The organism is Streptomyces sp. NPDC127119 (assembly GCF_042677425.1).
Taxonomy (GTDB): domain Bacteria; phylum Actinomycetota; class Actinomycetes; order Streptomycetales; family Streptomycetaceae; genus Streptomyces.
The window spans coordinates 1-44,464 of sequence record NZ_JBHXTO010000079.1 but is presented as its reverse complement, the minus strand read 5'-3'; the positions used below and the strand labels follow the sequence as shown (position 1 = coordinate 44,464).

The 44,464-nt window shown below is 70.5% G+C and carries 42 protein-coding genes and 1 pseudogene; 12 read left to right on the top strand and 31 right to left on the bottom strand.

Going from position 1 to position 44,464, the window contains the following annotated elements; genetic code table 11:
- On the top strand, positions 1–2,622 hold a 2,622-nt coding region (locus tag ACFVH5_RS28155), incomplete at its 5' end, for a LuxR C-terminal-related transcriptional regulator (RefSeq protein WP_385836534.1).
- Between the two features lie 101 nt (positions 2,623–2,723).
- On the opposite strand, the gene ACFVH5_RS28150 is transcribed toward ACFVH5_RS28155, so the two are convergent.
- The gene (locus ACFVH5_RS28150) at positions 2,724–3,518 is read right to left on the bottom strand and encodes an SDR family NAD(P)-dependent oxidoreductase (RefSeq protein ID WP_385836532.1); all 795 of its coding nucleotides are present in this window, start codon (positions 3,516–3,518) and stop codon (positions 2,724–2,726) included.
- A gap of 364 nt (positions 3,519–3,882) precedes the next feature.
- On the opposite strand from ACFVH5_RS28150, the gene ACFVH5_RS28145 reads away from it, so the two are divergent.
- A complete protein-coding gene (locus ACFVH5_RS28145) occupies positions 3,883–4,221 on the top strand; it encodes a hypothetical protein (RefSeq protein WP_385836531.1) in 339 nt (112 codons plus the stop codon).
- A 253-nt stretch (positions 4,222–4,474) separates the two neighbouring features.
- On the opposite strand, the gene ACFVH5_RS28140 is transcribed toward ACFVH5_RS28145, so the two are convergent.
- A complete protein-coding gene (locus ACFVH5_RS28140; RefSeq protein WP_385836530.1) occupies positions 4,475–5,404 on the bottom strand; it encodes a LysR family transcriptional regulator in 930 nt (309 codons plus the stop codon).
- A gap of 125 nt (positions 5,405–5,529) precedes the next feature.
- Here ACFVH5_RS28140 and ACFVH5_RS28135 point away from each other — a divergent pair, with 125 nt between their 5' ends.
- Entirely contained in the window at positions 5,530–6,666 is a 1,137-nt protein-coding gene (locus ACFVH5_RS28135; protein ID WP_385836529.1) for a tartrate dehydrogenase, read from the top strand.
- A complete protein-coding gene (locus ACFVH5_RS28130; RefSeq protein ID WP_385836527.1) occupies positions 6,641–7,585 on the top strand; it encodes an NAD(P)-dependent oxidoreductase in 945 nt (314 codons plus the stop codon). The genes ACFVH5_RS28135 and ACFVH5_RS28130 overlap by 26 nt, the downstream gene beginning before the upstream one ends.
- Positions 7,586–7,672: 87 nt before the next feature.
- Here ACFVH5_RS28130 and ACFVH5_RS28125 read toward each other — a convergent pair whose 3' ends face one another.
- The 10 genes and pseudogenes from ACFVH5_RS28125 to ACFVH5_RS28080 form a co-directional block, all read right to left on the bottom strand.
- Positions 7,673–8,716 (bottom strand): SGNH/GDSL hydrolase family protein, encoded by a 1,044-nt coding sequence (locus ACFVH5_RS28125; protein ID WP_385836526.1) that lies wholly within the window; start codon positions 8,714–8,716, stop codon positions 7,673–7,675.
- 294 nt (positions 8,717–9,010) lie between these two features.
- The gene (locus tag ACFVH5_RS28120) at positions 9,011–9,802 is read right to left on the bottom strand and encodes a class II aldolase/adducin family protein (protein ID WP_385836538.1); all 792 of its coding nucleotides are present in this window, start codon (positions 9,800–9,802) and stop codon (positions 9,011–9,013) included.
- Between the two features lie 27 nt (positions 9,803–9,829).
- Positions 9,830–10,135, bottom strand: a pseudogene (locus ACFVH5_RS28115) (DUF4387 domain-containing protein); the annotation flags it as partial.
- The gene (locus tag ACFVH5_RS28110) at positions 10,128–11,519 is read right to left on the bottom strand and encodes an acyclic terpene utilization AtuA family protein (protein ID WP_385836525.1); all 1,392 of its coding nucleotides are present in this window, start codon (positions 11,517–11,519) and stop codon (positions 10,128–10,130) included. The gene ACFVH5_RS28110 and the pseudogene ACFVH5_RS28115, both read right to left, overlap by 8 nt.
- Positions 11,503–12,618, bottom strand: a complete 1,116-nt coding sequence (locus ACFVH5_RS28105; RefSeq protein WP_385836524.1) for an ABC transporter ATP-binding protein — start codon at positions 12,616–12,618, stop codon at positions 11,503–11,505. The genes ACFVH5_RS28110 and ACFVH5_RS28105 overlap by 17 nt, the downstream gene beginning before the upstream one ends.
- Positions 12,611–14,356, bottom strand: coding sequence for an ABC transporter permease (locus ACFVH5_RS28100; protein ID WP_385836523.1), 1,746 nt, complete (start codon positions 14,354–14,356; stop codon positions 12,611–12,613). The genes ACFVH5_RS28105 and ACFVH5_RS28100 overlap by 8 nt, the downstream gene beginning before the upstream one ends.
- Complete coding sequence (locus tag ACFVH5_RS28095; RefSeq protein WP_385836522.1) at positions 14,353–15,480, bottom strand: ABC transporter substrate-binding protein; 1,128 nt, start codon at positions 15,478–15,480, stop codon at positions 14,353–14,355. The genes ACFVH5_RS28100 and ACFVH5_RS28095 overlap by 4 nt, the downstream gene beginning before the upstream one ends.
- A gap of 249 nt (positions 15,481–15,729) precedes the next feature.
- On the bottom strand, positions 15,730–17,166 hold the full coding sequence (locus ACFVH5_RS28090; protein WP_385836521.1) for an ATP-binding protein: 1,437 nt from the start codon (positions 17,164–17,166) through the stop codon (positions 15,730–15,732).
- Complete coding sequence (locus ACFVH5_RS28085; RefSeq protein ID WP_384796666.1) at positions 17,163–17,885, bottom strand: response regulator transcription factor; 723 nt, start codon at positions 17,883–17,885, stop codon at positions 17,163–17,165. Before ACFVH5_RS28085 ends, ACFVH5_RS28090 begins: the two co-directional genes overlap by 4 nt.
- A 76-nt stretch (positions 17,886–17,961) precedes the next feature.
- A complete protein-coding gene (locus tag ACFVH5_RS28080) occupies positions 17,962–20,169 on the bottom strand; it encodes an MMPL family transporter (protein WP_385836520.1) in 2,208 nt (735 codons plus the stop codon).
- Positions 20,170–20,394: 225 nt separating this feature from the next.
- Between ACFVH5_RS28080 and ACFVH5_RS28075 the strand changes: the two genes are divergently transcribed.
- Positions 20,395–21,114: a GntR family transcriptional regulator gene (locus ACFVH5_RS28075; RefSeq protein ID WP_385836519.1), complete on the top strand. Its 720-nt coding sequence runs from the start codon at positions 20,395–20,397 to the stop codon at positions 21,112–21,114.
- A gap of 72 nt (positions 21,115–21,186) precedes the next feature.
- On the opposite strand, the gene ACFVH5_RS28070 is transcribed toward ACFVH5_RS28075, so the two are convergent.
- Positions 21,187–22,149 carry a zinc-binding dehydrogenase gene (locus tag ACFVH5_RS28070; RefSeq protein WP_385836537.1) on the bottom strand — a complete coding sequence of 321 codons (963 nt, stop codon included), beginning with the start codon at positions 22,147–22,149 and terminating at the stop codon, positions 21,187–21,189.
- Between the two features lie 122 nt (positions 22,150–22,271).
- Here ACFVH5_RS28070 and ACFVH5_RS28065 point away from each other — a divergent pair, with 122 nt between their 5' ends.
- Entirely contained in the window at positions 22,272–22,904 is a 633-nt protein-coding gene (locus ACFVH5_RS28065) for a TetR/AcrR family transcriptional regulator (RefSeq protein ID WP_385836518.1), read from the top strand.
- Between the two features lie 31 nt (positions 22,905–22,935).
- Here the strand turns inward: ACFVH5_RS28065 and ACFVH5_RS28060 are convergent, their stop codons facing one another.
- The 3 genes from ACFVH5_RS28060 to ACFVH5_RS28050 form a co-directional block, all read right to left on the bottom strand.
- The gene (locus ACFVH5_RS28060) at positions 22,936–24,051 is read right to left on the bottom strand and encodes a DNA alkylation repair protein (RefSeq protein ID WP_385836517.1); all 1,116 of its coding nucleotides are present in this window, start codon (positions 24,049–24,051) and stop codon (positions 22,936–22,938) included.
- 142 nt (positions 24,052–24,193) lie between these two features.
- Positions 24,194–25,198, bottom strand: coding sequence for a helix-turn-helix transcriptional regulator (locus tag ACFVH5_RS28055; RefSeq protein WP_385836516.1), 1,005 nt, complete (start codon positions 25,196–25,198; stop codon positions 24,194–24,196).
- A 122-nt stretch (positions 25,199–25,320) separates the two neighbouring features.
- Positions 25,321–25,776, bottom strand: coding sequence for an ATP-binding protein (locus ACFVH5_RS28050; protein ID WP_385836515.1), 456 nt, complete (start codon positions 25,774–25,776; stop codon positions 25,321–25,323).
- 173 nt (positions 25,777–25,949) lie between these two features.
- Between ACFVH5_RS28050 and ACFVH5_RS28045 the strand changes: the two genes are divergently transcribed.
- Together ACFVH5_RS28045 and ACFVH5_RS28040 are read left to right on the top strand one after the other, a co-directional pair.
- Positions 25,950–26,315 (top strand): STAS domain-containing protein, encoded by a 366-nt coding sequence (locus ACFVH5_RS28045; RefSeq protein WP_384796645.1) that lies wholly within the window; start codon positions 25,950–25,952, stop codon positions 26,313–26,315.
- Positions 26,316–26,381: 66 nt separating this feature from the next.
- Positions 26,382–27,572: an epoxide hydrolase family protein gene (locus tag ACFVH5_RS28040; protein WP_385836514.1), complete on the top strand. Its 1,191-nt coding sequence runs from the start codon at positions 26,382–26,384 to the stop codon at positions 27,570–27,572.
- Positions 27,573–27,647: 75 nt separating this feature from the next.
- Here ACFVH5_RS28040 and ACFVH5_RS28035 read toward each other — a convergent pair whose 3' ends face one another.
- Positions 27,648–29,117 (bottom strand): NB-ARC domain-containing protein, encoded by a 1,470-nt coding sequence (locus ACFVH5_RS28035; RefSeq protein ID WP_385836513.1) that lies wholly within the window; start codon positions 29,115–29,117, stop codon positions 27,648–27,650.
- Positions 29,118–29,510: 393 nt separating this feature from the next.
- Here ACFVH5_RS28035 and ACFVH5_RS28030 point away from each other — a divergent pair, with 393 nt between their 5' ends.
- Positions 29,511–29,846, top strand: a complete 336-nt coding sequence (locus tag ACFVH5_RS28030) for a YnfA family protein (RefSeq protein WP_107014783.1) — start codon at positions 29,511–29,513, stop codon at positions 29,844–29,846.
- Between the two features lie 14 nt (positions 29,847–29,860).
- On the opposite strand, the gene ACFVH5_RS28025 is transcribed toward ACFVH5_RS28030, so the two are convergent.
- Both ACFVH5_RS28025 and ACFVH5_RS28020 read right to left on the bottom strand, forming a co-directional pair.
- A complete protein-coding gene (locus ACFVH5_RS28025) occupies positions 29,861–30,382 on the bottom strand; it encodes a nuclear transport factor 2 family protein (RefSeq protein WP_385836512.1) in 522 nt (173 codons plus the stop codon).
- Between the two features lie 11 nt (positions 30,383–30,393).
- Complete coding sequence (locus ACFVH5_RS28020) at positions 30,394–30,870, bottom strand: nuclear transport factor 2 family protein (protein ID WP_385836510.1); 477 nt, start codon at positions 30,868–30,870, stop codon at positions 30,394–30,396.
- A gap of 233 nt (positions 30,871–31,103) precedes the next feature.
- On the opposite strand from ACFVH5_RS28020, the gene ACFVH5_RS28015 reads away from it, so the two are divergent.
- The 3 genes from ACFVH5_RS28015 (at position 31,104) to ACFVH5_RS28005 (ending at position 32,773) form a co-directional block, all read left to right on the top strand.
- Positions 31,104–31,718 carry a TetR/AcrR family transcriptional regulator gene (locus ACFVH5_RS28015; RefSeq protein ID WP_385836509.1) on the top strand — a complete coding sequence of 205 codons (615 nt, stop codon included), beginning with the start codon at positions 31,104–31,106 and terminating at the stop codon, positions 31,716–31,718.
- Between the two features lie 194 nt (positions 31,719–31,912).
- Positions 31,913–32,380 (top strand): cupin domain-containing protein, encoded by a 468-nt coding sequence (locus tag ACFVH5_RS28010; protein ID WP_385836508.1) that lies wholly within the window; start codon positions 31,913–31,915, stop codon positions 32,378–32,380.
- 18 nt (positions 32,381–32,398) lie between these two features.
- Positions 32,399–32,773, top strand: coding sequence for a nuclear transport factor 2 family protein (locus ACFVH5_RS28005; RefSeq protein ID WP_385836507.1), 375 nt, complete (start codon positions 32,399–32,401; stop codon positions 32,771–32,773).
- Between the two features lie 61 nt (positions 32,774–32,834).
- Here ACFVH5_RS28005 and ACFVH5_RS28000 read toward each other — a convergent pair whose 3' ends face one another.
- The 12 genes from ACFVH5_RS28000 to ACFVH5_RS27945 form a co-directional block, all read right to left on the bottom strand.
- Positions 32,835–33,215, bottom strand: coding sequence for a VOC family protein (locus ACFVH5_RS28000; protein WP_385836506.1), 381 nt, complete (start codon positions 33,213–33,215; stop codon positions 32,835–32,837).
- A gap of 30 nt (positions 33,216–33,245) precedes the next feature.
- Positions 33,246–33,614 carry a hypothetical protein gene (locus ACFVH5_RS27995; RefSeq protein ID WP_385836505.1) on the bottom strand — a complete coding sequence of 123 codons (369 nt, stop codon included), beginning with the start codon at positions 33,612–33,614 and terminating at the stop codon, positions 33,246–33,248.
- Between the two features lie 139 nt (positions 33,615–33,753).
- Complete coding sequence (locus ACFVH5_RS27990; RefSeq protein WP_385836504.1) at positions 33,754–34,065, bottom strand: hypothetical protein; 312 nt, start codon at positions 34,063–34,065, stop codon at positions 33,754–33,756.
- Positions 34,066–34,135: 70 nt separating this feature from the next.
- Positions 34,136–35,191 carry an aldo/keto reductase gene (locus tag ACFVH5_RS27985; RefSeq protein ID WP_385836503.1) on the bottom strand — a complete coding sequence of 352 codons (1,056 nt, stop codon included), beginning with the start codon at positions 35,189–35,191 and terminating at the stop codon, positions 34,136–34,138.
- 68 nt (positions 35,192–35,259) lie between these two features.
- A complete protein-coding gene (locus ACFVH5_RS27980) occupies positions 35,260–36,036 on the bottom strand; it encodes a helix-turn-helix transcriptional regulator (protein WP_385836536.1) in 777 nt (258 codons plus the stop codon).
- Positions 36,037–36,120: 84 nt separating this feature from the next.
- Positions 36,121–36,561, bottom strand: a complete 441-nt coding sequence (locus ACFVH5_RS27975) for a nuclear transport factor 2 family protein (protein WP_384796603.1) — start codon at positions 36,559–36,561, stop codon at positions 36,121–36,123.
- A gap of 145 nt (positions 36,562–36,706) precedes the next feature.
- On the bottom strand, positions 36,707–37,735 hold the full coding sequence (locus ACFVH5_RS27970; RefSeq protein ID WP_385836502.1) for a saccharopine dehydrogenase family protein: 1,029 nt from the start codon (positions 37,733–37,735) through the stop codon (positions 36,707–36,709).
- A gap of 163 nt (positions 37,736–37,898) precedes the next feature.
- On the bottom strand, positions 37,899–38,747 hold the full coding sequence (locus ACFVH5_RS27965; RefSeq protein WP_384796597.1) for a helix-turn-helix transcriptional regulator: 849 nt from the start codon (positions 38,745–38,747) through the stop codon (positions 37,899–37,901).
- A gap of 147 nt (positions 38,748–38,894) precedes the next feature.
- On the bottom strand, positions 38,895–40,088 hold the full coding sequence (locus tag ACFVH5_RS27960) for an MFS transporter (RefSeq protein WP_385836535.1): 1,194 nt from the start codon (positions 40,086–40,088) through the stop codon (positions 38,895–38,897).
- A 113-nt stretch (positions 40,089–40,201) separates the two neighbouring features.
- Positions 40,202–41,350 (bottom strand): DUF475 domain-containing protein, encoded by a 1,149-nt coding sequence (locus ACFVH5_RS27955; RefSeq protein ID WP_384796594.1) that lies wholly within the window; start codon positions 41,348–41,350, stop codon positions 40,202–40,204.
- Between the two features lie 360 nt (positions 41,351–41,710).
- Positions 41,711–43,072, bottom strand: coding sequence for an NAD(P)/FAD-dependent oxidoreductase (locus tag ACFVH5_RS27950; RefSeq protein ID WP_385836501.1), 1,362 nt, complete (start codon positions 43,070–43,072; stop codon positions 41,711–41,713).
- A 162-nt stretch (positions 43,073–43,234) separates the two neighbouring features.
- Positions 43,235–44,173, bottom strand: coding sequence for an SGNH/GDSL hydrolase family protein (locus ACFVH5_RS27945; RefSeq protein ID WP_385836500.1), 939 nt, complete (start codon positions 44,171–44,173; stop codon positions 43,235–43,237).
- Positions 44,174–44,464: the final 291 nt, after the last annotated feature.

Here is a 44,464-nt window from a genome sequence, read left to right as displayed (position 1 = left end):
CCCTTCCGGGCGGGGCCCGTGCTGCGGGTAGGGGCCTGTCGTGGGGTGTCCGCGCTGCCCCTGCGGGGTGTGCCCGCGCGGGGGTGTGCCGCCGCGGGCCCGCGGGGCGGGCGGACCGTCGGCGTCCCGGACCCCGGGACGGCACCTGAGTGGCTGCTCCGGTCGCTGACCGACGCCGCCGCGGGCTCGCCCCTGCTGGTGTGCGTCGACGACGCGCACCTGTGGGACGCTCCCTCGCGGGCCGCCCTGGGCTTCGCCGCCCGGCGGCTGCCCGCGACCGGGCCGGTGCGGCTGCTCCTCACGGTCGCCGGGCAGCACGCGGCCGATCCCGACTTCGCCGCACTGCCCGTCCTGACCCTCGCACCGCTGCCGTCGTCCGCCATGGACGCCCTGCTCGACGACACGGCGTACGGGCCCGTCGACCCGGCCGTCCGCACGGAGTTGCTGGACGAGGCCGACGGCAACCCCGCCCTGCTGCGCGCGCTGGTGGCCGGGCTGTCCCCCGCCGAGCTGTCCGGTGAACACCGGTTGCCGTGGCCGCTGGCCGACACCGAAGCGCTGCGGAGTGTGGCAGGCGCGCATCTGGCGAGGTTCTCCGCCGCCGCTGGTGAACTCCTCCTGCTGGTGGCGGCCGCGCACGAGCACGATCCGGAGGGCGTCGGCGCCGACGCCGACCTGGTGCGCGGGGCGGCGGCGCGGCTCGACCTGGCGCGGGCCGCACTCGGTTCGGACCGGCTCCCGGACGTACTCGTGCTGTCCGACGGCCGGTTCCGCTTCACCAGCCCCCTGATCCGCGGGGCCGTCCATGCCTGCGCTCCCCCCGACCGGCGGCGTGCGGCGCACCGGGCACTCACCTCCGTTCTGGCGAGCGAGGGGCACGGGCTCGTCGCGCTGCTCCATCGGGCCTGGTCGGTCGCCGGGCACGCTCCGGCGTTGGCGGATCAGCTGTCCGCCGCCGCGGCCGACCCGCGCGTCGCCGCGTCCCGCGCCCAGCGTTCGATGGCGTACGCCCGCGCCGCGGAGCTGACGGCGGACCGGCGCGAGCAGGCGGAACACCTGACCGCGGCGGCCGGGCAGGCGCTGCTCGCGGGCCGGGCCCGGATGGCCCGCCGGTTGGTCGGCCGGGCCCGTGACGGCGCACTGCCCGCCGTCGTCCGGGGGCGTTCGGCCCGGGTGCGGGGCATTCTCGCGTTGCGTGACGGCCCCGCGGCCGACGCCGGTGAGACCCTGCTGCTCGCCCGCTCCCTGCTCGCCGACGACGATCCCGCGCACGCCCTGCTCGCGGGGCTCGCCGCAGCGGAGGCCGCCTGGGCCACGGGAGACGCCGTCGCCTGTCTGCGAGCGCTGAACGCGGCCGACCGTACCCCGGTGGAGACGGTGACGGTGACGGCCCCCACCGCCGAACCGGACAGCCTGCCACGGGACTACCTGCACGGCATGCGGGCAATGCTGGAAAGGGACTTCGGCCGGGCCATTCCCCGGCTGCGGCACGTGGTCGAGCACGCCTGGGAGGAGGACGGGCCGGAGCGGCTGCTGTGGTCGGGCGCGGCGGCCCTCCTCCTGGGGGACGTGTCCGCCGCCTGCCGGATCGGCGCGCGGACCCTCGCGGCGGCCCGCTCCCACGGCCCGGAGTCGGCCGTGCCACGGGCCCTGGAGCTGCTGGCCTACGCGGAGTTGAGGACGGGGCAGCACGCACGGGCCCGGGCGCACGCGGAGGAGGGACTGCGTACCGCACACCGGTACGGGCAGAGCAATGTGGCGGCCCACCACCATGCCGTACTGGCCCTGGCGGCGTCGATCGCGGACGAGTCGACGCTCGTCGCACACCACGCCGGCGCCGCGCTGGCCACCGCACGGCGTCACGGTCTGATGCAGGCGACCACCCTCGCCGAATGGGCCGCGGGCCGCGCCGACCTGGGGCGCGGTCGTCCGTTCGAGGCGGCTGCCCGGCTCGGCCCGCTGGTCCACCCGGGCCCGGACGGCGGTCACTTCGCCGTACGCATGCTGGTCATGCCCTGCTATGTGGAGGCCGCGGTGCTCGCCGGGCAACGGGAGGACGCGCGCGCGGTCGTCGAGGAGTTCGCGCTGTGGGCGCACTTCGGTGCCGACGTGCAGGCACCCGCCCAACTCGCCCGGTGCCGGGCGCTGGTGGCCGACGCGGACCGGGCCGACGGGTTGTACGGGGACGCCCTCGTCCTGCACGCGCAGGCGGGCGGCGACTTCGAGCAGGCGCGTACGCAGCTGCTGTACGGCAAGTGGCTGCGCAGGCGGCGCAGACTCCGGGAGGCGGGCGGCTGTCTGCGGGCCGCGCTGGTCGCCTTCGAGCGGTGCGGCGCCCGGATCTGGGCCGACCAGGCGCGGGCCGAACTCAGGGCGAACGGGGTGGCACCGGCCGCGGCGCGGGCCGGAGTGCTGGAAGGACTCACGCCTCAGCAGCTGCGGATCGCGCGCTGTGTGGCCGAGGGCGCCACGAACCGGGAGGTGGCGCTGCGCCTGACCGTGAGCACCCGCACGGTGGACTATCACCTGCGGAAGGTGTTCGCCGTGCTCGGGGTGCGTTCACGGGTCGAGCTGTCACGGATGGTCGAGCGGCCGGGCAGGGACGGCCCACGCCCTGCGTGAGAGAGCCGGGGAGTGTCTGCGGGAGCAGGCGCGGGCCGGCCGTGTCACAACAGGCGCCTCACAGGCACGCGCCTCACAGCAGGATCGTCACGGCAGGATCGTCACGGCAGGATCGAGTCGACGTATCCGCCGTCGACCCGCAGCGCGCCCCCGGTGGTGGCCGACGCCTGGTCGGAGCTGAGATACACGACCATGTTCGCGATCTCCTCCGGCTCGATCAGCCGTTGCAGCAGGGACTGCGGACGGTGCTCCTTCATGAAGGCACGCTGGGCCTCGTCCCACGGAAGGTCACGGTCGACGAGCCCGTACACGAAGTCCTCGACGCCTCCCGTGTGCGTGGGGCCGGCGATGACGGAGTTCACCGTGACGCCCGTGCCCGCCGCCTCTTTCGCGAAGCCCCGGCTCACCGCGAGCAGGGCGGTCTTCGACATGCCGTAGTGGATCATTTCCGCGGGGATGACCACGGCCGAGTCGCTGGCGATGTTCTGGACGCGCCCCCAGCCCCGCTCGGTCATGCCCGGCAGGTACGAGCGGATCAGTCGCACGGCCGCCAGCACGTTGACCTCGAAGTAGCGGCGCCATTCGTCGTCGGTGATCTCCAGCGGGTCCGCGGACCCGAAGATCCCGAGGTTGTTGACGAGGATGTCCACCTGCGGCAGGGCGTCCACGACCTGCGCCGCCCCCTCTTCGGTGGTCACGTCCGCCGCCACGGGCACCACGTCCGCGCCGGGCACGTCCTTGGCCAGCCGGGCCGCACTCTCCTCGGCACGCTGTTCGCTCCGGCCGTTCACGGCGACGCGGGCGCCGGCCCGTGCGAGGCCGGTGGCGATCGCCGCGCCGATTCCCTGGGTGGACCCGGTGACCAGTGCCGTGCGGCCGGTCAGATCGATGCGCATCTCGTACGCCCCTTCCTCTGCGTTCGTCGGCTGGGTACCCCATTCAGCCACTCCTGCAACAAGGGACGCCTGTTCAGAACCCCCGGATGGTCGTCGGGTCGCCGGTCGTCGGGTGATCGGCCTGCGCGCGAGTTGCCCTCCTGGCAGCCGGGCGAGACGGCGGGAGTTGCCTCGCCGACGCGCCAGGAGGGCAGGGCCGGAACCACTGAAGATGTCGGCGATGCGGCTCCGGCCGGCCTTGGCAGTCGGTCAGGGCTCGGGGGCCGGGAGCCTGCGGTGTGCGGCCGAGAGCCCGACCGCGCCTGCGCCGAGCCTAGAGGAGGAGCGGCGATGATCGGAAGCAAGGCCGCTGACATGACTCGGGGTGACCACGGACCGGGCGGAGGGCCGCCTCTCGTTTGGACTGTCGGCCGCGGCGATCGGCCGGCCGCTCATGGTCGAGGACCTCCAGGGGGCCGTGCCCCCGTGGCCCCTGTTCGGCCCGCTGGCCCGGGAGCGCTTGTCCACGGTGGGCGCCATCTCTGCGTTTCCGCTGGTGGAAGGCCATGCGCACCTGGGGACGGCGGACATGCTGCGCTTCGAGGCCGGTCCGCTGGGCGTCGAGGCGGAAGAGGACGCCAGGCTGGCCGTCCGGGCGGCGGCGCTCACCTGCTCACCTGCTCACCTGCTCACCTGCTCACCGCGAGGATCACCCCCGTACTGAACGTCCACTGGCAGCGCACCCATGGGGCTACCGTCGTGATGGCCGAGCAACTGGGCATCACGCCCGCCGAAGCGCCGTCACGGCTGCGATCCACGGCCCTGGGGACAGGGCGCCCCCTCCCCGACCTGACGGAGCACGTCCTGTCCCGGCACGGATAGGTACGGCTGGGCACGCATACGGCTGACCGCCCAGGCACGGCCGACGAGTATGCCGTACAGGGCAACCCAGCATTTCCCAGTCAGAAACAGTCGTGTCAGACCGATCGTGCCAATCGTCCCGGCAGCCGTGCCGCCAGGTGCTCGATCAGCTCGGTCACGCGCCGGGGAACATGTCCGTCGTCTTCGAGCAGGGCATAGATGTCGGCCGCGGGCGTCGGGACGTTCGGCAGTACGCGGACAAGGTCGCCGCGCTCGATATGGGGCCGGACCTGCCACTCGGAGCGCATGATCACTCCTCGGCCCTCCAGCGCCCAACCGGTCACGATGTCCCCGTCGTTGCTCTGCAGCGGACCCCGCACCCGCACATGGTGCGGATCGCCGACGTCGCCGAACCGCCAGAGCGCGTAGTCCCCCTCGTTCTCGCGCAGCACGATGCAGTCGTGCCGTGCCAGATCCTCCACGCAGGTGGGCGCGCCGTGCCGTGCCAGGTACGCGGGCGACGCGCACGGCACCCGGCGGTTCTCCGCCAGCCGGCGCATCCGCAGTGAGGAGTCCGGCGGACTTCCCACGTGAACGGCCACGTCGAAGGTCCGCCGATGCGGGCGCAGGGGCAGCGCCGACGTGTTCAGCTGCACCTGGAGCTGGGGGTGCGCCGCCGCGAACTCCGCGAGCAGCGGGGCGACATGGGCTCGCCCGAGACCCAGGGTCGCCTGGACGACCAGGGCGCCGCGCAGTTCCCCGGACCGTTCGGTCACCAGGTCCTCCAGCTCGCGGAGCCGGTCGAGGATCGAGTCGAGCCCGTTCGCGTACAGGGCACCCTCCGAGGTCAGGACCAGGCGGCGGGTGCCGCGCTGGACGAGACGCACGTCGAGACGGCTCTCCAGTGCGCTGAGCCGCTTGCTGACCACCGGGAGGGACCAGCCGAGCCGGCGCGAGGCCGCCGTGAGCGTCTCGCTGGCTGCCACGACCTGGAAGAACTTCAGGTCGTCGACGGACATCTTCGTGGGGCTGCCGCCCGAGTCCATACCGTCTCCTGTCCGGCCGGGTTTTCCGCTGAGGAAAGTCTAGGTTGCCCCGCGGGCCGTTGTGGCGGGCAGCGCCGGAGCCCACAGTGAAGAGCCGCACACGCATCGAGCTAGGAGCAGCAGTCGTGCCACAGCGTTACCGCATCGCCGCCGTGCCCGGGGACGGCATAGGCCGGGAAGTCGTTCCCGAGGGGCTGCGGTGCCTGCGCGCCGCGGCCGACGCGTACGGCTTCGTCCTCGACGTGGAGGAGTTCGACTTCGCCAGCGCGGACTACTGGACGCGCCACGGGGAGATGATGCCGAAGGACTGGCACAGCGTGCTGGGCGGCTTCGACGCGATCTTCTTCGGTGCGGTCGGCTGGCCCGAGGTCGTCCCCGACCATGTGTCGCTGTGGGGAAGCCTGCTGCAGCTGCGCCGCGGCTTCGACCAGTACGTCAATCTGCGGCCGGTCCGGCTGCTGCGGGGTGTCCGCAGTCCGCTGCGCGACCACGGTCCGGGAGACATCGACTTCTACGTGGTGCGTGAGAACACCGAGGGCGAGTACTCCAGCATCGGCGGGCGGATCTTCGAGGGCACCGAGCGCGAGACCGTACTGCAGGAGACCGTGATGACCCGTGTCGGCGTCGACCGGGTGCTGCGGTACGCCTTCGAACTCGCCGATTCCCGGCCGCGCAGGCAGCTGACCTGGGCGACCAAGAGCAACGGGATCTCCATATCCATGCCCTACTGGGACGAGCGGGCGAGCGAGATGGCGCTGCGCTATCCGCGGGTGTCCGCCGGCAAGGACCACATCGACATCCTGGCGGCCAAGTTCGTGCTGCGGCCCGAGCAGTACGACGTCGTCGTGGCGAGCAACCTGTTCGGTGACATCCTCTCCGACCTGGGCCCGGCCTGTACCGGCACGATCGGGATAGCGCCGAGTGCGAACATCAACCCGGAGCGGACCCGTCCGAGCCTCTTCGAGCCCGTCCACGGCTCGGCCCCCGATATCGCGGGGCGCGGCATCGCCAACCCGGTCGGGCAGATCTGGAGCGGCGCGATGATGCTGGAGCACCTGGGCGAGGCCGCTGCCGCGGCGGACATGGTCGCCGCCATCGAGTCGGTCCTGGAGGGTCGGCCGGACGTCCTCACGCCGGACCTCGGCGGCAACGGGACGACGACGGCGCTCGGCTCGGCCGTCGCACACCGGATCGGCCACGGAGCAGGCCGCACGACGGTGGAGGAGGCGGCGGAGCGTGCCACGCGTCCTGATCACCACTGACTATCTGCGTCCCGGCGACGAGGTGGACGACTACCTGCGGGCGGCCGGTCTTGAGACGCGCCACGTTCCGATGGTCGGACGCCGCGATCCGGAGGACCTCGTGTCCGCGCTCGACGGGATCGACGCGGCACTCGTCGCGAACGAGCCCCTGACCGCCGGGGTACTGGCCCGTGCTCCGCGACTGCGGGTGGTGGTGCGTACGGGTGTCGGGTACGACTCCATCGACGTCGAGGCCGCGCGCCGCCTCGGTGTCGGAGTGAGCAACCTGCCCGGGATCAACGCGAACGCCGTCGCCGAGTACACGCTGGGTCTGCTGCTCGCCTCCGCGCGGCGGCTGGTCCACAGTGCCACGGGCGTGCTGGCCGGAGGGTGGCCGCGCGAGGACGGTCACGAGCTGCGCGGGGCGATACTCGGCCTCGTCGGCTTCGGCGCCGCCGCGCGGGCCGTCGTACCTCTGGCCAGGGTGTTCGGGATGGACGTGGTGTGCAGCACCGGTGTCCCCGAGGGCCTGCGCGGTGACCTCGCGGTGCGGTTCGTGTCCTTCGCCGAACTGCTGGCCGTCTCCGACTACGTGTCGATCCACACCGCGCTGACCGACAGCACCCGGGGCATGTTCGACGCCGCCGCGTTCGCGCGGATGAAGGAGACGGCCTTGCTGGTCAACACCGCCCGCGGGGCCGTCGTCGACGAGCGGGCGCTCGCCGACGCGGTCCGGACGGGCGGCATCGCGGGTGCGGCACTCGACGTGGTGACACGGGAACCCCTCCCGGCGGACAGCCCGTTGCGAGACGTCGACGGCATCACCGTCTACTCCCACCTCGCAGGCCAGACCGCGCAGGCCCGCCGAGCGGCGGGCCTGGCGGGCGCCGCCGAACTCGTGGCGGCGCTCGAAGGTCGGGCCCGGTTCACCGTCAACTGACGGCGGCGGCCGGGATCACTGACAGGATGCCGGGGAACCGGCGGGCGGCTCCAGCGGTCGGTTCCAGCGGTCGGTTTCGGCGGTCGGTCAGCGTTCGAGGAGGGCGATGCGGATGGCGCGTTCGACGTGTGCGGCGGCGTTGGCGTGTCCGGCGGCGTTCGGGTGGACCAGGGTGATGCGCTTGCCGATGAGACGGCAGTCCAGCAGGGTGCCGGGGAGGTTGCCGGGCCAGTAGTCCTCGGCGGCCCCGCAGATTCCCTCGACCCACTTGGTGTCGGCGGGCTGACAGGCGTCGTGGCCCACGCTGGAGGAGTACACGTCGACGTAACGGTCGCCGAAGAACTCCGAGACCTGCCTGATCGTGTTGTTCAGCGGCTTGAGGACGTCGTCGCGGAGCCAGTCGACGTCGGCGTGGGTGATCGAGCCGAGCTCGCTGAGGGAGAGTCGGTTGCAGGCACTGCCCTCTTCCGGCAGGACGGCCGGGTAGCCGACCGTGATCACCTTGGCGTGGGGCGCGGCCTGGTGCACTCGGGCCAGCATCTCGATGTACTCGTCCTGGACCCGGGCCAGCTTGTCCTGGACGCTCTCCTCCCCCTCGGGGGGATTCGTGTAGTGGTCGCGGCAGGACGCGCCCGTCGCACCCTTTGTCAGGCAGGTGAGGAGCATGCCGCCGAAGGGCAGGCTGTTGCCGCCGACTCCGACGGTGACGACGTCGGTCTGGTCGTTGAGTCCGGCGCGCTCGATCTGCGGGTCCACCGCGGGCCAGCCGTCGGCGGGTGGCTGGACCGGGCTGATCGGCGTCTGACGGGCGGCGGCGACGTCGGCGATGGTGGCGTTGCCGCAGCTGACGTTGGTCAGGTGGACGGGCTTGCCCGGCGGGAACTCGTCGAGCTCCCGCTCGACGACGCCGGGGTAGGCGTCGGAGGTACGGTCGCAGCCGTCCCGCGACGCGTCACCCAGTGCGGGCTGGGGGGCTCCGACGAACCCTCCGGCGGTGTACGAGTCACCCAGCGCGGCCCACTCGTACCGGTCGGCCGCGCCGGCTGAGCCCGAGGGCGCGAGCACGGCCACGATCAGCGCGAGTCCGACGGCCAGCGCTCGCTTGCGCGGGCGGGAGACACGGTGTCGCATGGATCCTCCAGGATCTGCAAGAGACGCCCTGGCCGGACGTGCACCAGGGCGCAGAGCACCACGTCCAAGAGCATCCACGCCGCCGTCGTGCCTCTTTCGGCGAATGGGGTCCCCCACCCCCCGATCGAGCTAATTGATCAGATCGTCGTGCCACCACCGCGCACCGCCCGACAGCCACGTGCGACAGCCGCGTACGACAGCCGCGTACGACAGCGGGCGGCGGCCGGGGTCCGCCGCGACAGATGCTTTCGTGTCCGTCGGCAGACCTCGGCCGCCGCCTCGGGCGGACGGGTTCTAGTCGAAGAGGTCCGGGTCCGTGCGGGTTATCTGGTCGAAGAGGGGCTGGAACTGGAACCAGCCCGCCAGGTCGAAGCCCACCTGCCCGTAGGTGTGCTTGGCCTCCTCGTGGGGGATCTGGATCGTGGATCCCGCTGCCTTGGCGGCGAGTTGGGCCTGGGCCGAGCGTTCCATGGTGATGAACCAGTACGCGGCGGCGTCGACCGAGCCCGCAGCGGTGAGCAGGCCGTGGTTGCGCAGGATGACGGCCTTGTGTCCGCCCAGTGCCTCGGCGATTCGCCTGCCCTCCGCGGGGTCGTCGGCCACGCCCGAGTAGTCCTCGTAGCAGCCGTGGTCCTCGTAGAAGGCGCAGGCGTCCTGGGTGAGCGGTTCGAGCCGCTGGCCCGTCGCCGACAGCGCCTTGCCGTACACCGAGTGGCTGTGGGCGGCGCCGACCGCGTCGGGCCGTGCCGCGTGGACGGCCGCGTGGATGGCGAAGGCGGCCCGGTTCACCCGGTGACGCCCCTGCACCACCTCGCCCTGGTGGTTGACGAGCAGCAGGTCGCTGACCTTCACGTGCTTGAAGGACACGCCGAAGGGGTTGACCCAGAAGTGGTCGGGGAACTCCGGGTCGCGTGCGGTGATGTGTCCGGCGACCCCTTCCTCGAACCCGAACCGGCCGAAGATGCGCAGGGCCCCCGCGAGACGTTCCTTGCGATGCCGTCGCTCGGCGGCCGGATCGGTGAATACGGTGGGGAGCCGGAAAGTCAGTTCCTCCTCCGGGATCGGGGTCAGATCCTCCCGGGTCAGCCGGTCGGGCACCCTCAAGGCGGCCAGCGGGACGTGGTGTTGGCCGGCGTGGATGTCCCGGTCGCGGAGACCGGCCTGGGTGACGGGGCGCGGGAAGGAGATCTTGACGACGTTCAGTGCCGGGATACGGAAGATCTGGACCTGCTCGGCGTCCACCCGGTAGAGGTCGGCGACGACCGCCTCGTTGAGGAAGGACTCGTCGGCGGCGACGGCGTAACCGGCACTGTCCTTCATGAAGGTTTCCATGGTGACCCAGAACGGTCCGGCGTTCTTGGAGCGGATCTCGGTCGCGTAGTCGCCCAGCACGGGCGAACGGGTGGCGTGCTCAGACATGGGAGACCTCGCGGGAGTGCTGGGTACGGAACATGCCGGTGGGCGAGTCGACGTCGACGACGTGGTTCAGGACGAACTCGTAGGCCGCCCCGCGCTGGGTCTCCGCCGGTGAGGTGGCGAAGGCGAAGCTGGGCAGGTACTCCATCTCCGGCAGCGGGAGGTGCAGCATGAGGGGGTTGGCGACCTTGGCTATCGCCGTCGCGGTGGCCTGCGAGGGTGCGCTGACGAGGAGCATGACGCCGACCTCGCGGGGTGGCCCGGAGTCGGGGTCGATGTCTTCGAGGATGGCGTTGTGGCCGTAGAGGCGGATGTCCAGGCCGTAGTCGTCGCCGGTCAGTCCGAGCGTCTGGCTGACGCGCTCGGTGAGGATGACACGCAGGAGCGCCGCCCAGCGGTCGATGTTGGCGACGATGTACGGGTCGCGGATGCCGGTGAACGAGACGGTCTCGTAGCCGGTGACCCTGGCTCCTTCGAGTTTGATGGTGTGCTGCTCGGCGGGCTCGAAGCGTGATCCCTCGACGCGTACCCGGCGCTCGTCCAGTGCCGTGTAGGTGGCGTCGGAGACGTCCAGCGTGCCCGCCGGTTCACGCATCCGGTACGGGTTGGCCGTCTCGTACAGCATGTGTGCCGCCACCGAGATCGGCGTGCAGGCGTTGGCCGGGTCGAGGGGCTCGATGGTGAATCCGTGCTGGTCGATGGTGGCGAAGACGCCTCCGGCGCGCGGGTCCGTGGTGCACTGTCCGCCGCATTCGACGATCTTCGAGGCGTGCCAGGTGGGTCCGGCCGGCATTCCGAGCATCAGCGGGACGGCGGCGGCGAGGGCGGTGTCGGTGGCCCGTCCCGCCAGGACGACCTGGGCGCCCGCGCGGATGGCGTCGACGAAGGGTTCGTGGCCCATCATGCCGACGATGTGCGTGCAGCTTTCGAGTGTCTCCGGCTCCAGGGGGCCGTGCGGGGCGAGGGGGTGGATCCGTCCCGCGTCGAGTTCGTCCTTGAGGAACGTGGCTTCCTGCTCGCTGTAGATCCGGGCGATCTTCAGGTCGAGGCCTTCCTCGGCCATGATCTGCTCCGCGATCCCCGCCACCCAGTCGACACCGGAATCGGTGCCGCTGGTGCCGCAGGAACCCACGATGAGGGGGATGTCCGCGGTGGCGGCGGCCTTGAGGAGGATGCGCAGATCGCGGCCCACTGCGGCGGCGGTCGTCTTCGCGACACCGGCGCCGAGGTAGTGGGGTCCGGAGTCGGTGGATCCGCCGTCGACCGCGATGACGTCCGGCTGGAGGGTCAGGCCGCGCTCGATGCTCTCCGGGGTGAAGCCGGCACCGAGCATGCCGGACGGCGTCAGGATTCCGACCTGCGCGGCGGAGTCAGTGGACGGGGGCATGGTGGTTCTCCTCGTTGGAGTCGGCTTCCTCGTGGAAGATGCGGATGTCTTCCGGCGGAAGGCTGACGGTGAGTTCACCGGTGGTCGCCGGGCGCGTGGTGGTCACGATCACCGGGGTGCCGCCGATGCGGATGGTGTACCGGTAGTGGTCGCCGAGGTAGGCCTGGTTGTCGACCTTGGCCGTCAGCGTGTCGAGGGGTTGGCCCACATCGGCGCCGCCGCGGCGGATCTCGATGTTCTCGGGGCGGATGCAGATCCGTACCGGCCCCAGGCGCCTGTCCGGGTGCGGCACCCTCAGCGGTTCGCCGACGCCGTCGACGCGGATCACCGCATGGGTGCCGTCCGCCTCGACGACGGTGGCGGCGAGGAGGTTGGCGGTTCCGACGAAGTCGGCGACGAACAGGTCGGCCGGGTGCTCGTAGATCTCGGTGGGGGTGCCGACCTGGCGTACCCTCCCCTGGTCCATGACGGCGACGCGGTCACTGACGGACAGCGCTTCGTCCTGGTCGTGGGTCACGAAGACGGTGGTGACCCCGACCTGTGACTGGAGGGTCTTGAGCCACTGCCTGGAGCGGTCGCGGAGTTTGGCGTCCAGGTTGGAGAAGGGTTCGTCGAGGAGCAAGAGGTCGGGTGGGTGGGCGAGGGCGCGGGCCAGCGCGACCCGCTGCTGCTGGCCGCCGGACAGCTCGTGGGGGTAGCGGCCCGCGTGGCGGCCCAGTTCGACGAGTTCGAGGACTTCCCGCACCCGGCGGTCGCGTTCCACCCTGGGGGTCTTGCGGAGCTTGAGGGGATAACCCACGTTCTGCGCAACCGACAGGTGCGGCCAGATGGCGTAGGACTGGAACACGACACCGCAATTGCGGTGCTCCGGTTCGACATTGACGCGTCCGTGGTCGAAGACGACACGGTCGCCGAACGCGATACTGCCCGAGTCGGGCCGGTGCAGGCCGGCGATCGACCACAGGGTGGTGGACTTTCCGCAGCCGCTGGGCCCCAGCAGGGTGAATATCTCGCCGTCCCGGACGGTGAGTGACACCTCGTGCAGAGCGGTGTGCCGCGCGAATTGCTTGGTGATTTTGTTCAGCTGGAGACTAGGCACGCGGACGCACCCCCAGCAGGGCGCGACCCGCGCCCAGAACGACCAAGGTGATGACCATCTGGATTACTCCCAACGCGGCGACGGTCCCGCCGATGCTTGTTGCCGCGAGTTGCAGCATGGTGAGGCCGAGTACGGGGGTCTCGTCGGTGACGAGGAAGACCGCCGGTTCGGCGTCGTTGAGCATGGCCACGAAAAGCAGCACGAATGACGCGCCCATGGCGGGTGCGACGAGGCGGAGGACGACGGTGCGCATCGCCGTCCACCAGGTGGCACCCGAGGTACGGGCGGCATGGTCGAGATCGGCGCCGATTCCGGCGAGCGCCGGATAGAAGGCGCTGTAGCCGAGGGCGAGACTTCTGACGGCGAACGCGATGCCGATTCCCCACAGGCTGGCGCGTATTGCTCCGGACCTGTCGAGGAGGGCGAAGCTCCAGAAGAACGCCATACCGGTGACGAGCGCCGGCATCATGCGCGGCCAGAGCATGCCCTGTTGCAGGGAGCCGCGAAAACGGAATCGTGAGCGGTGTGCGACCACCGAGAGAACGGCGATGGCAAGAGTCGTCAGCGCCCCGCCGACCGCCGCGATGAGAAGGCTGTTGACGATCGAGTCGGTGTAGAGCGGATTCTCGAACACGGCGGAGAAGTTGCTGAAGGTCAGCACGCTCCACGGGGAGATGAAGGGCGACAGGATGGAGGTGAATGCCGCCAGCACGACTCCGGCGAGGGGAACCAGAACGAACACCAGCACGAAGAAAGCGAGACCTCCCGCCACCACCCACCGAGCGCGGCCCAGCTTCAGAATCCGGACGCCGGTGGGTTTTCCGGTGGTCGTGGTGAAGCGCGCGGTATCACCCACGAGCCGGTTCCGCAGCACGAGGAGTCCGGAGACCGTGATGAGCAGGAACACCGCACCGGCGGAGACCAGGCCCTGCTGGGCGTCGTTCACCCAGTGGTCGTAGAGATACGTGGAGATCAGACTGATCTTGCTGGAGAATCCCAGAATCAGTGGCAGCCCCAGTACTTCCATCGAGAGGGCGAAGACCAGGAGCGCCGCGTTCGTGATCGCCGGACGCATCAACGGCAGGCTGACGGAGAGCAGGCTGCGCAGTGGACTCGCGCCCGACGTACGGGCGGCGTCCTCCAGGGACGGGTCGATCGACAGCAGCGTGCCGCGGCACAGCAGGAACACGGTGGGCGAGGCCACGCTCATCGCGACCATGGCCATTCCGGGAATGCTGTAGAGATTCACCGGCATGCTCAGGACCGTGTTCGCCTCAAGCCAGGAGGACGCGAATCCCGCCGGGGTCCACATGGCCGCCCAGCCGATGATGAGGACGAGTCCGGGCAGCGCGATCGGTACGAGCAGGAACGTCGTCAGTGCACGGCGTCCGGGAACGTCGGTGCGGGTGAGGAACAGCGCGCACGTCACGCCGACGAGAAGGGATCCGGCGGTGTTGAGGGCGGCGAACAGGATCGAGTTGGTGACCGCGGTCCACCAATTGCGGTCGGTGAGCAGCGCGTCGAAGTTGTTCCACGTCAGATGCCCGCCTGCATCGTAGAGCGGTGTCGACCACACGGCGGCGGCCACGACCGGGACGACGGAACCGACGATGACCAGCAGGGCGAGTGCCCAGAGAACGTAGTGGCTCGCGTTGGTCGAGATCCAGCGCCGTCGGGATCCTTTCGGCGGTGGTGAGGGGATACGGGCCGGTGGCGGCCGGAGTCGGACGGTGCTCATCGGCCGTACGCCTTCTTCCAGCGGTCGACGATCTCCGGCTTGTTCTTGACGATGTCCTTGGGATAGCCGCCGAGCATCATGTTGTCGGCGCCGACGACCTTTTCCACGGCCGGCAGACCGTAGGCGCATTCCACTCCGTCGCGGTACGGAGTAAATCCGCCCTTGCAGGCGGCCTCCTGGCCCTCGACCGACAGCAGGAAGTTCACGAAGAGCTTTCCCGCGTCGGGTGACTTCGCCTTCTTGGTGACGGCCACGGCCCTGGGGAGCAGCGGCGTTCCGTCCGTCAGATACGTATAGTTGAGAATCTTCGACGCCTCCTCCCCCTCGATCAGCGCCCGGACCGATCCGGCCACGAAATAGGTGGCCTGGTACTGCCCTTGGGCCAGTTTCTGCATGAGGTTTCCGTTGCCCGACTCGACACCGGTGTTCGGGCCCAGGGCCTCGATGTTCTTCCACCCCGCGTCTCCGTGCGCGGCGGTGTAGTTGCTGACCGCGCCGAAGGAATGGGGATTGCTGATGTCGGTGGTCCCGATCTTCCCTTTGAGGGACTTGGACAGCGCGGCGAGGGATTTGAGGTCCTTGGGCTGCTTGTCCTTGGGAATGAGCGCGGTGTTGTACACGGCGACGAGCGGGTCCTCCGACATGGAGACCACACCCGGGGCGAGTTGTGCGTATGCGGGAAGGTGTTTGAGGTTGGGGTCCTCGTAGTCGAGGACATTGCCCTTGCTGACGAAGTTCAGTACCTCCACCGCGTCCGTGGCCATCACGACGTCCGCGGTGCGTACACCGGTGGCGGATTCGGTGGCGTAGCGCTGGAAGGTCTGCGGGTCGTTCATGTTGAGCACGCGCACGTCGATCCCGGCGTACTTCGCCTCGAAGGCCTTGGTGAGCGGTGTCATCTGGTCGGCGTCCGCGTTCGTGTAGAGGAGGACCGATCCCTGTTTCTCGGCCCTGGCCACCGTGGCCGCGTCGAGCGGGGTGACGGGCGCCGCCTTGCCCACGTCGACCGAGGACGTCGGCTTCGCCGACCCGTCCGTACCCGTGGAGCCTCCGCACGCGGCCAGAACGACCATGCAGGCGGCTGCCAGGGCGAAGGCCCTGGCCCTGGGGAGTGAGATCATCATTGATCCTCCACTATTTGCTATAGCACTAGTGCCGTAGATGGACGGGGAGATTTCTGGACGGGGCACACGGAACGCGTGGCCCGGTACGCAGGACTCGGGATGCGGATTGCGGGTGCGGGACTCGGTGTTCGACGGGGTCAGCGCACCAACCAGGGCGGTGTGTACGGCGATGGGCCGGGCGGGGCCGCTCATCGCCCCGCGGAGCTGAATCACCCCACGGAAGAGATGGTATTTGCTACAGCATGATTGTCAACCAGTTGCGCCGCGGGGAGCGTGCGGGAGCCGGATGGTGACGGTGGTGCCGACTCCCACCTCGGACTGCACCCGTACCTGTCCCTGGTGCGCGTGGACGATGGCCTCCACGATGGCCAGGCCCAGGCCCGAGCCGCCGTAGGCGCGGCTGCGGCTGGCCTCGGCGCGCCAGAAGCGTTCGAAGACGCGGGGCAGGTCCTGGGCGGCGATACCGGGACCGTCGTCGACGACACGCAGCTGTACGTCCTTGCGGTCCCGCGTGATCTCGACCCGTACGGCGGTCCCGGCGGGCGTGTGCTGGACGGCGTTGCCGACGAGGTTGCGCAGGACCTGCTGGAGGCGGTTGGCCTCACCGACGACGGGTGCCTCCGGTGCGGTCGCCATGGTGATGGCGCGTCGGGGATAGATGATCTGGGCGTCCTCGACGACGCTGGCGGCCAGCGCCGTGAGATCGACGTCGTGCCGCTCGACGGGACGGCCGGCGTCCAGGCGTGCGAGCAGGGCGAGGTCCTCGACGAGCAGGCGCATCCGTCCCACCTCGTTCTCGATGTGTTCGAGCGCTGTCTCCAGGCCCGGTCCGGAGACCCCGCCCTGGCGGTGCAGATCGAGCCAGCCCGAGATGGTGGAGAGCGGGGTGCGCAGTTCGTGGGAGGTGTCGGCCGCCAGGGAGCGGACGGTCGCCTCCGCGCGGGCCTGGGCGTCGAAGGCCCGGTTGACCGCCTCGGCGAGCCGGTCGGTCTCGCTGCCGTTCCGGGTGGCCGGCAGCCGTTCCGTGAGGTGGCCCTCGGCGATGGCGTCGGCGGTACGGGCCATCCGGGCCAGGGGCCGCAGACCGAGCCGCAGCACGATGACGGCGAGGGCGAGCAGGAGCAGCAACGCGGCTCCCACCAGGACGAGTTGGCGTTTGACGAGTACGGCGACGGTTCCGTCGCCCACCGAGGAGTCGATGGTGAGGACGAGCGCCACCGGCCGTACGGCGGCTTCGTCGGGTCCGCGGTCGACGGTGAGTCCGGGGCTGGGGATACGGATCGCCGCGAGGCCGTGCTCCTTGTCGTGCCCGTCGTAGTCGACGATGGTGCCGGCCGGGGCGGTCGTGCTCAGCTCGGCGACCGGGCGGGCCGCCGAGGACGCGGAACCGGTGCTCAGCAGCACGTCGTTGTCGGCGTCCACGGCGACGAGGCCCAGCGGCGGCCCCAGGAGGGTGCCGAGTTGGTCGCCGTCGGCGGTCTGCGGGCCGCGTCCGACGACTTCGGTGATCCGGTCGGCGTACGTTTCGAGGGTTCTCTCGTAGCGCCTGTCCAGGTAGTCCTCCAGGAGGACGCCGGTGATCACGGCGCTGGCCGTCAGCCCGGACACGAGCAGCACGGCCAGGCCGGTCAGCAGACGCAGACGGACACTGGAGAAGGACCAGACACGGCGGTCGCGGAGTCTCATGTGCGGGCCTGCTCCCGGAGGGTGTAGCCGACGCCCCGGACGGTGTGCAGCAGGGGCGGGTGGCCGTGGTCGATCTTGCGGCGGAGGTTGGAGACGAAGCGCTCGACGACGACGGTGTCCCCGCCGAAGTCGTACTGCCAGACCGCTTCGAGGATCTGGGCGCGGGACAGTACCTGGCCCTGGTGGCTCAGGAGGTAGTGCAGCAGGCGGTACTCGGTGGGTGAGAGTTCCAGAAGGCGCCCCGCGCGACGGACCTCGTGGCGGGGGTCGTCCATCGCGAGGTCCGCGAGGGACAGCGCCGGCTCCTCGGGCGCGGCCGGCGCCCCGCTGCGGGCCCGCCGGAGCAGTGCCTGCAGTCGGGCGCCGACCTCGACGACGCTGAAGGGCTTGGTGACGTAGTCGTCCCCGCCGAGCCGCAGTCCCCGTACCCGGTCCTCGATCGCGTCGCGTGCGGTGAGGAAGAGGACCGGCACCTCGATACCGCGGTCGCGCAGCAGCTGGAGGATCTCGAAGCCGTCGGCGCCGGGGAGCATGACGTCGAGAACGATGACGTCGGGGGGCCTGCGGGCGACCTGTTCGAGCGCTTCGGTCAGGTCGCCCGCCACGTCCACCTCGAATCCGGCGAACCCGAGGGCCGAGATCAGCAGGCGTCTGATCCCCGGGTCGTCGTCGATGACGAGCACCCGGTCGGTGGTCTCCGGCGCGTCGACGGCGTTCATACGTGCTCCTTGTACGGGCGGGTCGGGCTGCCCGAAGGCCGTCGACACAGGTCCTGAGTCCACCGGCACGGGCCGGTCAGATGCTCACGGGAGCGGACTGCTTGTCGGCGGCCCGGGGCTCGGCGTCGGGCGCGTGGAAGTTCTCGCCCTCCACGTCGAGCCGGGGCAGGAAGCGGTCGAGGCGCCGGGGCAGCCACCAGGCCCGGTCCCCGAGGAGAGCCAGTACCGCAGGCACGAGCGTCATACGGACCAGGAAGGCGTCCACCATGACTCCGAAGGCCAGGGCGAAAGCGATCGGCATGATATCCGCGTCGTGCGAGAACAGAAAGCCGACGAATACCGAGATCATGATGAGGGCGGCGGAGGTGACCACGCGGGCGGCGTTGCGGGCTCCGGTGAGGACGGCGGCGCGGGCGTCCCGGTGGCGGACGTAGTCCTCCCGCATGGCGGACACGAGGAACACCTCGTAGTCCATGGCGAGTCCGAAGAGCACGGCCATGACGATGATGGGCATGAAGCCCGCCACCGGCCCGGTGCTCGCCACTCCCAGCAGGCCGGCCAGCCAGCCCCACTGGAAGACCGCGACGGTGGCTCCGAACGCGGCTCCGACGGACAGCAGGAATCCGATGGTGGCCTTGACGGGGATGGCGACGGACCGGAAGGCGATCATCAGGAGGAGCAGGGAGAGACCGACCACGACGACCGCGAAGGGGACCAGCGCGCCGCTGAGTTTGTCGGAGACGTCGATACTGACCGCGGTCAGGCCGGTGACGGCGACATAGCTGCCCCCGGACGCGGCGAGGGGCTTCATCTCGGTGCGCAGCCGGGAGACCAGGTCGCTGGTCTCCCGGGTACGCGGTCCGGTGTCGGGGATGATCCGGATGCGGGCGGCCGACTCGTCCTCGGCCACGTCGACGCTGCTGACGTCCGCGATGCCCCTGACGTCCCGCAGCCTGTCCTCGACGGCGGTGGCCGTCGCGGCGACGGCGGTCGGGTCGTCGTCCTCGACGAGGATGACGAGCGGGCCGTTCGCCCCGGCTCCGAAGGCGTCACCGACCAGGTCGTAGGCCTGACGGCTCGACGTCGTGGTCGGGCTGTTGCCCTCGTCGGTCAGGGCGAGCTTGAGCTGCAGGGCCGGGAGGGCGAGGGCGACGAGGGCGACGGTTCCGAGGATCAGGGTGCGCACCGGGCGGCGCAGTACGCCTTCGGTCCAGCGCACGCCCATGGAGGGCCTGCCCGGTGCTCGTGCCGCTCGCCGGCGCCAGCGGGTGCCGGCCCTGGGGGTGAGCCTGCGTCCGCACATGCCCAGCAGTGCGGGGAGCAGTCCGAGCGCCAGTACGACCGCCACGGCCACGGCTCCGGCGGACGCGAGGCCCATGGAGGTCAGCATCGGGACACCCGCCACCGAGAGTCCGGCGAGTGCGATGACCACGGTGGCCCCGGCGAAGACGACCGCGCTGCCCGCGGTCGCGTTGGCCCTGGCGACGGACTCCACGACGGGCATTCCCGTGGCGAGTTGGGCCCGGTGGCGCGAGACGATGAACAGCGCGTAGTCGATGCCCACGGCGAGCCCCAGCATCATCGCCAGGGTCGGCGCGCTGTCGCTCACGCCGAGCACCGTGGCCGCGCCCATCATGGCCGCCATGGTGCCGACGACACCGAGGACCGCGGTGATCAGCGGCAGTCCGGCGGCGAGCAGCGAGCCGAAGGTGATGACGAGGATGACCAGGGCCACGCCCAGTCCGACCATCTCGGGAGGTCCGAAGGGCGAGGTCGAGGGGGCGTAGGCGTCACCGCCGTAGACCGTTTTGAGACCCGCCTGCCGGGCCTGCTCCCCCGCCTCCTTCACTCCGTCGAGCGTGCCGGCGGGCACGTCCTCGTCCTTCTTCGTCGTGAAGGCGACCTGCGCGACCGCCGTGCGGCCGTCCTCGGAGACGGTGTCCTCCTCGACCGGGTCACCGACCTCGGCCACCCCGTGCACATCGCCCATCGCGGCGATGACGGACGCCAGCGACTCGCGCAGATCGGAGTCGGTCACCTTGCGGCCGGAGGGGGCCTGGAACACGATGTCCGCGGACTGGACGTCCGGGGAGGGGAAGTGACGGTCCATCTTGGTCAACGCCGTCTGTGCCGGTGACCCGGGGATGGAACCGCTGTCCTCGAAGGAGCCGGCGAACGAGAAGCCGAGACCGGTCACCGCGGCGAGCGCCAGGAGCCATCCGACCAACATCGTTCGCCACCGTCGGGCGCCGAGCGCGCCCAGCCGGTACAGAAGTGCTGCCATGCCTGCATCCCCCATGGGTTAGGTGGTTGAGGCACTGATGCTGCTCGGCGGACTTGACGGCCGCCCCACGCCGAACCTGACGGTTTCTTGACGGGTTGCCCGACGACATCCCCGGCGGGCTCTCCGGCGCGCTTGCGGACGAGCTCCTCGACGAGCTCCCGACGAGCCTCTCCACTGCGGGATCGCTTGTTTGACATTTATGCTGTAGCAAATACCATGTTCCGCATGGCTCTGCTCCCTCAGCTCTCGTCCCCGGTCACCCTCGGCGATCAGGCGTACGCCGCGATCCGCGAGGCCATCGTCACCGGAACCCTGAAGCGCGGGGAGAAGGTCACGGAGCGGGGCCTGGCGGAGTCACTCAGCATCAGCGCGACCCCCGTCCGCGAGGCGCTGCGACGCCTGGAACAGGACCGGCTGGTGGAGCGGACGGGGCCCAGGTCGGTGCGTATCGCGCAGTTCGGCAAGGAGGAGCTGCGCGAGTTCACCATGATGGAGGACGTGCTCCGGGCGCTCGCCGCCCGGCTGGCCGCGGAGAAGTCGACGGCGGCCCAGCGCCGCGAGATGTCCGACTGCCTGGACAAGGCGGACGCCCTGCGCGGCGCACTGCGCGACGCGGACCCCGGCACCGACGCGGAGCGGGACCTGGTGCTGGAGATCCAGGCACTCATGCGCCACTTCCACATGATCGTGGACCAGGCCAGCGGCAACGCGACCCTGATCCAGATGCTGCGTACCGTCGACGCCTTCGGTTCGGAGGAGCGACGGGACAGCATCCTGTCGGAGGTGCGCGGGGCGCACTCGAAGGTCGTCGACGAGCGGTACAGACAGCATCGGATCATCTACGAGGCCATCGCCGCCGGCAACGGCGAACGGGCCGAGGAGTTGATGCGGGCGCACAGCCACACCTCGAACATCTCCCGGATCGCGACACGCTTTTCGAGCTGAGCCGAGTTGGGCCGAGCCGAGCTGACGCGGTCACTCCGTGCGGGGCCGCGGAGAGGGCTGGGAGAGCGAGCGCTACGGAGTCAGCACGATCCTGCCGAAGACCTCACCGTCGTCCATCTTCCGGTGGGCCAGTACGGCCCGGTCCAGCGGGAGCAGTTCATGGACGACCGTGGCCAGCTCACCGCGGCCCGCGGCGGCGAACTGTTCGCTCCGCACCGCATGCCGGTCGGCCGAGGTGACGGTGTCCGCGCTGAAGGTGGCGAAGGACAGCGACTTACGGAACGCGGCCATCAACTTCGTACCGAAGTCCGCCGGTGGCTGGCCCGCCACGACGCCGACGGCGACCATACGGCCGTTCGGGTTGAGCCTGTCGAAGAACGACGGCAGGTCGTCACCGGCGACGATGTCGATGATGACGTCGTAGCCCGCGGGAGCGTCCTGGCCGCCCTCACCTGACCGGTCCAGCACATGGGTGGCGCCCAACTGCCGCAATCGCGCGCCGCGTTCGGCCGACGACGTGGTGACCGCCACCGCGGCGGCACCACCCTTGGCCGCCAACTGGACGGTCATGATGCCGATGCTGCCGGCCGCGCCGCGCACCAGGACCGTCTCACCGGGGGCGAAACGGGCGTGTGCCAGTGCGTAGTGGGCGACGACTCCTGAACTGCCGAGCGTCACCGCGTCGGCGGCGGAGAGGTCGTCGGGGAGGGGAAGGATCTCCTGCACCGGAGCGACGGCCTGTTCGACATAGCCGCCGCCCGTGCCGGTGAACCCCCAGACCCGTCGGCCGACCCATGACGTGTCGACGCCCTCGCCCACCGCGGTGACCGTGCCCGCCACCTCGCTGCCGGGGACATGCCCCTCCTTGAAACCGTAGGCGGCCAGAGCGCCGCTCCGGATCACGGTGTCGACACCGCCGACGCCCACCGCTTCCGCGGCGATCACCACTTCGCCGGCGGCCGGTACGGGTGCGGGCAGGTCGACCACGGCCAGCCCCTCGGGGCCTCCGTACGTACGGATCTCGATCGCCTTCAATGTCGTCTCCACGTGCTCGGATCGGTGTTCGGGCCGGTGCGCCGCACCCGATGACCTGGGCGGCTGCTTCCCTCTCCCGGACGCTAACGGACGCCCCCGTCCACTTAGGTAAAGTGAGAGCGGTGACCGATCATTTGCCTCACACCCTGCGTTCCGACGCCCTGGACAACCGCGAACGCATCCTCGACGCGGCCAGGAGACTGTTCGCGGCCGAGGGCCTGGACGTACCGATGCGGGAGATCGCCCGGCGGGCCGCGGTCGGCCCCGCCACCCTGTACCGCCGCTTCCCTACCAAGCAGGCACTGGTCACGGCGGTCTTCGCGGACCAGTTGCGCGCGTGCCGGGACATCGTCGACGAGGGGTGCGCCGATCCCGATCCCTGGCGGGGTTTCTGCCAGGTGATCGAGAGGGTCTGCGAGCTGCACGCACGCGACCGTGGCTTCACCGAGGCCTTCATGTCCACGTTCCCCGGCACGACGGACGTGGACGCGGGCCGTGAGTACACGGTGAGGGCGGTCGCCGGACTGGCCCGGCGCGCCAAGGAGGCCGGGCGTCTGCGTCCCGACTTCGTCCTGGACGACCTCGTTCTCATGCTCATGGCCAACAAGGGGATCCACTCCGCCTCGCCCGCCGCCCAGGTCATGGCCTCACGGCGGTTCGCGGGATTCGTGATCCAGGCGTTCGAGGCCTGCCCCCGGCACGCGCCGCTGCCGCCGCCGGCACGACTGGCGTCCGCAGAGCCCGGTTACGTCTGACGGCACCTGACGGTGCCGCGCGGTGGGCCGCTCAGGGCGTGTCCGGGGCCGCCAGTTCGAAGTCGGCGCGAGGCGTCGCGACTCCGTTGATCTGCAGGGAGATCGCGTGCTGCCCGGGGTGGTAGCGGCGCGTGGTGATCGGCCGGAACGAATGCTCCCGTGCGATGTCGGTCCATTCGCCCGGTGCGAGGGTGCGGGTGGTGAGCTTGAAGGTCTTGCCGGTCTGGCCGCCGTTGGCCTTGCGATGGTGGACGACGTAGTCGATCGTCAGCCGCGCCTGGACGTCACCGGTGTTGCGGATCGAGGCCGTGAAGCGGATGGTGCCGCCGAACGGGACGGTGTCCCGGTCCAGTTGGGGTCCGTCGACCTCCAGGGTCGCGGGAGCGAAACCGAGCAGTTCCAGGGCGCCGGGGTGGCCGCGTTTGACCAGGGTGCGCAGTCCGTGGCGTACCAGGCGCCCGGTGGTGGCGTCGGGGCTCTCCAGCCAGCGGCGGGCGGTGTCGACGACGAGCTCGGGATGGTCACGGCTGAGGTCGTTGAGGTGGTTGGCGACCGAGCGGCGTACGTAGTCGCTCTCGTCGCGGTAGAGGGCGTCCAGGACGGGCACGGTCACCGCGGGACGGGCCAGGATGTCCGGGACCCGTACCGCCCAGGGAAGGTAGGGGCGGGTGCCTTCGGAGGCCAGTCTGCGCACGTCGGCGTCGGCCGACCCGGTCCAGCCGCCCACGACGATGCCGAGGGCCCGGTCGAGGTCGTGCCGCAGCAGGGTCCTGATGGCGAACTCCGAGGACAGGCGCCCGGTGAGACTCGCCAGGAGGTCCATCGCGTCGTCGAAGGCCGCCGCCCCGCCCTCCTGGACGGCACGGGTGGCGAGCGCGCCGGTGACCGGCCAGATCAGCCAACCGGTGAACTCCGGCGCCTCGTCGCGCGCGGTACGTACGGTCCGAGCCAGCGCCGCGTAGTCACCCGGAAGGTCGGTGAGCAGTGCGTCGCGCAGCAGATCGGCGCGTTCCCGCAGGGACAACGGGTCGATCAGCCCGGGTGCCGCGCGCAGCGCCGTGAGTTCGGCCGTCGGGGCGGCCGTTTGAATGGCACGGGTGAGGCTGTCGACGGTGTGGCGGCCGATGAGTTCGTCGGCGAACGGCATGGCGGTCCCTCTGCTCGGACTGTCGGTCTGCGGGGCGGGGTGCGGCGGGCGGCGGTGGTGAGCTGCGTTCCAGGCTAGGAGCAGATCAGGACAGCTACGGTCCTGGTCTCGCACCGGACGCTGCCGGAGCCCTCCTCGGACGTCACCTCCGCGCCTCCGGAAGGGGGCGAGAAGCCTGGTCACCGCCCTGGCTGCCTGCCTGGTTGCCGCGATACAGGGCGTCGAGCCGGGCGAGCAGTGCCTCGCGCACGGGCTCCGGCGACAGGATCTCCAGCGGTGTGCGCAGGCTCAGGAGGTAGCCGGCGAGCTGGTCGGGATCGGAGCCGCCGATGGTGATGACCGTCGTGTCCGGTCCGTCGGCCTCGTGGGTGGCGACGATGGGGGCCACCAGCCGTCGGGCGTCGTCGTAGGACAGCGGGAGCCGGACGCGGGCGAAGAACGGGTAGCCGGTACGGGTGATGGTGTCGGAGACCATCTGCGCGGCGTCCGGGGCGTCGGGCAGTGCGACCACTTCCCCGGTGGACTCGACATCGACCACCCTGTCGACGCGGAACGTCCGCCAGGCCTCCCGGTCGACGTCGCGGGCCACGAAGTACCAGTGCACGCCGGTGTGGACGAGGCGGTACGGATCGACGCTCCGGACGGTGGTCGTGCCGTGCATGTCGCGGTACGTGAGGGTGGTGCGCTCGGACGCCCGGCACACGGAGGCCAGCAGCAACAGCACGTCCGCCGACGCCTGGGGCGGCTCGCAGCGCGGGGTGTGCTCGACGGTGGCGTCCAGACCGGCCAGGCGCTTCGCCATCCGGGTGGGCAGGATCTGCCGCAGTTTCAGCAGGGCCGACAGTGCTGCCGGGTCGGCGCCGAGCGCCGCGCCGTGGGCGGCCTCCCGGAGCGCCACGGCCACGGCGAAGACCTCGTCGTCGTCGAGGTTCAGCGGAGGCATACGGTTGCCCGCGCCGAAGCGGTAGCCGCCGCCCGGTCCCGGGATCGACTCGACGCCGTATCCCAGCTCACGCAGCCGGTCGATGTCCCGGCGCACGGTGCGCTCGGTGACGTCCAGTTGCCGTGCCAGTTCCGCGTTGGACCAGGTGGGCCTGCTCGACAGGAGGGACACCAGCCGCAGCAGCCGGGCGGAGGTAGCGATCACGGTCCGACCTTAGCGAGGTGCGGCGACACGGACAGCCACGGCCGGGACGCGGTCACGGTCGCAGTCGCAGTCGCAGTCGCAGTCGCAGTCGCAGTCGCAGTCGCAGGGTCACGGTGGGTCGGTCACGGTGGGTCGGACAGGGCGATGCGGGCCGTTATCCGTTTCCCGACCGGCTCCTGGTGGATCTGCAGGTCCTGGGCCACGGCCTTGACGATCTCCAGGCCGTGCTGTCCGACCCTGCCCGCGTCGGCGGCATGCGCCTCGGGGACCGTCGGGTCGCTGTCCCACACGATGACGTCCACGGTCTCAGGGGTGACGCGAAGCTCCATCAGGACAGGGCCGGGGGCGTACTTGCAGGCATTGGTGATCAGCTCGCTGACCACCAGCTGGGTCAGGTCCATCACGCGGGCGGATACGGACGCGTGCTGTCCGGTGCGGACCCGTTCGAGGAAGGCGGCGGCGTGATGGCGGGCGTCGGCGATGCATCCGTCGTCTCCGCCTATGGCGTAGCCGGTCTGCATCATCCGTCCGTCCGACTCGGTGCAGCCGTCACCGTCGTCGTGGGATCCCACCGGCATCGCCCTCATTCTCCGTTCACAGGCGCTCCGCTACCCGTGGACCCGTCATTCATGCATCGTACAAATGTGCTCTCCGGCACAACTGTGTGGGTGCGGGAAGGGGAGCGTTCGGGCACAATGGCCGGGCACCTGCCCGGGGCACGTCGGGGCACACAACCGCAGTCGAGGAGACGGTGACCAACATTCAGAGTGTGGACCAGCCAGGCCGGCTCTCCGTCGAGCACTCCGCGATCGACGGCATCCGTGTCGTGACCGTGCGCGGCGAGATCGACCACACCGTCAAGGACATGCTCGGCAAGGCCCTGCTGGCGCCCGACGGCACGGCGCATCCGCGCACGGTGGTCGACCTCAGCGGGGTGACCTTCATGGACTCCAGCGGGATCAGCGTCTTCATCGGCGCGTACCAGGCCGTGAGCGGCACCCAGGGCTGGCTGCGGATCGCCGGTGCCCAGGAGTCCGTACTGCGCATCCTGCAGATCGTCGGGATGGACACCTTGATCAGTTGCCACCCCACCATTGAACAGGCTGTGAACGCCTGAGCGAGCGCTCCGGCCCACGGTCCGCCGCGCGTGAGGGCGCGGCGGGCCCCGGATAGCATGCGTGCCATGTCGGACGCATCGCCTCGGCCGGAGCCGTTCACCCCGTACACCGAACCCTCGGCGCTCGAAGACCTCCGTACGCGGTTGCGCGCGACACGCTGGCCGGACGCCCCCGAGGACGCCGGATGGTCGCTCGGGACCGATGTCGGCTACCTCCGTGAACTCGTCGCGTACTGGGCGGACACGTTCGACTGGCCGGCGCAGGAGGCGGCGCTCGCCCGGCTGCCCCGCTTCCGCGCACAGCTCGGCGGCCTCGGCATCCACTTCGTGCACGCCCGTGCCGTCGCGCCGACCGGCCCCGTACTGCCGCTGGTGCTCAGCCACGGCTGGCCGGACTCGTTCTGGCGCTACTCGAAGGTCGTCCCGCTGCTCACCGATCCCGGAGCGCACGGCGCCGACCCCACGGACGCGTTCGACGTGGTCGTGCCGGACATGCCGGGTTACGGGTACTCGGACCGCCCCACCGGCCCGCCGCTCGACTCCATCGGTGTCGCCGGCCTGTGGGCCGAACTCATGGACGTCCTCGGCTACGCGCGGTTCGGCGCGGCGGGCGGGGACATCGGCAGCCACGTGAGCCGCTATCTGGCGCTCGACCACCCCGACCGGGTCGTGGCAGTCCACCGCATGGACGGCGGACTGCCCGTCTTCACCGGCGACCCGGCCGAGCTCACCCCCGAGGAGCGCGCCTGGTTCGCGAACGCGGCGGCCTGGGGTGCGAGCGAGGGTGCCTACGGCGCCATGCACCGCACGAGGCCCCAGACCGCCGCCGCCGGGCTCAACGACTCACCGGCCGGGCTCGCCGCGTGGATCGTCGAGAAGCTGCGGGCGTGGAGCGACTGCGACGGCGATCTCGAACGGAGCTTCACGAAGGACGAGATCCTCACGAACGTCACCCTCTACTGGCTCACGGGGACGATCGGCTCCTCCATGCGCATGTACCACGCGAACGGCGCGCTCCCGCCCGAGCAGCTGACCCGCCGGGTCGAGGTGCCGTCCGGTTTCTCGCTCTTCCAGGGCGACATCGTCCGCCCGCCGAGGGCATGGCTGGAACGCACGACGAATGCCGTGTACGTGAACGAGCCCGCGCGCGGCGGGCACTTCGCGCCGTTCGAGGAGCCCGAGCTCTACGCGGAGGAATTGCGGACGTTCTTCCGTCCGTACCGGGCGGCGGCGGCAGCGGCAGCGGCGAAGAACTGAAGACGCCGGTTGCCCTTGATGCCGTGGCTGCCGTAGCTGCGACGGATGCCCGGTGTCGCAGGGTCGCAGGCGTCGTCAGTCCGCCCGCTGCGCGTCGGGGCGCGGGGCCGCGCGGGCGACGACCGTGTTCCGGGCTGCCGATCGCAGGGCGAACAGCCGGGTGAGCGGGTGGAAGCGGTAGCGGCCCGGGGCGCGTGACTCCAGGAGTTGCACGTCGACCAGTTGCTCCAGGATCACCTCGGTCGCCGACACCGCCGCACCGGTCGTCGCGGCCGCCTCCGTGACGGTCAGCTCGCCCTGCCCCGCCGCCAGCAGAGGCAGCGCGAGAGCCGCCGCGCGGCCTGCGGATCCCCTGGCCAGCAGTTCCCGGTGGCCGGCGTCGAGGGCCGTGTGCATGTCCAGGTCCGCGAAGGACAGCTCCGCGAGGCGGCCCGCGGGATCGGCGAGCCGTTCGGCGAGTTCCCGTACCGGCCACCGTGGACGCGCCGCCAGGCGTGCGCCCGCGATGCGCAGGGCCAGGGGCAGATGGCCGCAGTGGTGGGCGATCGTCTCGACGGCGCCGCGTTCGGCGGAGAGCCGTCCGGGTCCGGCCCAGAGACCGAGGACCTCGATGGACGCCGGGGGTGTGAGGGGCGAGAGATGGAGGTGTACGGCTCCGTTGAGGGTGGCGAGGACACCGAGGCTGGTGACGAGGACCGCGCAGCCGTGTGCCGCGGGCAGGAGCGGACGCACCTGGGCGGCGTCCAGCGCGTTGTCCAGGACGATCAGCATCCGTCGCTCGGTGAGCAGTGTGCGGTAGGCCGCCGCCGCGTCCGCCTCGCTGCCGGAGCAGAGCCTGGGCTCGCCCAGCGCGCCGAGGAAGCGCCTGAGGACGGCGGCGGGCGGGACGGGACGCTCGTCGCGGTGCGATCCCCGCAGGTCGGCGTAGAGCTGGCCGTCGGGGAACCGTTCGCCGAGCCGGTGGGCCGCGTGGACAGCCAGTGCCGACTTTCCGACGCCTCCGGGGCCGTCGAGAGCGACCACGACGGGACCGTTCCCCCGCCGACCCGGGCGCAGCACGTCGAGCGTGTTCAACTCCCGCGTTCTGCCCGGGAGTTCGGGGATGTCCGCGGGCAACTGGCGAGGGACGGGGGCGAGAGCGCCGGGGTCGTCCGTGCCGGGCGGGCCCGCGCGGCCGTGGGGAGCCTGAGTCGTGCGGGTGCGGCGGGCCTCCTCCACCCGGTCGCGGGCCGTCGCGAGCTGCCGAAGCTCACGGCCGGTGGCGCGGAGGAGTTGGACCAGGGTGTCGAAACGGTCCGTCGGCGGAAGGGTCTTGCCGGCGAAGTAGTCGCCGATCACCCCGTGCGCCCAGCCGGTGAGCGCGGACAGCTGACGGTAGGTGGGCTGTGCTCCACCGTCCCTGCGCGCGGCGCGTCTGCGCAACTGGCGCAGCAGCGCGGCCAGTTCCTCGGTCGTGTCCACGGCGTCGTCCGGGCCGATGCCCGCTGCCGCCGCCCTCGGTTCTCCGTCCGCCTGATGTCCCGCCGCCCCCGGCCCGCCTGGCATTCGTTCGCATCCTCCGCACCGGCGCATGCCGGGCGAGCGCTGTGGGCGCCGCCCGGCCGAGGCCGACCGAACCTGTCCGGTGCCGCCCGGTCTCCGGAACCGCTCCCCGGGACGCGCGAGCATCCCGCTACCGCTCGGATCCCGCGATTCGGCGATCGGGCACCGCACCAGCTGTCATTACGGCATTCGTGGAGTACCGCCCACCGGTTTGGTACGACTTCCCATCGGATTCCGGACATCGGGCGACCCATGGAACGGCCCATCGAGTGGCGCATCGGGTGACCCAGCGCGTGGCGCACCACGCGCGACCGGCATCGGGCGTCCCGGTGGCGGTCCCGGGCGCGACCGGGTGCTGTCGGCCGCCGCCGAGGTCCGCGGGTAGGGTCGGCCGGTATGACCGTCGCTCGTTCCGTCGCCCTCTTCGTCGTCGCCGCTCTCTTCGAGATCGGCGGCGCGTGGTTGGTGTGGCAGGGCGTGCGCGAGCACAAGGGCTGGATCTGGATCGGTGCCGGTGTCATCGCACTCGGTCTCTACGGCGTGGTCGCCACCTTCCAGTCCGACGACGACTTCGGCCGCATCCTCGCCGCGTACGGCGGGGTCTTCGTCGCGGGATCGATCGCCTGGGGCATGATCGCCGACGGCTACCGCCCCGACCGTTACGACGTCGTCGGCGCCCTGGTCTGCCTCACGGGCATGGCGGTCATCATGTACGCGCCTCGCTCGCACTGACTGCGGACGCCCGCTCAGGCAGCGGAGAACACGTCGGGGCTGCCCGTCGTCCAGGTGATGCGCAGGGTGCGACGGGAGATGCGCCAGCCGTCCGGCGTACGCACGAGGTCGTCCTCGTACGTGCCACCCGTGTGGTAGTACGCGCCGCCCCGGTGATGATGGGCCACGATCTGCGTGGACGCGTGTGCTCCCGTGTCCGTGAACTCGACTTCCTGAGCGCCCAGCAGGTGCTGTGTCGCGTCGAGGCCGGCGAACAACTGCCGGGCGCCCTCGGCGACGACACCGCCGCCGACCGTCAGGCCGCTGAACGCCTCACCTTCCGGCAGATAGCCGTCGAAGACGTTCCGCACCTCGGCGTCCTCGGTGAAGGCGGCGGCGACGCGGGCGAAGTCGCGACGGTCCAGACCGAAGACGTACTCCGTGAGCAGTCCACGGATCTCGTCCCGGTCACGGACTCGGACTTGGTCACCGTGACGGTCACGGTCACGGTCACGGACTTGGACTTGGACCTGGTCGGGAATGGATGTGTCGCTCATGGGATGTGTTCCTAGATCCCGGCGAGGACGGAGGGGTCGCCCTCGGTCCAGGCGTTGTCGACGGTGAGGTGCTGGACGACCCATACCTCGCCCTGCCTGGCCAGCTCCACGTCGTACCGGTTGGTCATCAGGACGTGGCGCGAGTGGTCCGTACGGGGCAGGTGCTGGCACGCCATGATGCCTTCGAGGTGGGCCGTGTCGCCGTCGAGACTCACCCGCGGGTTGCTCAGCGAGTGCGTGGTGTCCAGGTGTCCGAGCGAGCCCAGCAGGGCCGTGGCGATGGTCTCCCCGCCCTTGATCGGCGGGTACTCCTGGCCCGCCTTCTTCGTGGCCGGACCGAAGTCGGCCACCGCGTCGTCCGCGAAGGCGGAGGCGAGCAGGTCCTTGTCGCGCAGGTCGAGACCTGCGGCGTAGCGGTACAGGGTCTCCACCACGGCGAACTTGTCCTCGGTCGCCGTGGGAGAGGTGGGGCTGTCGGTCGTCGACATGGTGCGTCCTTCGTCGGGGGGTTGTTGTTCCTTCACCGTAGACCACTATTTGACAGGTGTCGAATAGTGGTAGCGTCGAGAGCGAACCAGCCGAAGGAGTGTCATGAACGAAGTGGAATCCAGTGCTCCGAAGGCACCCGTCCACCGTCCGCGGTCACGGGCGGACCCCACGGACCGCCGTCGAAGACCGAGGGGGTGGGCCCCGTCGATGACCTGCGCAGTAGTGTGCGTGCATGGTGAGTGACCAGTCCCCGGCCGTCGAAGCGGATCCGCGCTTCACCCGCTCGCGACGGGCGATCGCGGACGCCCTGGCCGACCTCATGCAGCGGAAGCAGACCACTCCCTCGGTCTCCGCCCTGGCGGAAGCCGCCGGCATTCACCGCGCCACCTTCTACAACCACTTCGACTCGGTCGAAGAGGCCGCGGTGTACGTGATCGCGGACGATTTCCGCGCCCTCCACGACCTGAACATCAGCGACCGGCGGAGGGGCGGGGAGCCTGCCGAGGTGGCCGTGGCGACGCTCAACGCCATGCTCGACACCCTCAAGCAGCGCAGAAGCCTCTTCCTGCTGGCTTCGACGTGGCGGTCGTCCAGCGGGCTGATGGGCATCGGCGACCTCCTCCTGGAACAGCTCCACGCTCTCCGGCGCGACCTAGGCATCGACGAGCGCGAGTCCGGGCCGCAGAACTCGGTCGAGGACGTCTACACGGCCTCCGGAGTGCACGGAGTCTTCTCGGCCGCCGTCGGAGGCAACACCGACTGCGACCCGGAGGAGATCGCGGTCCGCCTGTACGCACTGCTGCCCGACTGGATCCACCACCCACCGCAGCCGGCGACGACAGCCTGATCCGTCTTCCCGGCCCCCGCCGGGACGGCGAGCACGCTCAGCGACATCACCCTGCCCTCTGCCGCACTGCGGCTTCTGAAGCATGACGCCCGGCATGACCGGCGTGCGGGCCGCGACGGCCCCGCACCGTCGGCGATCCGCCCTGCCCGCGGCCGAGCCGCGGCACGGGACCGCGCGTCGGAAGGAGACCCACCATGAGCACTGCCCTCGTACGCAATCCGGGCGACGGCCAGGACTTCCGCTACTACGACAACGTCATCGAACAAGTGGCGACGAACGCCGAGACCAGCGGCGCGGCCAGCGTCATGCGGCTCACCGTGGGCCGCGCGGACGCGCCCCCGCTGCACACCCACAGCCGCGAGGACGAGAGCTGGGTGGTCCTGTCGGGCCGCGTCCGGTTCTGGGTCGGCTCGACCTCGCTGGCCGAGTGCGAGGTGCGGGACGCCGAGCCCGGCGCCTATGTCTACGTGCCCCGGCTGGTCCCGCACACCTTCCAGACGATCACGCCGACCGCGGAAGTACTCGTCATCAACAACCCCGGAGCCATCGAAGGCCTCTTCCACACGGTCGGCCCCGCCGACGCACGGGAGGACGCCGAGCACACCGACCTCGCGGCGGACTACGGAATCGTCAACCACGACAACCCGCCCCCCGCCCAGTAAGAAAGCGAACGGACCACTATGAGCTCGAACCTCAGGGACAAGGTCGTCAGCTATCTCCTCGCCCTGGAGAAGCCCGACTGGGACACGGCGCGTGCCCTGTGCGCGGACACCGCCACCGTCTGGCACAACGACGGCAAGGGCGACGAGACCCTCGACGAGTACTTCGACGGGCTGAAGAGGCAGATCGGATCCTATGAATCGGTCCGCTACGACATCCTCCGCCAGTTCTCGCAGCCGGGCGGGGTCCTCCAGCAGCACGTCGTGCACGTGACCGGGAAGGACGGCAGGCGCGGCGAGGTGCACGCCGCGGTCCACTTCGGCTTCGACGACGCCGAACTGATCAACCGCATCGAGGCGTACGCGAACTACATCCCCGTCGGCCAGGACGGCTGAGGCGGGCACCGCGCGACCCGCAGTCCCGGCCCGGACGCGGTCTCAGAGGGTGATGCGGGCCTCAGAGGGTGATGCAGAAGGGGTGCCCCGCGGGGTCCAGCAGGATGCGGCGCCGGTCGGGGAGCGGTTGCGCCCCGGCCGTGACGGCTCCCAGTGCGACGAACCGGGCCTCGGCCGCGTCCAGGTCGTCCACGCCCAGATCGAGATGGGCCTGTTTCGGGACGGAGGAGTCCGGCCAGGTGGGGCGGCGGTAGTCGTCCACGCGGTAGAAGCCCAGTCCTGGTGTGCCCTCGCGGCCCACCAGGACGAAGCCGTCGGTGGTCAGGGCTACGGGCAGGCCGAGTGCCTCGCTGTAGAAGCGTGCCAGCTCGACGGGGTCCGCGCAGTCGAAGGTGACGGCCAGATAGCGGACCGCCGGCACGGAATCGGTGGGAAAAGCCATCGGAGAACTCCTTTCGGTGGGTCGGGTGCCTTACGCGCGCATGCCGCGCAGGGTCCGCTCCAGGCCGTCGCCGATGCGGTCCATCGTGGCCGCGTACGCCTCCGGCATGTCGACGTCGAGCCGGTCGGCGAGCACGAAGACCCACCAGAGGCACTCGGCCAGCTTGTGCCGCAGTTCGGCGTCCACGTCACCGTCGATGCCCCAGGTGCGCTCGGCGGCGAGGACCAGGCGTCCGACGTAGGCGGCGTCGTTGGTGAAGCCGATCGCGAGCTCCGGCAGGGTCCATGTCCTGCCCAGTACGTGCTGCTCGACCTGTTCGTACTGCGCCCGGACCTTGAGTGCCCTGTCGTCGGCCTCGACCAGCCCGGCCTTGTCGTCGTGCGCCTGTGTCTCGTTCATCCCGGTGTCCTTCGCGTGGTGGTGTGGTGATGCGGTCTGTCGGCGGACGGGCAGGCCGATTTCCGATGCGGCCATGTCCGATACGACCGCATCGGACACGGATGTATCCGATGTGGCCGCATCCGATACGGAGACTCCATCACGCCAGGTGGTGCAGCGCAGTGGTGAGCTGCCAGTCCACGCTGTCGTGGTCGATCGTGGCGTGGACGGGCGAGTCCGCCATCTCGCCGGTGATGCCGGCGGCACCGGCCCGCGCGTGCGGCAGGCTGTCGTAGGCGACGATGTCGATGATCCGTCCGTCGTCGGTCCCGACGATGCGCCGCCACAGGAAGCCGGGCTGTCGCCTGAGATAGGCGTCGATGTCGGCGTTCGCCTTCACGAAGTCGTCGGCTGTGTGGCCGGCGGCCGGGCGCAGGGTCGTGATCTCAAGTGTTTCGGACTTGGCGGTCATGGTGTGTTCCGTTCTCGTTGCGTGGTGGGGCCGGTGGCCCGTCGAGTGGCCCGTGGGAGGCAGGGAGCGGTCAGCGGACGAAGGCCTTGGCGGCCAGGCCGTTGATCGTGGTGTCGCCCTGCTGGAAGCCGACCATGGACTCGATCATGTTGTGCGGGTAGTCGAGGACCGGTGCCGTGAGGGCGTTCAACTCACCGGTCTGCGCCTCGGTGAGCGTGACGTCGAGCGAGGCGAGGTTGGCGGTCAGCTGCTCCTGCGTACGGGCGCCGACGAGCGTTGATGTCACCTCGGACCTCTGCCGGACCCAGGCGAGCGCCACCGCGGCCACGGTCGTACTGAGGTCGTCGGCGATTCCCTGCAGGGCGTCGAGGAGGACGAAGGTGGATTCGGTGAGGTAGGCGGCGGCGTACGCCGTGCGCCCGGAGCCGGCCACCTCGGTGGCGGTGCGCGAGTACTTCCCGGACAGGACTCCGCTGGCCAGCGGGCTCCACGGCGTGATGCCGAGCCCGAAACGGCGGGCGGCGCCGAAGGTCTCGCCCTCGACGCTCCGGGCGAGCAGCGAGTACTCGACCTGCAGTGCGGCGACGGGCTCCCACTCACGCAGCCGGGCGGTCGTGGCGGCCTCCGCGACCCACCAGGCGGGCACGTTGGACAGACCGATGGCGTTGATCTTTCCGGCGCGCACCAGGTCGGTGAGGGTGGACAGGGTCTCCTCGACGGGGGTGTGCCGGTCCCACTGGTGCATCCAGTACAGGTCGATGTAGTCGGTGTTCAGGCGGCGCAGGGAGGCGTCGAGCTGGGCGCGGATCGCCTTGCGGCCGGCGCCGCCCGAGTTGGGGTCGTCGGCGTGCATGGTGCCGCCGAACTTCGTCGCCAGGACGACACGGTCGCGGCGGCCGGGCCGCTGGGCGAAGTAGCGGCCCAGGGTCTCCTCGGAGGCGCCGCCGTTGTACATGTTGGCGGTGTCCACGAAGTTGCCGCCCGCGTCGAGATAGTGGTCAAGCAGCCCGAACGAGGTCTCCGGGCCGGAGCCCCAGCTGCCGTCGTCGAAGTTCATGGCGCCGAAGGCCAGCGGGCTGACCCGCAGACCGGAGCGGCCGAGGGTGCGGTACGAGGTGAGAGACATGGTGTTCCTTCTTGGTTCTCGACATTGGTTCTGCCGTCGTGCGGCGCGGTTACCGCTCGGCGTCGTGGTCACTGCTCGCCCATGGCCGCCAGGTAGACGAGGGCTTCGGCGCTGCGGCTCCCCGGGGCGGGAGTGCCGATCAGCAGGTGCTGTCCCGGGGCGGCCGGTACACCGAGGACGCGGTACGTGAGCGCGACACGTCCGGCCGCGGGGTGGACGACGGTCCCGTACGCGTGCTCCAGGGAGGCTGCCGACCCGTCCTGCCAGGCCGTTGCGAAGCCGGCCGTCCCGGTGGACAGGTCGGCGACGAGGTCCGCGATCTCGATGTCCTCCGGCAGCCGGGCGGCGTTGAGGCGCAGTGTGTGCAGGGAGGCGGTCACGGCGAGCGGCCACTGGGCGTAGTAGCTTCTGGCCTGCGGATGGGTGAACAGGGCGCGGATCAGGTTCAGTTGGCCGTCGGCACCGGCCGGGCCGCCGACTCTGCGGAGCGGTGACAGCAGTGCCCTCGCCTCCGCGTTGGCCGCCAGGACGTCGAACGACGGGCTCAGGGCGTAGGCCGCCGACGGGTGCGACCGCTCCAGCAGGCGGAGCAGTTCGGGGTGTACGTGCCGACGGGGGTCGTCGGGGCGCAGGCCGGGATCGAGTCCGGCGAGACGGAACAGGTGGTTTCGTGTGTCCTGGTCCAGCCGGAGGGCCTTGGCCAGTGCTTCGGCGATCCGGGGTGAGGGGTGTCTCTCCCTGCCCTGTTCGAGCCTGCTGTAGTAGTCGACGCTGACCTGCGACAGGACGGAGACTTCCTCCCGGCGCAGTCCTTCGACCCGTCGGTGACGGCCGCCGGGGCCCAGACCGACGTCCGCGGGAGTCAGCCGGGACCGGCAGGCCCGTAGGAACTCCCCCAGGGCGTTGCCAGATGACTTCTCCGGCAGGTTTCAGGCGTCCTGCGGGGCCTTCAGGTGGTAGCGGGTGTCGCCGGTGAAGTCGATGGTGACCTCCCGTCGTGCGAAGGACCAGGTGCCGTCGCGCCGCTCGAAGCGGTCGTGGTACCGGCCTCCCGCGACCATCTGCAGCGGCAGGAGACCGGGTACCGCCTGGAGGATGTTGTAGTACGAGCGTGCCTCGGCGCTGTCGTCGTCCTCGTCGACCTCGATCAGGATGTTCGTGGTGATGTGCCGGGTGCGCAGGGTCCCGTCGTCGTGCACGACGAGCATCGAGCCGATCAGCTCCTCGATGGCCTTGCCGCCGCGAAGGCTCACCTCGCCGGACACAAAGTCGGCGTTCTCGAAGAGTGCGCCGAATGTCGCGAAGTCGCCCTCGTCGACGAGGTGGGAGTAGCGGGCGATGAGGTTCTCGATCTGTCGGGCGCTCGACATCGGGGCAGTGGGGGACGACATGGCGGTGGCCTTTCACCAGGGGTTCCGTCCGCCTCCGTCGGGCGAACACCGTCAGTCTGGTCGAGCGGCGCCCCATCAAGAAGGACGTGTCTGCCTAGGAGTCCCACACCCAGGCTGCGGCTGCCTACAGGTCCTTGATGTGTGTGTCGCCGACGGCCAGGGCCAGCTCGGGCCCGTAGGCGGAGGAAGGTGACTGGAAGCCGGGTGTGAAGGAGCCGGCGAGCACGCGGCGGGCGATCTCCACGGACGAGAGCTGGGTGAAGCGGTATCCCGTGGGTGTGTCGATCAGGGAGCGGACCACGGTGCCGTCCCGGCCCGTCACCTCGGCGACGACCTTGCTGCGTCCCACCTCCCGCTCCCGCGCGGTCGGCCCGTCGGGCAGCGCCGAGAGGTCGAGGTCGACGGGAAGGGGCTGTCCGACCTGCACGTACACCTCGATCGAGGGGATGCCGAGCGCGTAGTGGCTGGTGATCAGGTCACCCATGGACACGGACACGGACTCCTCGGGGCCGTCGTCGCCGAAGTCGAAGGAGGCCACCTTGGGTTCCGGCAGCGCGACGATGTCCCCGTCGGTGCGGACCAGTGTGCCGAGGTCGCCGATGCCTTCGGTGGCGCTGACGATGGACCCGCGGGAGAAGAGGTTCAGGCCCTGTGCCTCCTCGGGGGTGGCGCTGAGGAGCTTGAGGGCGAGGCGCAGGGTGGTGGGCTCGGTGACGCGTGCGGCGGCGTGGGCGGCCACGGAGTCACTGGGGACGACGTCCCAGCCGACGCCGGACATGACCATCACTCCGGCGGCCGTGGCCTCGGCGTGCCGGGAGCGCGCGGTGGCGAAGACGTCGTATTCGGCGGTGGTGTCGAGGTAGTGGACGCCTTGGGCGATGGAGGCGTCCATCAGCGGGCGTGCGGTGCGGTGGAAGGGGCCGGCGACGTTCAGGACGACGGTGATGTCGTCGAGCGCGGCACGGACGAGCGCGGGGTCGTCGAGCGTGAAGGCGCGGCTCTCGACGCCGAGTTGGTCGCCGAGCGCCTTGACGCGCTCCGGGTCGCGGCCGGCCACGACGACGTCGAGGCCGGACTCCTTGGCGTGCTCGGCGACGAGCTTCCCGGTGTAGCCGGTGGCTCCGTAGACGAGCAGGCGCGGGGTGGCTGACATGGTGTGCTCCCAAATGAACCGGGCAGAGGGTGGGGACTGCGGAAGAGGCCCGTCCGGAGCGGTGATCCGCCCGGTGCCGTGTGCCTCGCGTCCAGGCTAGGAGCAGATCCGGACACCTACGGTCCTGGTTTCTCAGGGGTCGCCGCCCAGGTCCACCCGGTGGTCACCGCCGCTCGTCGGACACCGCTCCGCGTTCGGCCGGTGCCAGAAGGGACTCGATCGCCGCGGCGCTCGCGCTGCCCGGTTCGGGTACGCCGACCAGGAGCTGCTGCCCGGGAGCGTCGTGCACGTCGAAGGTCTGGTACGTCAGCTCGATGCGACCGGCGCCGGGCAGGACGAACACCTTGTACGCGCGGGCCAGGTTCTCCACCTCGTTCTCCTGCCACAGGCGCCGGAAGTCCGGTGCCGCCCGGGACAGCTCGGACACCAGGCCGCCGATGTCGGGGTCGTCGGGGAAGCGGCCCGCGTGCAGTCGCAGGGCGTGCACGGTGGCGCGTGCCACGACGGCCCAGTCGACGAAGACCTCTCGCGCACGCGGGTGCTGGAACAGGACGCGGACCATGTTCGGCGTGCCCTCGAAGGGGGCGAGGAGCGCGGTGGCGACGGCGTTCTTCGCGAGTACGTCGAAGGCGGGGCTCAGGACATAGGCGGCGGCCCCGGGGAAGGCGTCCAGGAGGTGCAGCAGCGAGGGGTGGACCAGGTCGCGGCCCGCGGCGGAGGTGAGCGCGGGGTGCAGGCCGGCCAGCCGGAAGAGGTGGGTCCGCGCGTCCGGTGTCAGTCGCATGGCCCGGCCCACCGCGTCGACCACCTGCGGTGAGGGGTTGCGCTCACGCCCCTGTTCCAGGCGTGCGTAGTAGTCGGCGCTCACACCGGCCAGTACGGCCACCTCTTCGCGTCGCAGACCCGCGACCCTGCGGCTGCCGCCACCGGCGGGCAGGCCGACGTCGGTCGGTTCGGTGCGGGCGCGGTTCGCTCGCAGGAAGGCGCCGAGTTCGTTCTGTGGCTGCTGCATCTACCGACCTACTGGTGGGGGGAACGGCTGTCGTGTCTCCTCCAGTCTCGTCGAGGTCGGCGCCGCCGGTCGAACCGGAGGTTCTCGTGGCGGCCCACGGTGACGCCCTCCGGCGGCGAGGGCAGCCCGCCGGACCGCCGCCGGCCGTCAGGCACCGGGCACGTGGTGCTCGGGCTGCCGCACGGGCGTCCGTGCCTGTCGTGCGGCAACGGCCATGACCGCGACGGCGATCAGGGTGATTCCCGCGCCGACGTGGAGGGGTGCGGTGTAGCCGAGGCCCGCGGTGATGGCCAGACCGCCGAGCCAGGCGCCGAGCGCGTTGCCGAGGTTGGACGCGGACACATTGGCGCTCGCCGCCAGCGCCGCCCCGTGGGCGTGGTCGGTGACGCGTGTGATCATGCCGGGCACAGCGGCGAACCCGAACACCCCCATCAGGAACACCAGGACCACCGATGCGACGGCACTGTGGGCCAGCAGGCCGAACAGGGCCAGGGTGACGGCGAGTCCGAGCAGGGCGAGGACCAGTGCGTGGTCGCGGTCACGGTCGGCCGCTCGCCCGCCGACGATGTTGCCGACGACCAGACCGACCCCGTACACCATCAGCAGCCAGGCGACGTCCGTCGCGGAGAAGCCGCCGACCTCGGTGAACGTGTACGCGATGTAGGTGAACGCGCCGAACATGCCGCCGTAGCCGAGCCCGGTGGCCGTCAGTGTCAGCCACACCTGCCAGGACCGGAACGCGCGGAGCTGGGCCCGCGGCCCGCCCGTCGTCGCCGCAGCCGACCGCGTCTCCTTCGCGTCCGGCGGTACCAGGGCGACGATGCCCGCGAGTGCGAGTACGCCGATCGCGGTGACCGCCCAGAAGGCCGCGCGCCAGCCCCAGCGTTCGCCGACCAGGGCGCCGAAGGGCACGCCCAGCACGTTCGCGACCGTCAGTCCGGCGAACATGACCGCCACCGCGCGGGACTTCCTCTCCGGCGCGACCAGAGCGCGGGCGACCAGCGAGCCGATGCCGAAGAACGAGCCGTGGCACAGCGCCGCGACGATCCGTCCGAGCAGCATCACCTCGTAGTTCGGCGCGAGGGCGCAGAGCAGGTTGCCGACGACGAACAGCGCCACCAGGCCGGCCAGCACCTCCTTGCGGGGCAGTCGTGCCGTCGCCGCGGTCAGCGCCATCGCACCGAAGGCGACACTCAGCGCGTAGCCGGAGATCAGCCGGCCCGCCGCCGCCTCGGACACCGCGAAACCCGACGCCACCTGCGGCAGCAGACCGGCGATCAGGAACTCGGTCAGGCCGATGCCGAACCCGCCGAGCGCCAGCGCGACGAGCCCGGCCGGCAGCCTCGTACCCGCGTGTGTGCCGAAACGACTCATGGCCCCACCCTCGCCGTCGGCGGCGGGGTGGGGCCATGGACAAAGATCCTCGGTGACAGGACGGAAGTGCTGCCGGGGTGTCAGGAACCGGTCGGGGCCCCGGCCCTGTCCGGATCGGCCGGGTCCCCCGAGCCCTCCTTGGCGAGTGCCGTGTTGCGGCGCACGGAGGACCAGAAGGACCAGGCGATCAGGACGACACCGACCAGACCGGTGATCACCTCGTTGATCTCGTACTGGATGGTGACGAGGAGGATGACGGACAGGGCGCCGATCGCGTAGTGCGCGCCGTGCTCCAGGTAGACGTAGTCGTCGAGGGTGCCCTGGCGGACCAGGTACACGGTCAGCGAACGGACGTACATCGCGCCGGTGCCGAGGCCCAGTGCCATCAGGACGATGTCGTTGGTGATGGCGAACGCGCCGATCACGCCGTCGAAGGAGAAGGAGGCGTCCAGGACTTCGAGGTAGAGGAACATGAAGAACGCGGCCTTGCCGGCCAGGGCGACCGCTGAGCGGGGTTTGCCGCTGCGTTCGGCCTCGCCCTGCGCCTCCTGCTCGCGTTCCTCGTCCTCTTCGATCCGGTTCTCGAAGTGACCCGAGAGACCACCCACGATCATGTACGTGACCAGGCCCGCGATACCGGAGAGCAGGACCGTTTCCGCCTTGTCGGCGTGCGCGCCACCGTGCTGGTGGGCGTGGGCCGCGAAGGTCAGGGAGGTGATCAGCAGCACGATCAGGGCGATGCAGACCGACAGCATGTCGACCTTGCCGAGCTTGGCGAGCGGGCGCTCCAGCCAGCCGAGCCATTTGATGTCCCGGTCCTCGAAGATGAAGTCGAGGAAGATCATCAGCAGGAAGATGCCACCGAAGGCGGCGATCGACGGGTGGGCGTCGGTGACCAGTTGCTGGTAGCGGTCCTTGTCCGTGAGGGCGAGGTCGACGGCCTCGATCGGGCCCATGGAGGCGCTGACCGCCACGATGACGACGGGGAAGACCAGCCGCATACCGAACACGGCGATGAGGACACCGACGGTGAGGAAGATCTTCTGCCAGAAGGCACTCATCTTCTTCAGGATTCCGGCGTTGACGACCGCGTTGTCGAACGACAGGGAGATTTCGAGGATGGCGAGGATCGCCACGATGCCGAAGCCGGTCCACCCTCCGTAGAAGACCGCTGCGACCAGGGCGAGCGCGGTGACCGCGAACGACCAGCCGAAGGTTTTCAAAAGCACTGGTTACCCCATCGTGTGGTGGGGGGCCGTGGGCCCCGTTGCGCTGTTGTGTGGTGGGCGGTGTCCGCGTGGTGCGTGGGAGGTGACGGGCACGACGATGGTACCCACGGAGGCCTTGCTGATCCTGCGGTGATTCGCGGAGGCTCTTGCGGTGATTCTCTGGTGCTCCCGCGGGGATGCGCGCGGCCCGCCCGGTGTCGCCGGGGAACAGGGCGAGGGTTGTGGAGCACCTCGGCGGCAAAAAGATGGGCGCACGCCGCGGATCGGCGTGCGCCCCTCTCGGTACGCACCGGAAGGCCCGTCCTCCAGGTCACCTTCCCGGCATCGGCAGCCGCACCGGCACCGGCACGGACGCGGTCGTCACCCGGCCTGGGTGCGCTCCCGGATCTCCTCCGGCGTCAGATACGCGTTCGTGTACTCGAAGTCCCGCAGCGTCGCGGGCGTACGCGACTGGAACCCCGTACGGACGAAATCGTCACCGGCCAGGGAGTTCAGCACCCAGTTCGTCGCCACCCGGGCCTTCGCCACGTTGGTGCGCAGCGCCCCCCAGTGGTAGCCGCGGGCGGCGACCAGGGCGGGCAGGCCGCGCAGTTCGATGCCGAGCGGCTTGGACACGGCGTCGAAGCCGCCGAGGTCGACGACGAGTCCCAGGTCCTTGTGGACGTACGGCGTCAGCGGCTGACCGCGCAGCGAGGCGATGACGTTGTCGGCGACGTGCTTGCCCTGGCGCATCGCGTGCTGGGCGGTCGGCGGGCAGACGGCGCCCGCCACGTCCTTGGCCTCGTCCGGTACGGCGGCGGCGTCGCCGAGTGCGAAGACGCCGTCGTGGCCGCGCAGGGACATCTCCGAGCTGACCGCGAGGCGGCCCTTGACCGTCTCGGCGCCCAGGGTCGCGATGAGCGGGCTGGCCGCGACTCCCGCGGTCCAGATGAGCGTGTGGGTCGGGATCACCCGGCCGTCGGTGAAGGTGACCTCTTCGGGGCCCGCCTTCTCGATGGACACGCCCAGCGAGACCTCGATGCCGCGCCTGCGCAGGATCTGCAGGGCGCTGGTGCCGAGTTTGTCGCCCAGTTCGGGCATCAGCTTCGGGGCGATGTCGATCAGATGCCACTTGATCAGCTTCGGGTCGAGCCTCGGGTAGCGCTTGACCGCGTTGTGCGTCAGACGCTGCAGGCACGCGGCGGTCTCGGTACCGGCGTAGCCGCCGCCGACCACCACGAACTGGAGCCGGGCCGCCCGCTCGTCCTCGTCGTGGCTGGCATCGGCGATGTCGAGCTGCGAGATCACATGGTCACGGACGTACGCGGCCTCGGCGAGCGTCTTCATACCGCGGGCGTTGTCGACGAGGCCCGGGATGTCGAAGGTACGGGTGACGCTGCCCGGTGCCAGCACGATCTGGTCGTAGCGTTCGTTGACGATCTCGCCCGTGATCTTGCGGACGACGCAGACCTTGGCCTTCACGTCCACGCCGATGGCACCGCCGGGAATGATGCGGGTGCGGTACCTGCGGCTGCGGCGCAGCGACACGGCGATCGACTGTGGGGTCAGCACCCCCGAGGCGACCTGCGGCAGCAGTGGCAGATAGAGCTGGTAGGAGAACGGTGTCACCAGCGCCAGGTCGGCCTCGTCGGGTCCCAGTTTGCGCTCCAGGCGGCGCACGCACTCCACTCCCGCGAAGCCCGCTCCCACCACCAAGATCTTCGATCGTACCACGATGTTCATCCCTTTCACCGGCCGCGTACTGTCGGGCTTCCCCCACTCCCCTGTGCCCCCGAGTCCCCTCATCGCACATGGTGATCCCTCAACAAGACGAGCCGACGTACCTCCTGCGACCGGCGAGTCGGCTCCGGCACCGGGGGAAAGCGGACGGGAAAGGGATGTCCGTCAGTGGCTGTGCCCCTTGCGCAGCTGCTTCAGGACGGCGCCCGCCATGGCCGCCTCGCCCTTGGCGTTGGGGTGTGCCGGGGCCGCGGGCGAGGCCGGCTGCAGGGGTTCGATCCAGCGGACCGCCGGGGCCTTGCACATGTCGTGGCCGATCGTGGGCGCGTACGTGTCGACGTACTCCGCGTGGTTCACCTTCGCCACGACGCGCATCATCAGGTTGAGGCGCTTACCGGTGTCGCGCAGATAGGGGAAGTCCTTCGCCGCGAACGGTACCGAGGGGTAGCAGCCGCTGCCGTCCTCCGGCAGGAGGTCCGGATAGCCGACGACGACCACGCGCGCGTGCGGCGCCCTGGCGTGCACGGCCCGCAGGACGGCGGCGAGCTTCGGAGCGGTGTCGAGGATCTTCAGCGCCAGTTGGTCGGCGCCGGACGCCGTCGTGTAGTGGCGCTGACACGGGTTCCCGGCGAGGTCCTGCGCGCTCACCTGCGCGCAGGTGCCGATGATGGAGCCGAACCCGAAGTCGTTGCCGCCGATCTGGACGGTCACCAGGTCGGTGCCCCGCTTCAGGGCGTTGAGCTGCGGAGGGTTGGTGCCCTGGGCCTTCCACATGTGCTCGGTCGTGGCGCCGGAGCAGCTCACGTCCTTGAACGTGGACACTTTTCGCTCCGCGGCGACGAGTGAGGGGTAGTTCCGGTCGGAGCGCGCGCAGTTCGCGTCCACCTGTTTCGGTATCAGCGGGCCCGAGGTGTAGGAGTCGCCGAGGGCGGCGTAGTCCGTGCGCTTGTCGTGCCCGCCGTGGCCTTTGCCGGGGCCTCCGCCGTGTGCCGCCACGGGTGCGCCGGAGGCGATGACGAGGGCGCAGCCGGTGACGGCCGCGGCCACGGCTGTCGCGCGGCGGCGCTTCGACGCGGGCCTGTCGTGCTGGGTGCGACGGTTCATGGAGGTTCCCCCTGTGTCCTGGACGGCGAGTGACTGCCCTTGTATACCGGCCAGTTCAGTCCCGGGACCAGGGGTGGGAGGGCCTGGCGTTTTCGTCTGCGGCGCCGTCGTGGCGGACCGCACCCCGAAATCGACCGCACCGTCGTGGCCGGTCGCGCAGTTCCCCGCGCCCCCAAAAACAACGGCGCCGTCGTGGCCGGCCACGTCCTCAAAAGAAAGCGCCGTCGTTGGAGGTGGCCCCGGTAACCGCGCCCCAAAAGACGACGGCGCCGTCGGGGGCGGCCGGGCCGG

Excerpts from the sequence above, each read along its gene's own strand:
- ACFVH5_RS27950 (WP_385836501.1), bottom strand. The coding sequence starts at position 43,072 with ATGAACATCGTGGTACGATCGAAGATCTTGGTGGTGGGAGCGGGCTTC.
- ACFVH5_RS27965 (WP_384796597.1), bottom strand. The coding sequence starts at position 38,747 with ATGCAGCAGCCACAGAACGAACTCGGCGCCTTCCTGCGAGCGAACCGC.
- ACFVH5_RS28125 (WP_385836526.1), bottom strand. The coding sequence starts at position 8,716 with ATGCGACACCGTGTCTCCCGCCCGCGCAAGCGAGCGCTGGCCGTCGGA.
- ACFVH5_RS27975 (WP_384796603.1), bottom strand. The coding sequence starts at position 36,561 with ATGTCGAGCGCCCGACAGATCGAGAACCTCATCGCCCGCTACTCCCAC.
- ACFVH5_RS28090 (WP_385836521.1), bottom strand. The coding sequence starts at position 17,166 with ATGAGACTCCGCGACCGCCGTGTCTGGTCCTTCTCCAGTGTCCGTCTG.
- ACFVH5_RS28020 (WP_385836510.1), bottom strand. The coding sequence starts at position 30,870 with ATGTCGACGACCGACAGCCCCACCTCTCCCACGGCGACCGAGGACAAG.
- ACFVH5_RS28060 (WP_385836517.1), bottom strand. The coding sequence starts at position 24,051 with ATGCCGTTCGCCGACGAACTCATCGGCCGCCACACCGTCGACAGCCTC.
- ACFVH5_RS28005 (WP_385836507.1), top strand. The coding sequence starts at position 32,399 with ATGAGCTCGAACCTCAGGGACAAGGTCGTCAGCTATCTCCTCGCCCTG.
- ACFVH5_RS28075 (WP_385836519.1), top strand. The coding sequence starts at position 20,395 with ATGGCTCTGCTCCCTCAGCTCTCGTCCCCGGTCACCCTCGGCGATCAG.
- ACFVH5_RS28080 (WP_385836520.1), bottom strand. The coding sequence starts at position 20,169 with ATGGCAGCACTTCTGTACCGGCTGGGCGCGCTCGGCGCCCGACGGTGG.
- ACFVH5_RS28150 (WP_385836532.1), bottom strand. The coding sequence starts at position 3,518 with ATGCGCATCGATCTGACCGGCCGCACGGCACTGGTCACCGGGTCCACC.
- ACFVH5_RS28025 (WP_385836512.1), bottom strand. The coding sequence starts at position 30,382 with ATGAGCGACACATCCATTCCCGACCAGGTCCAAGTCCAAGTCCGTGAC.
- ACFVH5_RS28035 (WP_385836513.1), bottom strand. The coding sequence starts at position 29,117 with ATGCCAGGCGGGCCGGGGGCGGCGGGACATCAGGCGGACGGAGAACCG.
- ACFVH5_RS28100 (WP_385836523.1), bottom strand. The coding sequence starts at position 14,356 with ATGAGCACCGTCCGACTCCGGCCGCCACCGGCCCGTATCCCCTCACCA.
- ACFVH5_RS28010 (WP_385836508.1), top strand. The coding sequence starts at position 31,913 with ATGAGCACTGCCCTCGTACGCAATCCGGGCGACGGCCAGGACTTCCGC.
- ACFVH5_RS28040 (WP_385836514.1), top strand. The coding sequence starts at position 26,382 with ATGTCGGACGCATCGCCTCGGCCGGAGCCGTTCACCCCGTACACCGAA.
- ACFVH5_RS28050 (WP_385836515.1), bottom strand. The coding sequence starts at position 25,776 with ATGCCGGTGGGATCCCACGACGACGGTGACGGCTGCACCGAGTCGGAC.
- ACFVH5_RS28000 (WP_385836506.1), bottom strand. The coding sequence starts at position 33,215 with ATGGCTTTTCCCACCGATTCCGTGCCGGCGGTCCGCTATCTGGCCGTC.
- ACFVH5_RS28140 (WP_385836530.1), bottom strand. The coding sequence starts at position 5,404 with ATGGACTCGGGCGGCAGCCCCACGAAGATGTCCGTCGACGACCTGAAG.
- ACFVH5_RS27990 (WP_385836504.1), bottom strand. The coding sequence starts at position 34,065 with ATGACCGCCAAGTCCGAAACACTTGAGATCACGACCCTGCGCCCGGCC.
- ACFVH5_RS27995 (WP_385836505.1), bottom strand. The coding sequence starts at position 33,614 with ATGAACGAGACACAGGCGCACGACGACAAGGCCGGGCTGGTCGAGGCC.
- ACFVH5_RS27970 (WP_385836502.1), bottom strand. The coding sequence starts at position 37,735 with ATGTCAGCCACCCCGCGCCTGCTCGTCTACGGAGCCACCGGCTACACC.
- ACFVH5_RS28110 (WP_385836525.1), bottom strand. The coding sequence starts at position 11,519 with ATGCCCCCGTCCACTGACTCCGCCGCGCAGGTCGGAATCCTGACGCCG.
- ACFVH5_RS28030 (WP_107014783.1), top strand. The coding sequence starts at position 29,511 with ATGACCGTCGCTCGTTCCGTCGCCCTCTTCGTCGTCGCCGCTCTCTTC.
- ACFVH5_RS28015 (WP_385836509.1), top strand. The coding sequence starts at position 31,104 with ATGGTGAGTGACCAGTCCCCGGCCGTCGAAGCGGATCCGCGCTTCACC.
- ACFVH5_RS28095 (WP_385836522.1), bottom strand. The coding sequence starts at position 15,480 with ATGATGATCTCACTCCCCAGGGCCAGGGCCTTCGCCCTGGCAGCCGCC.
- ACFVH5_RS28085 (WP_384796666.1), bottom strand. The coding sequence starts at position 17,885 with ATGAACGCCGTCGACGCGCCGGAGACCACCGACCGGGTGCTCGTCATC.
- ACFVH5_RS27985 (WP_385836503.1), bottom strand. The coding sequence starts at position 35,191 with ATGTCTCTCACCTCGTACCGCACCCTCGGCCGCTCCGGTCTGCGGGTC.
- ACFVH5_RS27945 (WP_385836500.1), bottom strand. The coding sequence starts at position 44,173 with ATGAACCGTCGCACCCAGCACGACAGGCCCGCGTCGAAGCGCCGCCGC.